This window comes from Bacillus sp. 05T21 (genome assembly GCF_056396785.1).
In genome coordinates, this window is the sequence record NZ_JBFTMD010000017.1 from 57,672 (window position 1) to 113,633 (window position 55,962).

Consider the following 55,962-nt stretch of genomic DNA (forward strand, 5'->3'; position numbering starts at 1 on the left):
GTCTCAATACCTTTTATCGTACGTGAAGCATGACGAAGATTTTGAAATCCTGCGGATCTAGTAAAACGGCTCTTTGCAAACTTCACAAGTCCAATCTTAGGTAATTTCATTTGATTGCACCTCATTTTCTTTTCTGGAAGTATAGCGTAGTTTAGAAAATTTTGCATCAGAACCGAGTAGACCTTATTAAGGTGCTATATACTTTTTAAAAAATAGAGGTGATTTTTTAATAGGAAATTTCTTATATAGAAGTTTCCTATTTCTTTATAAAATCTTTAATTTATCTTTCTTTTAATTTAAATAATCTGCTTTAAACTCAAGATGAATTAAGAAAGAAGGGCTGACAAAGAATTTATTAAAAAGATTAAGCAATGTGAACAAATCATTGCTTAAACATAGATTTTTTAGGCTTATTAAATTTACGGAGGTAATAAAATGAGACATAAAGTATTCGTGCTGTATGGTGGCAAATCTGCTGAACATGAGGTTTCCTTAGAATCAGCCTTAAATGTATTAAATGAATTAAATAAAAATCAGTATGATGTATTTGCTGTATATATTACGCCAGAAGGAAATTGGAGCAAACCAAGACTAACATGTAATGGGGAAATATTGAAATCTCAATTAATCGTAGATACAAAAGACAACTTGGGACAATCAATGTGCAGGTTTTTACAGGAACTAGACGAAAATAGCATTGTGTTCCCAGTGTTACACGGTACCTATGGGGAAGATGGGAAGTTGCAAGGAATGTTAGAAATGTTAAACATCGCATATGTTGGAAACGATGTATTAACATCTGCTGTTGGAATGGACAAAATCTGGTCTAAAAAAGTGTTTACTCAACATCTAATCCCACAAACACCGTATGTATATTTCAATACAAATCAATATAACTACAGTAAAAGGAACTGTATAAAAAAGGTTATTAAACAAATTGGATTCCCATGTTATGTAAAACCTGCAAACATGGGTTCTAGCATAGGGATTGGCTACTGTAAAAATGAAGAAGAATTAGTACAAGCCATTGAAGTAGCCTTATTATATGATAAAAAAATTCTTGTTGAAAAAGAAGTAGTAGGTAAAGAAGTAATTGTAGGCGTGATAGGAAATGAGGAGATACATTGCTCCTTAGCAGGAGAATGGAAAAGAGAACAAACTTTCTTTAATTTTGAGGATAAATATGAAGATGAGCATTTAACACCACAAATTCCAGCACTTATTCCGAATACAACATATTTAGAATTGTGTAAATATGCAAAAGAAGCCTATGCAGCTTTAGAGGGTTCAGGACTGATGAGAATAGATTTCTTTGTTACGGAGAGTAATACTATTTATTTAAATGAAGTTAATACACTTCCGGGATTTACAAAGCATAGCATGTTCCCTCTGTTATTTGATAAAACTGATGGCATGAAATATTCCGAGTTGTTAGACCACTTAATTCAGTTAGGTTTATTAAAACACAGTAATAAAAATAATATTCAATTTAGGAGAGCAGAATTATGATTACAAGAACCATATCAGAAGTTACTAAAATGATTAAAGAAAGTTATTTCACGGGTGAAAATGTTGTAATTAAAGGTGTTTCAATTGATTCACGGAATCTGGTAGAAGGTTCTTTATTTATCCCTATTATTGGTCCAAACAGTAACGGTCATCATTTTATTCAAGGAGCTATTAAAAACGGAGCAGCAGCAACATTATGGAAAAAGGGAGAGCCCAATTATCCTACTAACATACCTGTTATTTTTGTAGAGGATACAACAGTAGCGCTACAGCAATTAGCAGCTTCTTATCGTCAACAGCTAAAAGCTACTTTTATTGGTATAACGGGTAGTAATGGAAAAACATCTACAAAAGATATTCTGCATAGTATTTTATCTACTAGTTATAAAACCCAGAAAACTCAAGGGAATTACAATAATGAAATTGGTGTACCATTAACCCTGCTGGAGTTAAAAGAAGATGTAGAAATGGCGGTAATTGAGATGGGAATGGGGCGTATAGGCGATATTACATTTCTAAGTAAAATGGTCCAACCAAATATCGGCATTATCACGAATATTGGTCATGCACATCTAAGTAATCTTGGATCACTAAAGAACATTGCATCAGAAAAGATGGAAATGATGATTGGACTAGATCCAGAAGGCATACTTTTTTTCAATGGTGATCATTCTTTACTAGTTGAAGAGGCGGAAAATTATTCCCATAAAAAATGTACTTTTGGGTTAGGTGAGATCAATGACATCTATCTAACTTCATGTAGGACATTCTCATCTTCCATAGTGTTTACAGCTTCACATAGTAGTGCACAGTATCGTTTACCACTTATAGGGGAACATCAAGCAGTTAATAGTTTAGTAGCCATTAGTGTAGCAAAACATCTTAATATGCTAGATAAATGGATTCAACAGGGATTAGATAATGTAATTTTATCTTCACAACGTAATGAAGTAATTCAAATTGGTAACATAACAATTATTAATGATACGTATAAATCCAATCCAGAAAGTGTAAGAGCAGCTATAGATACCCTTGCTTCATTAGATGTTGGCTCAAGAAAGCTTTTTGTGATGGGTGATATGTTAGATATGGGAAGTCAGGATAGAATGCTACATGAACAAGTTGGTGAGTATGTAAAAAGAGCGAAGCTAGATACAATTTTTGGATATGGTGAATTAACTTTTCACACGATTGCTAGGGTGCAAAAGGAATTTCTACCAAACAAAGCCATACATTTTAAAGAAGAAACAGAATTAATTGAGGGTATTATTGAGTATACAAAAGAACCATGTACTATTTTATTTAAAGCTTCAAGAAATTTACGATTTGAAAAATTAATTGAACTGTTAGAGCAGCGGGTGACCCTATGAAGCCACAATTACAAATAGATATAAATAAAGTAAAGAAAAATGTATCAGAATTGGTAAAAAAAGCACACCAGTATAATATATCTATCGCAGGTATTACGAAAGGTGTTTGCGGTAATGAAGATTTTGCTAAAGCATTAATGGAAGCTGGAGTCGATTCATTAGCTGATTCTCGAATTGAAAATTTGAAAAAGCTTAGTCACCTGCCAATTGAAAAAATGCTATTAAGATCACCAAAATATAGTGAAATTGATGAGGTTATACAATATGCTCATTGCAGTTTAAACTCTGAGCTGAAAATAATAGAGAAGCTTTCAGAAGTAGCAGAAAAACATAACAAAAAACACGACGTTATCCTTATGATTGATGTCGGTGACCTTAGAGAAGGGATATGGTATGAAGATGAAAAAAAGATTCATGATACCATATCAAAAATTTTACAAATGAAAGGGATTAATCTAACTGGAATTGGGACGAATTTAACTTGTTTTGGTGGAATTATTCCGACAGAAGAAAATTATGGCTTCATAGCGGATCTAGCACAAAAAATTCGTGATAAATACAATATACCATTACCAATTGTATCAGGTGGAAATTCTAGTAGTTTACAAATGCTAAATGATGGAATGGTCCCAAAAGGTATTAATAATTTACGAATTAACCAATCTGTATTTTTAGGGAGAGAAATAGCGTACGGCCAAAAGTTAGATAATTGGGAAACAGATGTCATCCGATTTCGCGCAGAAATTATCGAACTTCAAACAAAGCCATCATTACCTCGAGGAGAACGCGCTTATATGAATGCATTTGGAAAGCCTATTTCTCCAAGTGATAAAGGTTTACGTAAAAGAGCAATTGTTGCTATTGGAAAGCAAGATATAGATATCAATGGCTTAAAAGCTATTGATGAAAATATTACTGTTGAGGGTGGAAGTAGTGATCATTGCATTATAGATGTTACAAATAGCTTACAAAACTTTATTGTTGGCGATTGGGTGGATTTTAAAATAATTTCATATAGTGGTGTTTTATCAGGAATGGCTTCTAACTATATAGAAAAGGTCTGCATAAATGAAACAGTATGTTGCAATTGATATAACACGAGTTATTGCAGCAATTTTAGTAATTACTGTTCACACAGACCCACTTTATCATTACTCACAGGACGGTAATTATTTTTTAGTTTCGGTATTAGCCCGTTTAGCCGTTCCATTTTTCTTTGTAACATCTGGATTTTTTTTCGCTCAAAAGATCCGCCTAAACCATTCTATCAAAGCTGACTTACCACAAGTAATATCAGTGGTAAGTAGACTCATAACACTTTATTTTGCATGGATACTGATATACTTCCCATTACAAATGTATAGTTGGGTTAAAAGTGGAGAGTCGTGGAGGTATTGGTTAGTATATGTTCAAAAAACCTTGTTTGAAGGTAGTTACTATACACTTTGGTATCTATCTGGCCTAATTTTTGCAATGGCTTTCTCATTTGTATTGTTTAAATTATGTAAACCTCAGGTAGTGTTGGGAATCACTCTCATACTTTTTGTTTGTGGTACCATTTTCCAATCTTATTTCGATATATTCGGTTCAAAGGATTTGTTTTCTTGGTACTACACTCTATTTTTAACAACAAGAAATGGCTTGTTTTTTGGTAGTTTTTTTGTAAGCCTAGGAATGTACATTGCTTACTCGAAAAAGAAACGTTCACAAAAATATAATTTAGGTTGTTTATTTCTATCATTCGTGTTATTAACATTTGAAGCATTTAATGTGCAACATTTAGCCTTTACTAAAGGAAATGGCATGTGGTTTATGCTAGTACCAACTGTTTATTTTCTATTTATGACATTATTGAATGTGAATTTAGATAATCATTCGAGTTACCACATTTTACGACCATTGAGTTTTCTTATGTATGTGTCACACGGATTATTTCTAATCCTTTTCTCAAAATTGTATCGTATAGATTCTTTGTTGTATTTTATAGTTATATTATTGGGAACATGCATTTTTTCAGTAGTATTATTGTTTGTTAGTAAAAAAATGCCGTGTTTAAAAAAATTATATTAAATAAAAATTTCTTGTTATACAACGAAAGTATATATGAAAACAGCATGCATTAGAAAGAGCATAATTTCCTTATTCACCTAACTTAAAAATTCTTCTAATTATGAAAGGAATCTACTAAAAAGGTAGGTTCCTTTTTTATTATATAAGTGATTAGAATTTTATTACAAAGCTAGTTTAAATGAAAAAATATTCATTATCCCATCATGTGGACAATAAAAATTGTAATCCAGGTAATCAAGCTAATACATGGATTTTCTAAATCAATTTGTACATGTGAATTTTAATAAAATCAGTTGTGCTATTCGTTATTTGAAAGACTTTAATTCGATCATATTCTAATACAATTATCACTCTCTGTGTACCTATACCTTTTCTTTTATCAATCTTTATAAAATCTTTATTTTATCTTTCTTTCCTTTTAAATATTTTGTTTTAAAGTAATTTTATGAAGAAATGGAGGCTAGAAAATGAGTTTTTTAAAGAAATTTAAGTACCTTTTTATTGTGTTTATCCCTATGTATATAGTTATTCTTTATTTTCAATCGAATAAAAGAAAGCAAGGTATTCGAGAAAAAAGTGTGCTTTTAATGGATGTACCAAATGGAGAAAACTTTCCCTTACAAAAGTAAATGCGCCGAAAGTGATAAATGCGGATGTTATATGGAAAGAAACCTCGAATAATTACAATTAAAAACCGCTACTTAATATAATAAAAACGGCGTTTTTTCATTGCCACCTTAGAAAATTTAAATTTATATATTGCATATATAACCGATGGAGAGAGATAAATAATGAAACTATTAAAAAATAATAAAAAGAGAATATTTAAGATCGTACTATCATTAGGAATTCTTCTAACAACAGCATTTTTAGTGTACTTTACAATAGGTAAATTCAATTCTAATTCTGCAAAAGCGGGAGTTAAAGAAAATAGTAAACGAGTTATAGAGCAGCCAAAAGAGAAAGGAAAAGTAGAGCATACAAAAAAGAAAAAACCTGATGGAAAGCCAGAAGGAAAAGTAGTGTACTTAACATTCGATGATGGGCCGAGTACATTGACAGGTCAATTTTTAGATGTATTAAAAGAGCAAGAAGTCAAAGCAACATTTTTTATGATAGGAAAAAACCTACAAAATGCGGGATTCCAGGAAAATGTCAAACGAGCGATAAAAGAAGGTCATTATATCGGTGGACATAGTATGACACATGATAGTAAGAAGTTATACACTGATGGACAATTTGTACCAGAGATGAAAGAAGCATTAGCGCTTATCCGTAATATTACAGGAACAAATCCTACATTGGTGCGTCCTCCATATGGCTCAGCACCGGGATTGAAAGACCAACAAATTCGGGATCAAATTGTAAAAGCTGGTATTAAAGTTTGGGATTGGACAATTGATTCTCATGATTGGGAGCTAAAAGATAATCCTAACCAAATTGTAGAAAATATTAAAAAGGGAACAACAGATGACGTGGAGGTCATTCTTGTGCATGAGAAGCCGCAAACATTACAAGCACTTCCAGAAATCATCAAATTTTATAAAGAAAAAGGATATGAGTTTGGTGTTTATCAGGATGCTGACCATTTTCACTTGAATTTCCAAAAAGACGCACGCTTGTAGGCTGACAATAATACAGAAGCTCTGTGTTAACAGGACTCTCTTTTTATTCGATGAAGGAGATTACGATAAAGTCATAACAAATAGTAATGTAAAACCGGCTGGGGATATCAGTAATTAATGAAAAAGAGAATCATCAAATGATTAACGATTAAGAGTTAATATCCCCAAAAAATATGAATATTAGTGACAATCTTTGATACGGACAAAAGAGGCGATATAGATGAGAGGAATATTAATAAAAATTGGAGTATTTATTTTGGTTTTAACAGTAGGGATATACATTTTTAAATATGCATATGACCAACATACCAATCTAGCTAAAGTAAGAACCACTATAAAACAAATATCAATGGAATATGGTATCCCATCATGGATTCCCCTATCTATTGCATTTCATGAAAGTAAGTTTGATCCAAATGCAGTCGGAGATCAGGATACATCATTTGGATTATTCCAACTCCATCGAGGTGGATTAGCACCTGAGGATTTAACGGCCGAAGAGTTAAAAAATGCAGAAACCAATACACGAATTGCGATATCTAATATGACAAATGCATATAAACGTGGTTTACAGCAAAAATTAAAAGGATTAGAGCTATTAAAACATGTTGCTAATACCTCTGGTTGGCCTGGGAATAAGGGTGTTCAATGGACAGAGAAACAGACAGACTATAACAAGGGTTTAGAAAACAGCTTTAAAATGTTTTCTAAACGAATACACGATTTTATAGAATGAAATTTGTCAGTAGAAGTAACTTTCACATGATTTAGGATTTTAAACTATTAACAATTTGTATTAAACAAAAGCTGCAGGAAGGGTGTAATTGTGTGAAGACGAATATTTTAATTGTTGATGATGAAGCTGATATTGTACAGTTAATCGATTTATACCTCCGAAATGAAGGGTATACGATTCATACGGCTTCTAATGGTATAGAAGCATTAGATATCATGAAACATGAACAAATTAATTTAATGATACTAGATATTATGATGCCACATATCGATGGCATAGAAGTATGTAAACAAATAAGAAAATTTAGTGATGTTCCTATTCTTATGTTAAGTGCAAAAGCTGAAGATATGGATAAAATAATAGGATTAATGACAGGGGCTGATGATTACATGATCAAGCCTTTTAATCCTTTAGAATTAGTTGCTCGAGTAAAAGCTTTATTAAGAAGATCCTTTTTGAAAAATACTTCCAATCAAAATGTTAAAAAAAATATTATACAAATCCGATCACTTGTAATTAATAAGGAAAATCATATTGTTACAATGGGAAATACTATCATAAAATTAACGCCTATTGAATTTGAAATTTTATATGTATTAGCATCTACTCCTGGAAGAGTCTATAGTTCTGAAGAGATTTTTGAGCGGGTTTGGAAAAATGTAGCGTGTGATTCAAATAAAACCGTTATGGTTCATATTAGTAATATCAGAGAGAAATTAGAAAATGTTTTAGAAGGGGAGAGGATAATTCAAAATGTATGGGGAGTGGGATACAAAATTGAAAAATAGTTCTTTACAGATTCTTAAATCCATTCCTATATGGAAAATATGTATATATATTTTTCTTGCAATATGTCTATCCTATGGAACACTTTATATTATTAAGGTGTTTTATTGGGGATTAGATGCTACGTCAAGTACGTTTCGTACGGTGCGTATAGAAGTTTCACAAGCTTATGGACCTAGGCACTTAGAAAAGCTGTATGCTAATCTTTACTATCTCTTTAATTTTGTTTTTATTCTTTTTTATATTTCGCTATGTTATGTGTATGAAAAAAGAAAATATTTCAAAGAATATTTCAATCAAATTTTAAATGAAATCAAGCATATTGGGAACATCAATTTTGAACATGAAATTGTCATTATACCTGATACTCCATTAGGGGAATTGGCTAAAGAAATTAATAACATAGCAAAGCAATTAAAAATATCTATTGAAGAAGAACGTTTAATAGAACAGACAAAAAAAGATTTGATTACAAATGTTTCACATGATTTACGGACACCGTTGACCTCAATTGTAGGATATTTAACCTATATTCATCAAGATAAATATAGGGATGAAATAGAATTACGTTATTTTATAGAGATTGTATATGATAAGGTTTTAAGACTAACTAATCTGATAAATGATCTATTTGAATATACACGTTTTCAAAACAAAGGGACTCACTTAGAAAAAACTAAAATCGATATCATTGAAATGCTTGAACAATTAGTAGTGCAATTTCGGTTTGAAATAAAGCAGGCCAACATGAATGTTCGGAAATCTATATCATCAAAAAAATTAAGTGTGCTTGCAGATGGTGACAAATTAGTAAGGGTGTTTGAAAATCTAATTACAAATGCAATTAGATATGGAAGTGATGGGAAATATATAGATATTGTAGCACGTGAAGAGGATAATTTAGTTGTGATAGATATTACAAATTACGGTAGCTCTATACCAACTACAGAATTACCTTATATATTTGAACGTTTTTATCGAGTTGAAAAATCTCGCGCTCTTCAGACAGGTGGTTCAGGACTTGGTTTAGCAATCACCAAAAGTATTGTGGAATTGCATGATGGAACAATTGAAGTATACAGTGATGTAGAAAAAACAACTTTCACAGTAAAGTTACATGTATTTTCAAAGGAAGCTTCTTTATAAGAAGCTTCTTCTTTCTTTATTAAATCTTTATTTTTTCTTTTCTTCCAATTTAATATTTTATTTTAAACTAATTTTACACAAGAAAAAAGGAGATTAGAAAATGAAGATTTTAAAGAAACAGATTTATATTCCTATACTATGTATCTCAGCAATTATATTCCTCTATTTTTTTCAAACACATAATAATGAGCTGAATATTCAAGCGAAGGCTGCGATTCTAATGGATGCCGAATCAGGAAAAATCATATATAAAAAAAATGAAGATATACCTTTTGCACCAGCGAGTATGTCGAAAATGATGACAGAGTATATCGTATTAGAGCAAATCGAAAATGGCAGCTTAAAATGGGATGATTCTGTTACGATTAGCTCAAATGCTGCGAATTGCGAAGGTGTAAAAATTAATGTAAAAGATGGAGATCGTTTAACTGTTAGAGAATTATTTCATGCGATGGTAATATCATCAGCGAATAATGCTGCAATTGCATTAGCTGAACATATTGCTAAGAGTGAAAAGAATTTCACACTGCTTATGAATGAAAAAGCAAAGCAATTACAATTATCAACTCAGACGCGCTTTGTTAATGCAACCGGCCTTGCCAATGAAAAAAATGAAGAATCCCAAATGACTGCATTAGATGCAGCAAAATTAGCACAGCATTTGATAAAAAATTATCCGAGTATATTAGAAATAACCAAACTTACATCTTTTAACTTACGTGGAATCACTGTAAATACAACGAATAAAATGCTTTATCCATCTAATAGAAGATTATATTTTCAAGGAGTTGATGGATTAAAAACTGGATTTACAGATGCAGCAGGATACTGTTTTACAGGAACAGCAAAACTAGATGGTAAAAGGATGATTTCTGTTGTAATGGGTACTAGTGATCGCTCTAAGCGTTTTATAGAAACCAAAAAACTATTCTCATATGGATTTGACAAACTTTATATACCTTTTTTTGAATCTATAAAATCTATTTTAAGATTATGATAATTCATTAAATCTTCCGGTAATTTAGCGGGTAGTTTCAGCAATCATATGAAACACATAAAAAAGGTAACTATAAGGAGTAGATAAAATGAATATAAAGGTGATAGGTAGCTTAGTAGGGGGGACTGCTTTAATCCTCTTGGGAACATATATTTTTTTTCGTGATACATTGGCTACTGTCCACAGTAAAGAGAATATTCGAAGTAATGATGAGGTTATAACGATAATCTCTCCAGATGCTGCAGATGTAGTAGTGAATAAGCATAGAAAACTTCCAAGTGGTTATAAACCCAATGATTTAATTGTGCCAAATGTTAAGTTTGCATTTGATGGTATTCAAGAGAAGAATTATATGCGGAAAGAAGCCGCGATAGCTTTAGAAAAATTGTTTTCCTTAGCAAAACAAGATGGAATAAGATTACACGCTATATCAGGATTTCGCTCTGAAAAATATCAACAGAATGTCTATAAGCGTAATGTAGAGACACAGGGGCAAGTTCAAGCTGATACAGTTTCTGCAAAACCGGGGCATAGCGAACACCAAACTGGACTAGCTATGGATGTTTCTGCTGATAGTGTCAATAATACATTAGAAACCGAATTTTCTAATACTATTGAAGGGGAATGGTTAAAAAATAATGCCCATCGTGCAGGTTTTATCATTCGTTATTTAAAGGACAAAGAACAGATTACAGGTTATTTATATGAACCATGGCATATTCGATATGCAGGTGATATTGCTAAAGATATTTACGAGCGAAATATCACTTTAGAAGAATATCTCAACATAAAATGAAAATAAACATTTAATTAATAGGGGAGGAACGACACCGCTATCAAGCTAAAGTTAGAAAGGTCAGTTTCAGGTGGTGTTTTGTTTTGTTAGCTTGATAGCGATGGGGGCTATCCCTATAACATCAATATAAAAATTTCAAATGAAGTTATACTTATATATAAGTTAAAAAATTTATAAAAACTTTAGATAAAATTTCTTTTTTCTTTCTTTTCTCTTTCTTTTTTCTTTCTATATTTGTTCTATAATTTATGCATAAATATGAAAAATATCTTTAAAAGATACACAGCTTTTTTTGTAGTATCGGGGGTTTAAATGACCTTCATTAACAGCAAAATCTACAATTTACAAGGAGAACATTTTATGAGTAAGAGAATAAAAGAATTAGATTCCATACGAGGGTTAGCGGCACTTACAGTGGTATTTGGACATTTTTGTTTAATGCTACCATCGTTGCCTAATTCTATTAAATTTTCCCCGCTTAGGTTTTTATGGGCGGGTGGAGAAGCTGTAATCGTTTTTTATGTACTAAGTGGTTTTGTGTTATCTATGGCACTTTATCATTCAAAAACAAATTATTGGGGATATTTAATTAAGAGATTTGTAAGAATCTATATCCCTTATTATTTTTGGATAATCATTACCTTTGCTTTATTTATTTTGTTTTCGTCGTATGAAGTGGCAGGACTACGGGATTGGTTCTATGATAGGTGGCAAGGGTCTATAACAAAATTAGATATTATAAACCACTTTGTGCTTCTTAATAACTTTTTTACGGAAAATTATAATCCAGTTATCTGGTCATTGGCTCAAGAAATGCGTATATCTATTGTGTTTCCTTTGTTATTTCTTCTTTTTTATAAACTGAGTTGGAAGAAAACGATACTATTTGCTTTAAGCTTTTCTTTAATTAGTGTTTTTCTTAATATGTTGCATATTGGGAAAGCAGAGGGATTTTATAATGGTTATGCCGATACACTGCATTTCACATCTATGTTTATGGTTGGAATGTTACTTTTTAAGTATCAGGAAAAACTTATTTATTTATATCAAAATATGAAAAAATTTAAAAAAGGATTTCTTATTGCATTAGGGATAATTCTATATTTATACTCCATTTTAATTTATGGTTTTTCCCGTAATGATACTACTTTCTTATTAAAAGATTGGGGTGTCGTAATTGGTATTAGTATATTTATTATCATGGCGATGAGTAACCTAAAAGTAAAAGCATTTTTAAATAAGAGTGTATTTGTATACTTAGGAGAAATTTCATATAGTATCTATTTATGTCATTTTCCAATCATGATGGTACTATTTAAACTTTTGTATGCAAAGATACCCACCCTTTTTCTTCTTATCATATGTATTACAACGACAATACTTTGTTCTATATTATCGTATCATTTAATTGAAAAGAAATGTATCAATTGGGCAAAACAAAGAACAGCAAATTTCAAAAAAAAAGTGTGATACTTCTAGGGGTACGGAAACGATTCAAAGAATAACTCGCCTTGAAAAACCCTCCAATTCAGGCGATTGTTTTTCTTTAAATTCCTATATTAAACTTTACACCTAAAAGAAATAATTTTGAGTCCAAAAAAGTACGAATTTTTTATATGAGGAGGAGTAATGTATGAAGAATACGATTAAAACACGATTTATTATATTATTCTTTATTAGTATTTTAGGTTTAGGAACCATGCTTGTAATATTTTATGTTAAGCATAAAATCAATATTCAAAGAAATAAAGTGATTGCTACCGAAAAACGTTTATTGCAATATGAGCCCACCTTGAAAAGAGAATTAGAAAAATATAATTTAGGAGGTAAAACAGCAGTTTTATTAGGAATTATGTACCAGGAGAGTAGAGGTCAGGGTAACGACCCTATGCAGTCTTCTGAATCACTTGGATTAAAGTCAAATGAAATTCAAGAGACAAGCTCGAGCATTAAACAAGGGGTAAAACACTTTACTCAAATGTACAAATATGGAACGGAAAAAGATGTTAGCATGGATACAATTATTCAAAGCTATAATATGGGACCAGGGTATATTGATTTTATTGCCAGTCAAGAAGTTAAACAACACTCGGAAGATTCGGCCAAAAATTTTTCTAAGATGAAAGTTGATCAAAATCCAGCGATGTACACTTGTGGTGCAAATCAAAATAATTTTAGGTATCCATATTGTTATGGTGATTTCACATATGCAACAAAGGTGAATGAAAAAGCAAAACTTATTGAAGAACTACTCCGAAAAAATCCAAAATATAATTCAGAAAATTTTTAATATAAGAACTTTAAGATTCATGTGAGAGATCTATTAAATCAGGTTATAGTGATACCCGTATTCTAAAAATAGTCTGACTACATGTCTGGTTCAGATAAGTTTGGAGTGACTAATGTAAAGTAGGCAGGATTTAAAAAGCACTCCACCAAATCACGAGAATTTAGGTTTTACCGTAGGTACCATTTCAGGTTCAACAAAATAATATTAGGTTGATAATGTCTCCATTTAAATAAACTTTCCTTATCCACACTAATCATACACCTTTTTAAAGTTGTCTAATCAGTATGGATAATTTTGAGAATGTTCAATGTCTCCTTATTATTGTAAAATTATATTAATAAATGTTAATGTACACATGAAAAACAGGATAGTTCCTATAAAAAGTAAATATCACAATGTCTAGGGGGGAAATGGTGGGGAAAATAGTTTTTTTAAAAAAATTAGATAAGAAACTAATATTCATTTTATTCATATTATGTGTCACCAGTATTGTTGCAATATACAGTAGTCAGCAAACCGGACAATATGGTAACCAAAATTTTGCTATGAAACAAATGGTAAATTACGCCATCGGTTTTGTTTTATTATTAATTGTTGCCAGTATCGATTTAGATCAATTACAAAAATTAGCTTGGCCGATTTATATTGTGGGGTTCATCTCAATTATCATCTTAAAGGTATTACCAGTATCAAGTTTTACACCTGAAATATCAGGAGCAAAAAGATGGTTTAGATTTCCAATTATTGGTGCTACTCAGCCAGCTGAATTTTTTAAGCTTGCCTTACTTCTTCTGGTCGCAAGTTTAGTCGTAAAACATAATGCACAGCATATGGCACGGACATTTCAAACTGATTTACTTTTGATTGGTAAAATATTTTTGATAACTATTCCACCTGCGTTACTTGTATATAGTCAACCCGATACGGGAATGGTGTTCCTATATATAGCAGCCATTGCATGTATTATATTTATGTCAGGAATTCAAAAAAAGTTAATCGTACTATGTGCAGGAATTCCGATGACTGTATTGTCTGCTTTAATATTTATATACGTAAAATATCCAGATATTTTCTTCAATAAGTTAGTTACTTTATTAAAACCTCACCAACAATCGCGAATTTTAGGCTGGTTAGATCCATTTCAGCATACAGATCAGGGATATCAAACTCAACAATCAATTTTAGCTGTTGGTAGTGGAGGGGTAGAAGGAAAAGGCTTCGGTTCTGGAAATGTTTATATTCCAGAAAAACATACTGATTTCATTTTTGCCACAATTGCCGAAGAAGGCGGTTTTATAGTTGCCACTTTTATAATATGCATATTCTTCTTACTGCTTTCCCGAATACTTATAATTGGTAATTCTGCAGATAATTTATTCGGCACCTTACTATGCGCAGGAATTGTAGGCGTTCTAATGTTACAATTTTTTCAAAATGTCGGCATGATTGTGGGATTAATGCCTGTCAAAGGTATTGCACTTCCATTTTTATCATATGGCGGAAGCTCTTTATTTTCGAACATGCTAATGATGGGGCTTATTCTATCCACAAGAAAAACATACAAAGAATATATGTTTTCAGTGAATCAGCACTAAATATCAAATAAGAAGTACTTATACCTTAAACTATTCGTAGAATAACACGAGATGAATAAAAAGGTTACAGAGCTATAATTAAGTATTGTTAATAGACAGAGGGAGGAGAAAAATAAACATTCTTCTCCCTTTGTCTGTAATTAGGGTTTGCATTATCAATATATATACGTTGTAAGGAATTGCTGGAGTGAGTTTTAAGGTTACAAAGGGGTAGCATGCACATTTTAACGTTTTTATACGTTAAGAGATTCTCAAAACGTGAATTTTATTTGTTTTAAATACCCTCGTTTTTGAGAATGAATAAGTAGCTTAGAGTAGTAAAATCATCGTTTTTTTATGTCGAAATTTGCTTAGCGTATATTTTAGTTAAAATGTTGATGGTACGCCTACAAGTCCTTTTTTTGAATCATATTCATTTTGTCAAAAAGTCCTAGTCCTATTAAGACTTTTTACGTTCAAATAATGAGTTGTATTTTTTCTAAATGGACAAAAGAACTTAATGTGGTAAAATAAAATTCGGATGAGAGTCCAATACATATTATTAAAATTAAAGTGGTTATCAAGTCGGAGGAAGGCACCTTAGGGTGTCTTTTCTTTTGTATATTAATTTTCTATACTTTGTCTTATTCCCCCTTTTCGGGGGATGGGCAAAAACACGCTTATAACGAATAAGTCACTAAATATTCACTATAAGGGGTACAGCCGCATGCCCATCAACTTAAGAATGGAAACAAAATGTACTTTCATTTTGTGGGGGTAAAGCATTCCTAAAATATAAGCAAACTTTTAATCATACGCATACCAAATAAACCCTAACGGGTTTCATTTTTTTAATTATGCAACTTTCTTTTGTTTTTTACCCATTATACTCATAAACAACACCCATAATATCAAAGACAGTCTTCTTCTCATATCGATGAGATTTCCGTCCGTTCTTCTGTAGGAGGTGAAACAAGCTGATTTAGGATCTTTGTTATTTCTTGGGTGTTTTGTTGTATGGCTTGATACAACATGGATAAGTGGTCTTGAATCATTCCAATTGCTTTATATTCACTTAATTCTTGTTTCTTCTTTTGTAAAATTAATTATCGCATCTTAAACATAGTAGAAGAACATAGAAAAATAGCAATGAGTTTTCCATAAACATGGCATTCTAATCGCTCTTGTTTAATATGTTGCCAATGATGAATTTGAAATATGGATTTCCAAGTTTTAAATATGATTTCAATTTGCCAGCGGAGAGAGTAAAAACTATGGATTTGTTCCATCGGAACGATCTCCCAAGTTGTATTGGTAACATATAGGTTCATGCCAGCTAATCGTTTGCTTTTTTCCGAATAAGTAATGCCCTTTTACTTTCTGTGTACACCTGTTTTTTCATACGCTCACGAAGTTGTTTTTCTGTTAATCGATACATAATTACTCGAGTAAATAATTTTTTATCCTTTCCAATATAAGCATCTTTTATTTCATAAACCTGTCCTGGTTTTAAGGTATCCATAATGTGCTCTACCTCAACTTTGATGTACTGAGATTGTTTTTTTATTGTTCCATTTTTAGAGTAATAGTATCAGTATGTCCAAGTCTGAAAGACTTTTTTTAGATATTTTGAAGCTTTTGCAACAGAACCAGATTTACAACTCTTGATAAACTACTGATTATCTCCATGTACACTCCAGATTTAGGGCTTATAGTGAAAATATTAAGTTGGGAATATCCAGGTGACATAAAAGGAGAAAGGAGTGTTCATAATGGGACACTATGATACAAAACAAACAGGAAAGAACATAAGTAGAGACGGTAAAAAAACTGGTTATTTTTTTATTGGAATAATTGGTGCAATGATCGGGTCAATTACTATTGGCTTGACCACTCCATATATAGATGAGATCAAAGGAGGTACAGGTCAATCCGCTAAAAATAACGAGGTGAATCAGGTTACTCCTATCTCGCACAAACCAGAAGGTGTGAATAGTCTTCAAAATATGATTGAAGATGCAAAAGAAGTTGTAGTAGGCGTCATTAACTATAAACAAAATGTAGATTCATTTAATACGCAAGACCAATCAGAAGAAGCTGGTTCGGGATCAGGGGTCATATATAAAAAAAACGGCAATAAGGCTTTTATTGTTACAAATAATCATGTGATAGACGGTGCGAATAAAGTAGAAGTGAAATTGAATAACGGTAAAAAGGTTCCCGCTAAAGTAGTAGGGACAGATTCATTATTAGATTTAGCGGTATTAGAAATTGACGGAACTGATGTAAAAAGAGTCGCAACACTTGGAGACTCAGATAAAAATCGTACAGGGGAAACGGTAATAGCCATTGGGAATCCATTGGGGCTAGAAGGAAGTGTAACAAAGGGGATTATTAGTAGCAAAGAACGAGAAATACCTGTTAGTACACTTGGAAATCAACAAGTGGATTGGCAAGCACAGGTAATTCAAACAGATGCAGCTATTAATCCTGGGAATAGCGGAGGAGCTTTGTTTAATGAACAGGGTGAAGTCATTGGAATTAATTCGAGTAAAATTGCACAACAAGCAGTTGAAGGAATTGGATTTGCAATCCCGATTAATATAGCCAAAACAACCCTAGGGTTTCTTGAGAAAGATGGAACAGTTAAACGTCCAATGATGGGTGTACAGTTATTAGATGTAGAGAAAATGACAGATTCTGCACGTAATCAATTAAAATTACCAAAAGAGATATCAAATGGTGCAGTATTGGGAAATATCTCAAACCAATCACCAGCAGAAAAAGGAGGATTACAGCAGCATGATGTTGTGATTGCATTGGATGAACAAAAAATAGAAAACGTTGTTCAATTCCGCAAGTATTTATATGAAAAGAAAAAATCGGGGGATACAATTAAAGTGACAGTTTATCGCAATGGTGAAAAAATAAAAAAAATGGTGAAATTAACAGAGCAAAAGTAGTCTGATTTTGAACAGATCACTCCTGTAAATTGATTTAACTTTTTTTGATCATATACACACGAATTCAATTCTAGTTCAAACTATTTTAGGCTCATCTGGAACTGGTAAAGTCAAAACTCTTAGCTTGGTTTGTAGGTGGATACATCTAATACTGGGCAAGTATTGTATAAGGGTATTTTAAAAAGCAACAATAAACAACCTCCCCAATTGTTAGGGGAGGTTGTTTATTGTTCAGATATTGGAATACTAACAACAAATTGTACACCTTGTTCTACATTATTAATACAGTACTCTATACCTAGTGCTTCAAAAATTTGTTTTACAATATATAATCCTAAGCCACTCCCACCAGTATTTCGATTTCTTGACTTTTCAATTCGATAAAATGGTTCGAAGACATGTTGTATATCATTTTCTTTAATTTGTACACCTGTATTGATAATTTGAATTAAGATACATTTTTGTTTTGAGTCCTGAGTTAGCTGTATATATACATTCTCGCTATTCGGAGAATACATAATTGCATTATGAATAATATTTTTACAGGCTTTTTCTAAAAGAGCCCGATCTGTATAGACAGAAAGGTTAGAATCAATCTGTTTTATGATTTGAATGTCTTTTTGAGAAGCAAAAAAACTGAGATCTTTTGTGATTATATCCATTAACTCGGAGAGATTTATTTCTTTTAATTGTAGTTTAAATGTATGTTGTTCTAATTTAGACATACTTAAAATCTCACGAACTAGATCTTCCATCTTTTCGATAATTTGGTGGTTTTTCTTTAAGTATTGGTCACGATCTTGATAAGGACCAATATTATATATCATCCCCTCTAAGTATCCTTTCATAATAGTGAGAGGGGTTTTTAATTCATGTGATACAGTTGCAAAAAATTCTCTGCGTTTTCTTTCTATTTCTCTTTCTTTTTCAATATCACTTTTTAATTGCTGATTTGCTTTTTGTAAATCAAACATAGTTTGTTGTAAATTAATGGACATATCATTCAAGCTATTAGATAGTTCCCCTAATTCATCCATAGAACGAATCTCAATTTTTTCGGAAAAGTCTAAGTCCGCCATTTTTTGTGCCCCTCGATTAATATAAATGAGTGGCTTTGTAATGAACCTTGAAAATAAATAAGCACTTCCTATCCCAATAACAACTACAATAATACTGATATAGGGAAGGAAACGTACCAAAACTTTGGAAGCCTCATCAATAGGTTGAAATGTTGCGTATACTATGACGGTTTGGTTACCATCCTGAAATGGAATATCATATGATTTGTTCAGGCTATTGGAACTCCCTATTCGTGCTGCTTGAGTAACACTTCCTTGAATAAATGTATAAGGAGTAGAATAAACGTTTACTCTTTCGTAATCTGGAAATCTGAGTATTGCATTATTTTTTTGCATATACTCCTCAAAAAGCGGTTGTGCATTTTGAAAAGTAAGATTCTTAGATTTATCAATTATTTCTTCCATTCCGTTTTCAAGCTGCTCTGTTTTATATTGTTCATAAAATGTAGGAAGAAAAAAGTATAAAGTTAAATAAATCATGACTGCAAAGGCTAACAAAATGAGGGATGTAGTCATAAAAAGTTTATAAGTAATTCGCTTCATTTTCATGATTTTTACGATCCTATTCATCGATTTTATAACCAATGCCTTTTATTGTTTTAATGTATGGGATATCTAATTTTTTTCGTATGTTTTTCATATGTGTATCAATTATTCGTGATTCTCCAATATAATCGTATCCCCAAACTTTTTCTACGATGCTTTCTCTTGGGAGTACTCTTTTCTCATTTTGAAGTAGTAGTTGCAGAATTTCGAATTCTTTCGTTGTTAAGGAGATTTCAACTTCATTTACATATACTTTATAGGCGTCGACATCGACACGCAATTCTTTAAAGACGAAATGATTATCTAAGCTTTTATCATTGCTTCTTCTTAGTACTGCTTCGACTCGTCTAATCAAAACATGAAAAGAGAATGGTTTTGTAATATAATCATCGATTCCAAGATCAAATCCTTTCATTTGATCTTGTTCTTCTTCTAACGCAGTCAGCATAATAACTGGCACATTTGATTGACTTCGAATCATTTTCGCAACTTCAAATCCGTTAAGGTTTGGCATCATCACATCCAAAAGAATCAAATCAAAGGATTGCTTATTAAATTGTATCATTCCTTCTAATCCATCTGATGCAACTTCAACTGTATACTGTTGTGTCAATAAAAATTGTTTAATTAATTCCTGAATTTCTTGGTCGTCTTCTATTACAAGAATATGATGGTTGATCATTATATCACCTCTAGTAGCCATTATAACTTTACTATCTGGAGTTTGTATGGAGAATTACTAGAAAAGAATATAAAGACTTCACAGGAAAACTATATATATTTCAAATCAGCTCCAGATTTAAGAGATATTATGTATACATAACACTTAAGAAAGAAGGAGGTAAGCAAAATGTCACTTGAAACAGACATAATTCTTTCTTTATTAGATATAAAATTGTGGATGATCCATCATTCGGAACATAGTCTTATAAAAATAAAGAAACAAAAAGTTAAATTATCACCGTATCTATATAAGTACGCAAGTGTAAATAAAAGAAACCTATATAAACCGAGTTAACAAAAATCCAGAAATTAGTTCCTTATCTCTATCAGATGTTAGTTAAACGTTAAAATACTTTTCAAGAGGAATGAAGCCAGAGTAAGAACAGATATCGTTTTTGTAAGATGGATAACTAAATTCAAATGGGTAAAGAAACTTTTGAAAGGTTAAAGAGGCATGTTAAGAATAAATAGAATCGCATGAAACAATTTTTTATAAAAAAGGACGATAATACTTGAATGAAGCTGAGGAGATAAAGATTCAACACCAATGATTAAAATAAAAAAGAACCTTCAGTAGGTTCTTTTTTTTAGTTGGTAAATATGTAATCAACAATAGATAGTAATTTAGATGCTTTTTATTAATTGGCTCAGTTTTCTTAGGGAAGAAATCATTTTCTCATGACTTATTACTAGATATAACCAGACATTTCATTTATTAATTTGGGTGGGTGATTTAGTTTTTTGGGTTTTCCACGCTAAAATGTAAATTTTGTTTAGGGACAAAATGTTAAAGATGTAAATTCTGAATTAACAGAAAAATTAGGTGGTAAAAATCCCATTGAATATTTTAACATGTAGTTCATTTTTCTTTGGCCATATTTTCATGTTGTTACCGAACGTTTATATGTGTCTAATGGAAAGAAATATCTTAAGTTTGTTACTATCTATTGTTTGATTAAGATGGTAACACGAAAATAAAGCGTTTACAATAAAAAATAAAGAAAAAATATAAAAATACGACTTTTTTCGACAAAATGATTGAGAGAGAAAAAATCTAAATTAAGTAAATCTTATATGTAGAGAGGTTCTTTATCTCATAAATAACAGTTATAACATATGTAAATGTTCTATAAGTAATTAAAACGTCGAATATAAAATTATATTGTGACAATTATAAACAAAACATACTTAATAATTCATACTTAGACTAACAAATCAATTCATAATAAGTTAAATACGCTATATTTAATAGATTGCAATATGGAATATTTAACTATAATATTCCATATTGTATATAATTATAAATCATTTAACATATTAGTTGCGGGGAATTTTGACATAAGATATTTTAAATATTAAGCACAGGAACATTTTAAAGAAAAAGAGCTATTTTAAAATGTACCCTAAAAACGTTTTTCCTAAAAAGTAGTAAGAATTTTTGAATTGTTTCTGTGCCTAATTAGATGAAAATAATATAATAAATTGTTTAAAAAAGATGAAAATAAGTTACTTTTACGGAGAAATATCCACCCCACACCATTAGAATTATGAATTAGGAACAGAAAAAATAAAATAGGATGAAGAGGGGCAACCCAAACGTCAAGATAATCCACTTTGGGATGTAATAAAAAATGATTTGCAAATCGATGCAGGAGTAAATAGAACTACATTTAAGGATGTCCCACAAGAACACTGGGCATTTCATGCAATTCATGATTTAGCGAGTAAAGGAATTATTGCAGGTTATGGAAATGGGATATTTGGTATGGGTGATAATGTAACACGTGAACAGTATGCACAGTTTTTATATAATGTAATTTCAAATGCGCAATCCCATCAATAAAAAGAAAATGAAGTTGAGAGGTTTATTATATCATCATTATAAGGGCGTATTACTGCTCGTAAAAATTTAATTGGTGATACCCCACATCAACTTAAAAACTTTATAACGCCCCTAAAACAAAAAATTGTACATTTTCATCTGGACATGTCAATTTTCTCGTTTGGGGGTATTTGCTTTTCTTAGCTTGATAGCGATGTGGTGAGACCCCTACTAAAAAAAAGGATCTGATATTCATATCAGATCCTTTTTCACTATGTATAATTATTTCACTGCTACTTTTAATTCTTTTCCGGCTTTAAAAGCAGGGGCTTTAGATGCAGCGATTTGCATTGCTTCACCTGTTTGTGGATTACGTCCTGTACGTGCAGATCTTTCACGCACTTCAAATGTACCAAAACCAAGAATCTGTACTTTCTCTTCATTTGCAAGCGTATTTGTTATAGCATCTAATACAGCTTGTGTTGCTGCAGCTGCATCTTTTTGTGTAAGTGCTGCTTTTTCTGCTACCATTTTTATTAATTCGGTTTTATTCATTTTTTGCACCTCTTTGCATGTAATAAGAAATTATTATAACGTACCTACGTTTCTCATGTAAATAAAGATATATAGAAAAATCCCTAGCAAGAGCTAGGGGAAATTCTGTGTGATAGTAGTACCAAGGAAAAGGATTTCATCACATAACTGGTATTTCGACATCTCAATTAAACAATATAAAGTGATGTTTTAATTATAATTTTGTTAATGCTTTCTCATTTTCGTTATGGGGGTATTTAAGAATCTTATCTTGATAGCAATGGGGTGCTACCCTATCGCTATCAAGATAACAAGACAAAATCCCCCTAAAATGAAAAAGACGTTATTCTTTCTGAGAAATCATAGGAAAGGATGGCAGTTTTTATGTCTATTTCTGTATCCAATGAATTACCACTATTTGCTCAAGAGATTCAAAGTTTTTTATCTCCAAATACCTTACGGGATCTTGCTAGAGATGTTGGTTTTGTACAACGAACCAGTAAGTACCAAGCAAAAGATTTAGTCACTTTATGTGTATGGGTGAGCCAAAATACAGCTATGACTTCTTTAACTCAGTTATCTAGTTGTTTAGAAGCATCAACCGAAGCACTCATCAAGTCCTGAGGGACTGAATCAACGGTTTAATAAGGCGGCCGTCCTACTTTTACAACACCTACTAGCCGAACTACTAAGCAAAAAATTGGCCGCATCTATGCCGATTTCTTCTCCATGCACTTCTGTTTTTAAGCATATTCGTATTTTAGATTCAACTGCATTTCAATTCCCGGATGTATTTTCATCAGTTTATCCAGGTGCAGGAGGATGCAGCCATACAGCTGGGATAACAAATCAACTTGAGAATGATTTGTTAAGTGGAGAGTTCCTACATATTCATACAGACTCAGGTAAACAACATGATCGCACTTACGGCTCTCTGTGTGTCCCAACTGTAATAGCAAATGAATTATGTTGTTTTCATTTAAAAGACCTTCAATACATACAATATAAAGAGGCAAACCAGTATGGAAAATAAAATTAACCCAGAATTATTGGAATCATGAAATGAGGCTTTTAAAAGGAATGCTTATTTCTTCAATCACTATCAATTTTGTTTTTGAAATATCCCTATTTATTAAAAATCATATAACAGGAGGATTTATATGAAAAAAAATACAATTTTGATATTATTGATATTTATTTTTTCTATTTCCCTTACAAACCATCCCCTTGCAGCCGAAACTTTAAATAAACTTGAGTTTATAAAAGAACAACAGACTAAAAATGAAAATCTTATTCATATTGATATAAGAGGAAATAATGTGGAAGAATATCAAGAGGCACAACATATGGTTGATAGAATAAAAAAAATAAAAAGCGGCATACTTGATAAATTAGTGGCAGACGGAACATATGTAAAACTTGTTAATTATCCTATCACTGAGTCTGACGAGTACAGGGAGCTAAAGGGATTAATTCCACGAGGATGGGAAGGACAAACCAATGCCGAAGGAAAACAATTGACCTGGGATGATGTACCAGGTGTGGGATCTGATATTGGTGGAAAACCTGTAATGGCTAGAATAGGTTTTAGTGAAAGAGGAAAGGGGCATGGTTCCATTAATTTAGAGCTTCATGAAATAGCGCATGCAATTGATCGAGTGGCTTTTTTAAATATAAGTCATACTGATTTGTTTGATATTCCTTTTAGTCAAGAGAGACAGAAGTTTTTCCCGGGTAAATATTACGAAAATAAGGAAGAATATTTTGCGGAATGTTTTACATATTATTATTTTAGCGAATCATCCAAGCAAGAGCTAAAAGATAAGGCTCCATTGACTTATAGATGCATAGATTTATTAATTAAAAAAGTTCAAGGGGATTCCAATTCAACAGAACCTATTAATGAACTATTAGACGGAAATCAATTTGCTTGGTCCTTAAAAGGATATAGTGATCGAGAATTCGCAAAAGTAGATTATAACAAGAAGGCAGAAGAGATGAAGATAAAATTGGAAGCTGGCATACCACATTCCTACTTTAACAGTACGTATGCAAGTATTAAAGTCCAGGACTCATCGGGTATTGTTGTGTACAATAAAAAAATCGTGGGTAATAGACAACAAAATGTTGGAACTCAAACAGTTCCCGTAAAAGTGGGGGATTACATTGAATTTACTCATATAGAAGGAGACGCACAAAAGGAAAAGACACGAGCTACTTTAACCAATCTTGAAAATAACAAAAATGAAACAATTGGAAAGACAGCAAGGTATCAGGTTACAAAAGAAGGTCTGAAAAAAGTAGAAAAAATGCCAGAAACAACGGTTTTAGACGGAAATCAATTTGGTTGGACTTTAAAAGGTTATAGTGATAGAGAAATCGCAAAAGTAGATTATAATAGGGAAACAGAGAAAATGCAGGTGAAGTTAGAAGCAGGTGTACCACATTCTTACTTTAATAATACGTATGCAAGTATTAAAGTACAGAATTCATCTGGTAGTGTTGTGTACAATAAGGAAATCATGGGAAATAGAAAACAAACTGCTGAAAGCCAAACCGTGCCCGTAAAAGTGGGAGATTACATTGAGTTTACCCATATAGAAGGGGAAGCAGTAAAGGAAAAGACACGCGCTACACTAACTAACCTTGAGAATAGTAAACAGGAATATATAGGTAAGAAAAGAACCTATCAAGTTACTTCTACGGGATTGAGCAAAATAGATTAATATGAAGAACCTTCGAATTATTAGTAAGATGCTAAATAGTCGTTCATAATGAACGACTATTTAGCTTTTATTTAAAGAGAAGTGGAATGAAAATACTCTCTTGTTTATATATACTCTTATTTTCATCAACTACTATATTTTTTAATGTAACTTGTAAACTCTCTCATCTTTTATCTATTAAGAAAGTTTGTAACAGAACCTAAAAATATATATGAAAATCTGTGTTAATTTATTAATTTTAATATGATTTTTCGCTTCAATTATAGTATTAGCAATATGATTTTACTATGTTTATAGAGTATATATAAAGATTTAAGATGATAAACTATCTTATAAAAGGCTATTATCCAATCATTTATCTGAAAATTGAGAAAATATGTGTAAATAGATATTATTGTAAATACATATATAATTCATTTTAATTTTCTGACATTAATCATCGGCATTCTTATAATAATCTTTGGTGTATATTGTGATAAATAAAATGTACGGTGTCAGTATTTAAAAGGTTATATATCATAACTTTAAGGGGGAAGAAAACTATGAAAATGAAGAGTAAGATGATCATGACAACAGCGCTTGCAGCTACTTTAGCTACAGGTGCATTACCTACTACATCGGTATTTGCTGCAGAAAAAGAAGCACCTATTCAACAAAAAGAGTCACAAATTAGTATTCAACCGCTTGCACAGAATAATTTGGAAACAGCTGTTAATGCTGCTTTACATGGTCCCGAAGTCAAAAAAATCAAAGTATTCGAGCACGAATTTAATGTAAAACCAATTGAAGTTGTAAATTTAGCTGGCGGTAAAAAGTATGTTAAGGGACAAATTTCTCATCATTTAAGTTTTCGTCCAGATGATCAATTTTATTATGAGTTTACAGTACAAGATGGAAAGGTGATAGATAAGCCTGTGTTTAATATTGATAGGGGTGGTTTTACACCATTTGTGGCTCCGCTTTTATCAATTCTTGCTGCGTATAATGGAATCCCAGTTAATCCAAACGATTTAAACTCCCTTGGTCAACAAATCGGAAAAGTTATAGATGGAAGCTGGGAACAAGCAGCACAATCTATTGCCACTGTAGTTAGTTTAACTTTTAATGAGTAGGAATTGAAGGGGAAATAAGATTTTGTTTACTTTTGCAGAAGCCCATTTTTCGTAAGTATCCTTGTTATAAAAACTTTTAAATAAATATAAACCAAGTATTAACACACCTGTTATATTTTCTTAATTTGTTAACCATCTTGTCTATCATTATATGTCACAAAATAGGAGTCTTGTTTAAGACTTCTGTTTTGTTTGTATAAAAAATGAGTGGCTTCGATTCTTTTTAAGATCCGTGAAGTATGATGAAGAACGGTGTCTTTACATGTCTATGGTTCGGCTCTATGAAATTTGTATATGCATGAATCTGATGGTTGTTGGATGAACCGCCATGGCCCTTCAAAATTTGAAGTAACAGACCGCTATCAAAAAATATTTTTAAGCAGAAAATCTCATTATTCTGGGAAAAGAAGCAATGTATATTGTAAAAAAACGCACCTTATTTTATGAGACTAAACTATTAAAAATTAGGAGAGATATAATGAAGAAAATAAAAATGAAAAACATCTTAAAAAGTGGAATCCTTACTTGTTTTACACTTGCAAGTTTATGTACGACTTCTACAGTATTTGCTGATAGTCATCCAGGTTATTCCTATGAATCCAATATAGGCTATCAAAATCCAACATGGATGTCAAAACTAGAAGATACAAAAAGAATAAGCGAAGTATCTATCCCGGGGACTCATGGTTCAATGGCTTTACATGGGGCAAGTTTTATTGATGAAAATTTGACAAGAAATCAAACAATGACCCTATCTCAACAATTCAATGCAGGAATTCGTTATGTAGACATGCGTGTTAAACGTGTAAAAGATTCTTTTGCGATGCACCATGGAATTGTAAATCAAAAAGCAATGTTTGAAGATGTATTAAAAGAGACAATTCAATTTCTAAGAGATAATCCTAAAGAAACTATTTTAATGCGTTTAAAGGAAGATACTGATCCTGAAAGTGGCTCGCTATCATTCGAGGAAATATTTAAAAATTATAAAGACCGTAATGCTTCCTATTTTTGGGATCCGAATTCCGTACCATCCTCAGAAAAAAATAATCCTAAGTTAGGAGATGTTCGAGGGAAAATTGTAATATTACAAAATTTCTCGGCATCTCAAGAATATGGTATTAATTATGAATCTTTGAATACCCAAGATAAGTTTGAAGTTGGCACTGGACCAGACGGAATGTATGAAAAATGGAATGCGGTGAAAACCCATCTTCTAAATGCAAATAATAACTTTAACAATGGTAAGATCTATCTCAACCATTTTAGTGGCACGGGGGGTGCAGCAGCATTATTGAATAATTGTTATCCTTGGTTTGTTGCAAGTGGAAAAGAGAGCAGAAATACTAATAGTAATCCAAAACTGATTCAAAAAAATGTAACAAATGAATGGAGGGATTTCCCTCGTGATATAAATGGACAAGTATTTTATGGGGGAATGAATACACTTGGAACTGATTTCATACAACAAGGTGGTATTAAGCATTCTGGTATTATTGCTGCTGATTTTCCTGGACCAGGTTTAATAGATAGTATTATCAGATTAAATGGGATAGACTCAAGTGAAAAAGAAATATTAATTTCCCAAATTTCTTCTGAATCTAAGCCATTATCTGGACAAAAAAATCGATCAAGTCAAAACTTTAGCATTAATAATTTACCCACAGGAACAAAGGGATTAAAATGGGTTATCGAGCCTACAGAAAAAGATAATGCTTCTACTATTTCCTTCAATGTTATGATTGATGTTTCTCTGGGGACGGATTCTGTTCGTTGGGGAAACATTTCGAATGGATCTAGGACTGAAGCATATACAAATTCTAAATACTATATTGCAAACCCAAGTGGCGCAACAAACAAATTTACAGTGAAAATATACGCTATTACAAATTAAGGCATTAGTGTAAAGTTTCTTCATAAGGATAAGGTTCTATTCTTATCTCTTTTTTAAACGAACAGACTATGCTAATTGAACTGTTCGTTTTCTTATGATAACAAAAAAGAGCGTCAATACTTAAAATCCTCACGGACTGTTTGAAGTGGTGAGTAGTTCAAATCAATGCATAGTAGAGGATTGCGAGCTATGATTCGTATTCAATTTATCATTTTAGCCAAGAAGACTCCTTCCTCAAGGAACGCGAAGTGAGTAGGTGGGAGATGAATTGGCTTCGGACAAGGGATGGCAGGAAGCCATCTTAATTGTTCGACATACATAAACTGTTACTTCACTACCTATCGAATGTATGTTTGTTGTATAATAGAAACATACCGAAATGGAGGTGAAATGAATGATGATTAATAAAGCATATAAATTTCGTATCTATCCAAATAAAGCACAAGCAACCCTAATCAATAAAACGATTGGCTGTTCTCGTTTTGTATTCAATCATTTCCTATCTCTATGGGATAATGCATACAAAGAAACAGGGAAAGGTTTGACATATGGTACATGCTCTGCCAAACTCCCTGCCATGAAGAAAGAGTTTGTTTGGCTAAAAGAAGTGGATAGTATCGCGATTCAGTCGTCTGTTCGCAACCTTGCGGATGCTTATACACGCCTTTTCAAAAAACAAAACAATGCCCCGCGTTTCAAATCTAAGAAGAACAACGTACAATCTTATACCACAAAACAAACAAATGAAAACATTGCCGTTGTAGGAAACAAAATAAAATTGCCAAAACTAGGTCTTGTTCGATTTGCCAAAAGTCGTGAAGTAACAGGACGTATTTTAAATGCTACAGTTAGACGGAACCCTTCTGGCAGATACTTTGTGTCATTGTTAGTTGAAACAGAAGTGCAAAAACTTCCGAAAACAAACTCTTACATTGGAATGGATGTGGGACTAAAAGATTTCGCCATTTTGTCAGATGGAACAACCTATAAAAATCCGAAGTTTTTTCAATCGTTAGAAGAGAAGTTGGTAAAAGCACAGCGTGTTCTTTCTAGAAGAATGAAAGGATCTTCTCGCTGGAATAAACAACGAGTAAAGGTAGCTAAAATTCATGAATACATGGCAAATGCTAGAAAAGATTACTTGGACAAAATCTCAACTGAAATCATCAAAAACCACGATGTTATCGGTATAGAAGATTTGCAAGTATCTAATATGTTAAAGAATCATAAGTTAGCAAAAGCGATTAGTGAGGTATCATGGTCACAGTTTCGAACCATGTTGGAATATAAAGCGAAATGGTACGGCAAACAAATCATTGTCGTATCGAAAACATTTGCTTCAAGCCAATTATGTTCTTGTTGTGGATATCAAAACAAAGACGTTAAAAATCTAAACCTACGCAAATGGGATTGCCCTTCTTGTCATACACATCATGATAGAGATATTAACGCAAGTATCAATTTAAAGAATGAAGCGATAAGGCTTCTAACCGCAAGGACTGTGGAGATAGCCTAATAAATTAGAGTTCGATAGAACTCTTTACTTAGGAATCCCCCCTTCTAAAGAAAGTGAAAGTGGGGGTAGTTCAAGCTACCAACCTTATGGTCAACATGTACTTTTAAATCGGTTAAAAAAGAGGAAATAATATGTAATTATAAAAACCTATTGAAAACGCTAACACTGTTGGCTATAATCAGGGTATAAAACTTCAAATGGATTGTGACTGTTCGGCAGGCAAAACCTAAATTATGGTGAAACCAGATTTTGAAATACTGGATTCTAATTAATTTAGGTTTTTTTATACTCTAAAGTATATAGCTGCTGCTGAGCAATCAATATCTAAAAACCTAATAAGGTGATGATATATGCTCATAAAAAAAGTTTTCAATAATAATGTTGCTTTGGTAAAACGTACTGGAACAGAAATGATTGTCATGGGTAAAGGAATTGCTTTTCAAAAAAAAGTAGGTGAATATATTGATGAATCCATAGTGGATAAAGTATTTGTGCTAGAGAAGGAAAGTCAAGTATCGAATAAATTATTACAATTAATTAATGAGATTCCTACGGAACACTTCGAGCTTACTACCCAAATTGTGGAATATATAAAGAAACAAATTTCTAACTCAATTAGTGATAATATTTATCTTACCTTAACTGATCATATTAACTTCGCAATTAATCGATTTCAACAAGGTCAAATTATTAAGAATCCTTTATTTTGGGAAATAAAAAAGTTTTATCCAGAAGAGTATAATGTTAGTTTAACAGCTCTTACAATAATTAAAGAGCATACTGGATTTGAACTACCAGAAGAAGAAGCAGGTTCTATTGCCTTACATGTAATTAATGCACAACAAGATAATATAGTAATGGAAGAAACCATTATGGTAACAAAAATAGTAGGAGAAATTTTAAAAATTGTAAACTACCATTTTGGAATCAAATTAGATGAAAAATCACTGAACTATAATCGTTTTGTGACACATTTAAGGTATTTTGCTTATCGTCTCTCTCGTAATGAACAAATAGTAGAAGAAGATAGCTTATTATTTCAACAAGTTAAGGAAAGTTATCCGGAAGCTTATGGTTGTGCAAAGAAGATAATGGCGCTTTTAAAATCTAACTACAATCAAAAGCTTACAAAAAATGAGATTACTTATTTTGTTATTCATATAAACCGTGTTACTCAAAGAAAACTAAATCAAAATGATTAATTTACAGGATTGTGACTGTTTGGCAGGCAAAACCTGAGTTGAAGCTTATGTATATGCATAGTTTCAACTCAGGTTTTTTATATTTCTGATGCTACATTTTATAGCATTGATCCTTATCTAATCAAAAGCTAAGAAATTCTCTTAGAAGAAACCTTTTGTTTCTCCAATTTCCTCTTTTGGTGTCCAAGGGGTTAAGAGTTTGAGTACAAATCTCTAAGGAAATTCAGGCTATCTTGATATATATAATAATTTTCAATAATAAAGGAGTGTGTAGAATGAAATATGAAAAATTATCAAAAAAGATTATACAAGGAATTGGAGGAAAGGAGAATGTCAAAAGCGTTGTCCATTGTGCTACGCGTCTTCGCTTCCAACTAAATAATAAAACGCTTTTAGACAAAGAAAAGTTAGAACATTTAGAAGGGATACTTAGTGTTGTTGAGAGTACAGGACAAATTCAAATTGTAATTGGTTCAAATGTTGCAGATGTGTACAATGATTTAGTTCAAGTAGGAAACTTTAATAGTGGATCTGCTCAATCAAATAATCAACCTAAAGAAAAGGTAAAGCTCACAGCAATGATTTTCGAATTAATCTCTGGTACGTTTACACCACTCTTAGCACCACTTGCTGGAGCTGGGATGTTAAAGGCGATATTAGCAGTATTAGTTATGTTTGATGTTCTTTCTGAAAAAAGTGGTACGTATGGAATCCTAGCAGCAGCAGGAAATGCTATTTTATACTTTTTACCTGTTATGATTGGTATTACTCTTGCTATTAAACTTGGTGCTAATGGATATATGGGGGGAATTATTGGAGCTTCATTATTAGAACCGAATTTTACTAGTCTAATGAGCAATGGAGATACAACTTCATTCTTGGGAATTCCGGTCTTATTAATGGATTATTCTTCAAGTATCGTTCCATCCTTTATTGCTGTACTTATTTATGCACAATTGGAGAAGTTCCTAAAAAAAGTTATCCATAAGGATTTACAATTATTTCTTTCTCCAATGATTTCATTGATTATTATAGTTCCATTAACAGTACTAGCGTTTGGACCTTTCGGAATTTATGTAGGAAAAATGATTACCTCTAGTATTAACTTTTTAAGTGAACACAGTGGATTACTGACTGGTGCAGTGATTGGAGGTACAATGATTATTTTAGTAGTCTTTGGACTTCATTGGGCACTCATTCCAATGAGTATCGAAAACTTAACGAATGGTGGAGATCCAATAGATCCAATGTGGGCAGCAAGTACATTTGCACAAATGGGAATCGCTTTAGGAATTTTCCTGAAAACGAAAGACAAAAAACTAAAATCTCTAGCAGGATCTACTACAATTACTGGTTTACTTTCTGGTGTAACAGAACCAATTATTTATGGCTTAATTTTAACTCATAAGCGTACCCTAGCTTATGTCATTATTGTTGGTGCTATCGGAGGCGCATTTATTGGGTCATTTAAAGCCGAAGCAAAAGCGTTTATGCTGCATAGTATTTTTACACTAGGCGGTTCTACCACTCCATGGTTACCTTACTTTTTTATGATCTTACTTACAGTTGGTGGAACTACACTGCTTACTTATTTCTTTGGATATGAAGATAAACCTTCAAAACAGAAGGGAAAGGTAGAAGTGGAGCCTAAGCAGCTGAGTAATCCTAATAACACAAAAAAAGTATTAAACAAACAGATAATTAACAGTCCATTATCTGGACAAGTCATCCCATTATCAAAAGTAAGCGATCAAGTATTTTCATCCGAAGCAATGGGTAAAGGTATAGCCATTAATCCTAATAAGGGTGAGGTGATTTCCCCAGTAAACGGGACTGTGACTACTATGTTTCCAACTGGACATGCAGTAGGAATTACCTCAGATGATGGAATCGAGATTTTAATTCATGTAGGAATTGATACAGTTCAATTAAATGGAAAGTATTACACTAAGCTTGTAGAAACAGGAGATTCAGTATCGATGGGGCAATCTTTAATTCAATTTGAAATCGATAAAATTAAAGAAGCTGGATATGAAACAACGACACCTATTATTGTGACAAATAGCAATCAATTTCTAGATATTATTCACACGACGAATCAATCCGTCTCAACTAATGCAAATTTATTAACAATAGTAAAATAGGGGGTATTAAATATGAAACCATTCTCTAAACCGTTTCCTGAAAATTTTTTATGGGGTGGAGCAACAGCAGCGAATCAAATTGAAGGGGCTTATAAAGAAGGTGGAAAGGGCCTTTCTACAGCAGATGTACTACCAAATGGTGTATTTAGCCCACCAAATTTCTTGCTAAATGGAGATTGCTCTTATCATACTGCAATTGACTATTATCATAACTATAAACAAGATATTGCTCTCTTTGCAGAAATGGGATTTAAATGCTTCCGTATGAGTATAGCATGGACTCGGATTTTTCCAAATGGTGATGAGTCTCAACCAAGTATAGAAGGGTTAGCTTTCTATGATCAAGTATTTGCCGAATTGAAAAAATACCACATTGAGCCTATCGTAACAATATCTCATTATGAAATGCCTCTCAATTTAGTGAGAAAATATGGAGGATGGCGAAATCGTAAACTTATTGATTTTTATTTAAAATTTGCTACTACTTTATTTGATCGCTATAAACACGTGAAATATTGGTTGACGTTTAATGAAATTAATTTTGTAATTCATGCTCCTTTTACTGGTGGGGGACTCGAGTTTAAAGAAGGGGATCATAAACAAAATATACAGTATCAAGCGGCTCATCATCAATTTATCGCAAGCGCTTTAGCTGTAAAAGCAGGTCATGAAACGATAAAGAATAGTAAGATAGGTTGCATGCTTGCCTATGCGCCAACTTATCCGCATACTTGTAATCCTGAAGATGTATGGAAAGCTATGATGTTAGATCGTGAAACAGTATTCTTTACTGATGTTCAAGTTCGAGGATATTATCCGTCATATACTGAAAAATATTTCGCTGAAAATCAAATAAAAATCACAATGGAACCTGGTGATGAGGAAATTCTCTCATCCCATAAAGTAGATTACCTAGGTTTTAGCTACTATAATAGCGGTACGGCATCTGCTTCTCCTGATAAACATGAAACTTCTGCCGGTAACTTACAGGTTGGTGGTGTTAAAAACCCATACCTAAAGGTCTCAGATTGGGGATGGGAAATTGATCCAAAAGGTTTACGCATAGCCTTGAACTTGTTATATGATCGATACCAAATACCTCTATTCATTGTTGAAAATGGTTTTGGAGCAGTAGATGTACTAAATACAGAAGATACAGTACATGATGATTATCGAATTAATTATTTGAAAACTCATATTAAAGAAATGAAAGAGGCCATCACTGATGGCGTTGATTTGATAGGTTATACTACATGGGGGCCAATTGATTTAGTAAGTGCATCAACAGCAGAAATGAAAAAGCGTTATGGATTCATCTATGTAGATAAGGATAATGATGGAAATGGAACCCTAAAACGTTATAGAAAAAAAAGCTTTGCATGGTATAAAAATGTTATTGCCTCTAATGGTGATAATTTGGATTCATTTTGAAATTAATTTTCAACCCATTATCCGAAAAAACTCTCTTTCCTCAAGCGTGTACAGGGCGATAAGTGGGAGAAATCTTTCGGTTTGATGCAGCCAAAAAATTTCTGATAAACTAGAAACGGTTCTGTTGTAGCGTTTCTTAACACATAAAACGGTGAGGAAATTACAATTGAATTTTATGAAGCCGCTAATAATTTTTGTAATACGCTATACGACGAATAGACGAGGTCTGATTGAAGACTTCGTCTTTGTTTATGTAGTTGGAATCGATAATTAAAGAGTATAAAGAGAAGAAATAAAGTAAAGTTATGAACCACCTAATTAACACATATTACTTCATAATACACTTAATAATTATATAATTTTTATATAGCTATTTAGTTTATCATTTTGCAGTAGGGCGGATTTTGAAAAAGAAAGAAGAAACAAATTATCTGCATGTGTGCTAAGGGACAAAACTACAAAATCCATTAAAATAGAACCATGGCGTTCATTGAAAGAAGAAATGAATGTTTTAGGTTTTACGGACAGTGATACTTTTTAAGTTCAAGTGGTATTATATAATCCGAATAAGGGCAATAAGCAAAAATACAAGCAAGATAATAGGGATCGCGCCACATTGCTATTAAGCTAAGCGTATATAAGTTTAAGCTCTTTTCAGCACCTTTTACAGATTTCGCGATGTGGGAAAGACGATATCGAACTTTAGTCCGCCTTTAGGAATGGGATGAAAGTATCGCTTTTTCATAGAAAAACAGTTGTGTTTTGTTTATACTTGAACGATAGACAAGTAAATAGAAGGTATATTTAAAGAAAGTACCTATACTACTAAAGGTACTTTCTTCATTTTAACGGTAAGAGGACATATTGTATCAATTAGATAATAACTTATGAATGTGAACTATTCACCACTTAGCAAAGCTTGAAGTGGGAGCTTCTCAGTTCCACGATGAAAGCAACCTCTCGTCTCCCTGAGAATTACTTCGGTGTGTTCCATCCTAGATGTCCAACGCTTGAGGAAGGAGAATTTTTTCGGGGAATTCGTTAAAACATACTCCAGCCTTTTTGCGCGGAAAGTAGTTCTAGTATTTTAAAACCAGCTATACTATTTCCGTTAGCATCTAGAGCGGGTCCAAAAATACCAATTCCCATTTCTCCTTTTACGCATCCGAATATCCCACCGGAAACCCCACTCTTGGCGGGAATTCCGACGCGAATTGCAAATTCACCAGATTCGTTGTACATGCCGCATGTGACCATAAATGTTTTACAAATTTTTGTTATATGTTTCGGAACGATTTGTTTTTTTCTATATGGATCATATCCATCCATTGCAAAAATCAAACCAATCCGTGCTAAATCAATGCAGTTTACCTCAATTGCACATTGTCGTGTGTATAAGTCCATTAACGCCTCTACATCGCCATTGATAATGTCATTTTGTTTCATATAGTAGCAAAGAGAACGATTTAAGTAAGCTGTTTCTAATTCAGAGCCGGCTACTTTGGAAGAGTAATTAATTGTAGGATTGTCCGTAATATCACGCACAAAGGAAAGAATCCGTTCCATCTTCTCGTCATTACTATCCCCTGTTAGTATACTTGTAATCGCTAGTGCCCCTGCGTTAATCATTGGATTGAGTGGTTTAGAAGGGTAAGCTGTTTCTAGTTTAATAATAGAATTAAATGGGTCACCAGTTGGCTCCATTCCTACTTTAGAAAATACATACTCTTCGCCACGCTCTAAAAGTGCAAGTGCAAGCGTAATTACTTTTGAAATACTTTGAAGGGTAAAAAGCGTTTGGGAGTTCCCGGCATGGATATAATCTGTTTCTTTATGATAAATTGCAATCCCTAAATCATCTGGATTTGCATTTCTTAATTCTGGGATATAAGTAGCCAGTTTACCTTTTTTTGTATATGATTGTACTTGCTCTAGTAATTGTTCTAGGTTATTTGTTCGAATAGAGTGCATAACTAATACGTCCTTTTCCTTTTTATCTTTTTCCGCCAGAAGACTCTCTCCTTAATTTGTGTGAAGATGTGCTAGCACCAGCAGATAGGTGGGAGATGAATGTCTGTTAGCGTAAGCCAAAATACTTGCTATCATATACTTGTACAGCTTGCTCTTTGATAACTGACGATATGAGGTTGGTTGCAGAAAAATCGTTGCAATCGTAAAATCTTCAACGTTCTATCGTCCCACGCTTGCTGAAGTTGCGAAAACCAAGCTAAAGTAGGGATCGTGGTGAGTCAACGTACAAGACATTTCAGTTCTTACCGTAGGAACTACGGGCAGAGCCTGCTAAAATAACCGGTGGATACATCGGTGTTCGCAGGAATCCCCCACTTCAAACATCTCATTAGAGTGTTAAGTGGGGGTAGTTCAAAGTTGTGTTCATATAATCTGTATTTAATAAACGACCTGAATAAAGGTGTATTTTCGGTATTCTAAAATTGACTCCTCTGTATTTAAGAAAAGATTTTTGTTATCCAATCTTTTCTTTGGTGCTTTCGCTGTTCCAGCATTCAGTGTTATTTAAATTAGGAATATTAGTTGCATAGAAAATCGGATCTTTTCCGGCTTTCTTTTGCCTTAAATAATCTTTGAGAGCGGAGAAAGCATATTTTCCAAGGAGGATGATTGCAATTAGGTTGAAAATGGCCATAATCCCCATGAATAAATCTGCAATATCCCAAACAATTTGAACCGTTGCTATAGAACCTAGCATTACCATACCAATTACCGAAATACGATATATCAGTAATAATGTCTTACTACCACTTAAGAATTCAATGTTTGTTTCCCCATAGTAATAGTTTCCAACGAGAGAACTAAAAGCAAATAGAAAAATAGCTATTGCTACAAAGGTAGGTGCCCATGGCCCAATATGAGTTTTCAATGCTTCTTGTGTTAATTGAATCCCATTTAGATCTGTAGCATTGTGCATATCGGATAGAAGTATCATAAATGCAGTACAACTACAAATTATTAGTGTATCCGTAAAAACACCAAGTGTTTGAATAAATCCTTGTTTAACAGGATGTGTAACATTGGCAGTCGCAGCTGCGTTTGGCGCACTTCCCATGCCAGCTTCATTTGAAAATAAACCACGCTTTACTCCTAGAAGAATCGCAGCACCAAGCCCTCCGCCTACAACTTCCTTAATACCAAAAGCATGCAGCAAAATTTCTTTGAATAAAATAGGAACTTGCGTAATATTTGTAATAACCACAAATAGTGCAACACCAACATAAAGAATCGCCATAAATGGTACAATCATTTCTGCGACACGAGCAATCCGTTTTACGCCTCCAAAAATGATTAGTGCTATCAAACCTACTAGTATACAGCCGACTATTGTAGGCTCTAGGTTGAATGCGTTTTCAAATGCTAGCGTAACTGTATTCGCTTGAACAGCATTAAACACAAGACCAAAGCAAACTGTAATTAAAATTGAGAAAATAACTCCCATCCAGCGTTTATTTAATCCTTTTTCCATATAGTAAGCTGGACCGCCTCGAAATTTATTTCCATCTTTTACTTTGTATATTTGAGCAAGTGTACTTTCAACAAATGCAGAAGCTCCTCCAATTATTGCGATAAGCCACATCCAAAATATTGCACCGGGCCCGCCGGTGGAAATCGCAATGGCAACACCAGCTAGATTTCCTGTACCAACTCGAGAAGCTGTACTCATGCAAAATGCTTGAAAAGAAGAAACTCCATTTTTTTCTTTTTGTGCTTTACGAGTTGAGGAACTTGCACCATCACTAAGTAAGCGAATCATTTCACCAACATAGCGAAATTGTACAAACCTTGTCTGAATTGTAAAATAGCATCCAACCCCAATTAAAAGAGCAATTAGGATGTAACCCCATAAAAATTCATTTGTAATTCCAATGAATTTGTGGATGGGAGTGATTACATCTTTAATAAAATCCATATGCCTACTCCTCCTTATTCTAATGAATATATATTTATCTAAAAAGACATGGATTCAGTATGACAAAGAAAATAAGCGGAAACATGATGTTCAAAAATTATTTTATCTTTTTCCGACAGAACACTTACTCCTCAATTTGTGTGAAGGTGTGATAGCACCAGTAGGTAGGTGGGAGATAAATGTCGGATGGCGTAAGTCAAAACGTTTGCGACCATATACTTGTACAGATTGCTCTTTGAAAACTGAAGATATGAGGTTGGCTGCAGAAAAATCGTTGCAAACGTCAAATCTTCAACGTTCCATCGTCCCACGCTTGCCGAAGTTGCGAAAACCAAGCTAAAGTAGGAAGCGTGATGAGTCAACGTACAAGACACTTCAGTTCTTACCGTAGGAACTACGGGCAGAGACTGCTAAGATAACTGGTGGATACATCGATGTTCGCAGGAATCCCCCACTTCAAACATTTCGTAAGAGTGTTAAGTGGGGGGAGTTCAAAAAAGCTACCATAATGTTATTACCAGGAAAAATTCAATCCCGATACTATTTTCGTTTATATATTTTCTTTTTGTACACGAATCAGATGCCCCTTTAGAGTTACATTGTTCCAATGATTACAATTGCCTTAATGATTTTAGGTAGTAGAACATTGTTTAGTTCTTCCTGAAATCATCAAACCAATCAAACTACCAAGTAAGGATATTAAAACCCATCCCATTCCTTCATTATATAGAGGAACGTATTGCATGAAAGTAAGCAACGAGTCACTTGCAAGTTCTGCTGTTTCTAATCCTTGTACTATACTAATCAGTAATGCTCCTAAAACTGATCCAACATAGACAGCCTGCTTATCTTTTATAAATCGATCAAAAAAAGCGAGGATAATTAGCACAATTGCTACAGGATAGATAACAATTAGGATAGGTAGGGAAAGTTTAATTAGCATAGACAAACCAAGGTTTGATACTCCAAAGCTAAATAAGCAAATAATTAAAATGATTTTGTTATAAGAAATCTTTGGAAATAGTGTTGTGAAAAATCTCCCACATGCTGAAACGAGTCCTACAGATGTAGTTAAACATGCGAATAACATTGTAATTCCTAATAAGGAAAGACCATATTGCCCAAATAAATGTTGTACTACATTTGTTAATAACACACTTCCGTTTTCAAATGTGCCAAATGTTTGAGAAGTAGCTCCAATATAAGCAAGTGATATATATATGATAGATAATCCAAGCGCGGCTATAAGCCCTGCTACTATAGTAGATTTAGCAATGGATTTTTTATTTGTAACACCTTTTTCTTTTATAGCGTTAATTACGATAATTCCAAATACGAGAGCAGCAAGGGCATCCATTGTTAAAAACCCTTCAATAAATCCTTTGAAAAAAGGAGCTTCCTGATATGAATCAGAGGGTGTTGAAATAGATCCAACTGGTGAAGAAATTGCTTTAACAATAATAATACTAATCATGATTAGTAACAGTGGGGTTAAATATTTTCCAATTCTATCTACCAATTTAGAGGGATTTAAAGATAGACAATACGTTACAACGAAATATAAAAATGTATATAGGAGTAATATATACCATTGATTTTGCATGGTGTTACTTAAAAAGGGGGCAACTGCCATTTCATATGAAACAGTGCCTGTACGAGGAATGGCGAAAAAAGGGCCAATTGCTAAATAAATGATAAGAGGGATAATAACACCACAGGCGGGGTGAATCCTACTAGCAAGGGTACTAACATTTCCACCAAAAAGGGAAATAGCAGCGATGGCTAGTAATGGAAGTCCAATACTACTCACAACAAATCCCGAAATCGATATCCAAATATTCGATCCAGATGAATATCCTAATAATGGAGGGAATATCATATTACCTGCACCGAAAAATATTGCAAACAGCATAAGTCCAATAGGGATTGTTTCTTTAAAAGTTAACGATTGTTTCATAGAGCACTCTCCTTTTTTTGACGAAAAATGTCGAAATTTAAGTTTTTTTCATTATAACATATGAAATTAGAAAATACAGAAAAATAAAAATGAAAAAAATCCCTTATTTTACTTGAAATACTATTCGGAATAAATAAAATGATATAAATACTCAAATTTATTTTGTTATATGTTCTTTGTAGTTCGCAAAGTCAGAAAAAACATACTAATAGAAGAAGTAAAGAAAAAAGAAAAGGGACATGAACAGGAGCAGGCACCGATGGAACGTCCTGTTTATTGGTGCCCGCGAGAAAACAGACCTGTTTTGAATAAGTCAATTTCATTTTTAATATATAATTACTATAGATGAATGTTAGGGTTCAAATAACGGACATAATTTCCCCATATTCACTGCATAAAATTTTGTTAAGCTCTGAAATTCAAGAGGTAAATTATTCTTTATCATTGTAGTTCTTTTTTTATACGCTACTCTAAAATGCGTGTAATTATTAGAAATATGAATATGGGAAGAGGAGGGAGAACTGTTATTAAAGATAATTTCCACTTTTATTTATATACAATAATACAGAAATGGTGGTTTTTAGCATAAAATTACAGAATATTGAAATTGTTTTCGTTTGTAAATTTGCTAAAACTATTTTAAAAAAGGAGGGGGATTTAACACAGCGCAATACGTGCATTGTGTGTTAAAAATTAATATGAATAAACGACTTTATAACGTCTTAGCAGCGGTCATGGTACTTCAAATAGTAAACATAAACATTCCTACTACTTCGTTTGCAGATTCAGTAGAAAATGTAGTAACGGGAACTAAAATAACGTCTTCTGATATAGAAGCGATAAAGAGTATTGAAGATGATATGAGAGATGAGGATGGAAAAGGGGATAAAATAGATGAAAATGGTGAAATACAAGGAAACTTTATTGTAAATATCCAAAAACAAACTACTTTATATGATTCTCCTAATATACAATCTACTGTTACCAGTGAAATACCTAAACAAATAGCAACAGGAACAAAGAAGAAAGGTGACTGGTATTTTGTTCAAACAAGCTCGGGAGAAGGTTGGATATATAATAGTAATCAAACCTTTATAGAAAGAAATATCTATACTTTACCAAGTGATTCAAGAAAAATAGTAATTAATGAGAAAACAGAAGTTTATTCATCTCCATTTGATGAATTTAAAGAAAATGGTAGTTTAGAACCCCAAACACTAGATGCTATAACACAGGCAGGTGATTGGTTTCAAATACAAACTGATGGTGAAATCAAATGGATAAAGTCGCCTTCTGTAAAATTTAAAGGGTCAAAGCCTTCACTTATCAAACAAAGAGCTACTACTAGTAATATATATGGTGTACCATTTACAGAATGGATTGTTCCAAAAGGTAACGATAATATTCGTCCTGGATATGCGATGAATGCAAAATATATTACAATTCATGAAACAGATAATGAGAGCCCAGGGGCAGGTGCAAAAAATCACGCACAATATTTATATAATCAAGCAACAGGGAATACAGATCGTGCTGCTTCGTGGCACTTTACAGTGGATGATAAAGAGATTTATCAACATCTACCTTTAGATGAGAACGGTTGGCATGCAGGTGATGGAACGAATGGAACTGGAAATAGACAATCCATTGCAATTGAAATTGCTGTAAATAGTGATGGGAACTATGATAAAGCTGTGGATAACGCTCGTAAATTAACAGCATATTTGATGAGGGAGTTAGATATTACTATAGATCATGTGGTTAAACATCAAAATTGGAGCGGGAAAATTTGTCCATCAAAAATGATTAAAAGAGATACTTGGAATGATTTCTTAGTTGGTACAAAAAACTATTATAACGCTAACAATAAAGATGATATTACCGGTGGTTGGTATGAAAAGGATATTCGTGAATTAGCATCGCAAGGGATTATGGTAGGGGATGGACAAGGTTCATATTGGCCGGATCGTCTTGTTACTCGAGCAGAATTTGCAACATTTATTACTAGATCCTTAAAGTTGCCTGAGGGTACTTCAAACTTTACGGATCTTAATACGGCACACCCCTCATTAATAGATGGAATTAATCGTGCAGCAGCAGCTGGAATCATTAGTGGTAGGGGAAAAAATATTTTTGCTCCAAATGACACAATTAAGCGTGATGAAGTGGTCATTATGATTGATCGAGCGTTACAGTATAAAAATATTATTGGAAAGCTAGTAGACTTGCCTTTTACTGATCAGAACTTAGCGTATGATAAACAGGCTGTACAACGTGTTTATGGACTAGGGATTGTAAAAGGAAATGAAAAAAACGAATTTATGCCCAAAGGTACAGCCACTCGCGGAGAAGCTGCTGCCTTTCTGAATAGAATGCTACATGTATTAAATAATGATAACAATAATTCAATAGGTGTTGTTACCATAACTGGTTCTGGTGTAAATCTGCGCAAGGGACCTGGGACGACTTATGAAGTAATTCGTAAACTAAATAAAAATGAATCATATTCTGTATATAAGGAACAAAATGGATGGTTAAGTATTGGTGATAATCAATGGTTATTTTATGACCCTAGTTATATCTTTTTTAATAAAAATAAATAAATACTAGAAAAATCGTGTAAAACAGAAAGCATTCTTGTTAGCAAGAATGCTTTCTACTTTTTTGCATTTAAATTTCAAATATTTCGATGAATCCATATGGAAAATCTATATATCATTTTATCTGTATAAATCTTATTTGGAATGAAATACATTAAAAATGTTTGTTTTTCTGTAATTCCTGTTTTAAATCTTGCGAAATCTGTTGAACACTTTCTATATCAGGTTGTGCATAGTAGATACTATACAGGAGCCTCACTCAACAGAGACATATTTTAATTGCACTAATAAGCAAATTATATTTTGCGTGTTTATCTAATGTGAAAATAATGAGTTTAAAATTCATCCCTTTTCAAGATACAGGTTATATCGAAAGTGAGAGGAAATCAAGTTGAAATTTTTGTTATCTATTGGGCGTTTTTTGTTTTTTAAAATTTTTCCGGACAATAATCTTCAATAATAAAGCATCAGGACACGTGTAATAATAAAAAAATAAATTAATTTAATAGTTTATAGTTTATAAAAATTATTGCATAAATTGTAAAATTCGTTGTATAAAAATAAAGTATTATACAGATGTTTATATCTGTGGTTTGGGAATGTTATGATATCAAAAAGTGAAGAAATAGGTTTTTTTATTACTTGACAAGTTCAAAAATAGTGGATATGCTTTAACACGAAACAAACAAAAAATTTTAAATATTTATAACCTGTTAGGTGAGGCTCCTATACAAACACAGGCTATTGCCCAAAAATATCGAAAGATGCCAATGGGTAGAACAGGAATTGTCGGATTAAGGCTCTTCTTAAGATAGCTAAGTGATGAATCATTCATCCTTTACGTTGTATAGTGCCAAAACTCAACTAGGGGGAATGAGCTTTATTTAGCTATGTCTTTTTTAAATCGACCTCCTTTAGTTGAATCACTAGGGGAGGTTTTTTATATGCAAAATTTTATTTGTAATAAATCTCTAATAAAAGGGGGGAAAACTAATGATTGATGATATTGATCCCATATTTATTAAGAAATTTGTTTTCCCAGAAGTGGGAAAATGATAACAAGTACCATTGTCCTTAAGGAGGAATTACGATGAAAAAATGTTTGCAACAATTATTAAAGACACAAGACATACACTTAGTGCAAGAGCTTATAAAAACTCAATCCTATGATATTGCAATGGAAATGAAAGATTTTCATCATAAAGATCAGATATCTTTAATGAAATATTTTCCTACTGAAAAAGGTGCGAAAATTCTTAGTTACCTTACTCCAGAGGAGCAATATAATATTTGTACCAATTTGCCTTTGGATAAAGGTGAAGAGCTATTAGCAAGGCAATCTATTGATGACCTTGTTGATGTAATTCTTTCAATTCATGCACTTCAGGCTAAAAAGCTGATACAACTTATGTCTGAAGAATCTCAACAAAGAATTAGAAGTCTGCTGGTTTTTCAATCTGGAACAGCGGGCAGTCTGATGACAATTGACTATATTGCCGCCAGGGAAAATTGGAAAGTGAAAGATACGCTGTCGCATATTAGAAAAATTGGGGCAGGGGTAGAATCAATTTCGTATATTTATGTTCTTGATACGCGTGGTCAGCTTAATGGAATTGTTTCTATTCGTGAATTATTGCTAGCTTCTGATGATAAGAATTTATCATCAATAATGGCATCAGATGTCATTTCAGTTTCAGTGGATCTAGACCAACAGGAAGCTGTACAAAAGCTAATGGATTATGATTTATCTGCTATACCTGTAACAACGATAGATAATCGGATGATAGGTATCATAACCTTTGATGATGCAATGGATGTTTTCGAAGAAGAAGCAACTGAAGATATTCAAAAATTAGGAGGGAGCACCCCATTAGATAAGCCATATTTTGAAACCTCTATTTGGCAAATATACCGTAAACGTATAGGTTGGTTATTACTTCTGTTTGTAGCGGAAGCATATACTGGTTCTGTACTTCGACATTATGAAGAAACTTTGACTCATGTAGTAGCACTGGCTTTCTTTATTCCATTGTTAATTGGAACTGGTGGAAATACAGGTACACAGGTCGTAACTACATTGGTTCGTGCTGTAGCTCTAAATGAGGTGAAATTTAAAGATATATTTCGTGTTATGAAAAAAGAAGCATTAGTAGGTATTTTACTTGGGCTTACATTAGCCGTGGCGGCATTAATTCGTGCGTACACTTTAGGCGTAGGTACAGAAGTCGCACAAGTTGTAGCTATAACTGGATTATTCATTGTTATTTGGTCGTCTATTGTTTCATCTGTATTACCCTTGATTCTAAATAAGTTAAAGTTGGATCCAGCTGTTATTTCAGGTCCGTTCATTACGACATTAGTCGATGGGACGGGGTTAATTCTGTACTTTACCATTGCAAAAATGTTATTAGGCTTATAAAAAATTTATACTAAGTTTCTATACCTAGGTTCGTTCCCTTGAGGCTCCCACGGCTAAAGCCACAAGCTGACTAACGTCAGTGGGATTCTTGCTACCAAAGGCGAAGTCTATTTCTAGTATCGCTGACGTGCAAGATTGCGGTGTGCCATCACCACTCCGTATCCAGTGCATATAGCAGATACGGCACTCGTTCTATTACCAAACGAGTCAGATTAGTAGTTCTCAAATGTGTTTTAGCGTCTTGTGCTTGACGACTCAATACATTTTACGGAGTAGAAGAATTTGTTACTCCAACCTCATATGTATTATGTTTTCAGAGAACAAGATTGTTTTAGAAACTTTCACTTGTCTATTATGAAAATTATACCATTTCAAATTCTTGATGTACAGAACGTACCTTCGGTGTTTTGTTTGTACATCGCATTTGACCTCATTCTCATCCCACCTCTAAAGTGGGTGCTATCGCACCGTATTGGGCTTTCCCGTTCGGAAAATCTGTAAAGTTATTTTGTTTTTAATGTTTACGTTCTTTTTGATATACAAACAACCCAATCTAGGTTCTGCATTATTAATTTCAGGAATAGGGGCAAGTATGTTTATATGTTCTGGAATAAACATTTCTATTTTAATGAAATGGATAACTGTTACTTCAATTGTTAGGATACCGACTTTATACTTTCTTTTTAGGTTTGGTTTATCTGATGTTCAAATGGCACGTATTACAACGGTGTTCAATCCATTTCTTGATGCAAAAGGGGATGGTTACCAACTTGTAAATTCATTTATTGCTATAGGATCTGGTGGAGTTAGTGGACGTGAGTATGGAAATAGTATTCAACAGGAAGGTTTTTTACCTGAGCCTCATACTGATTTTATTATGTCAATTGTATCTGAGGAGCTTGGAATTATAGAGGTACTAATCATATTAACTGGTTTATTAACTATAGTACTTCGCTCTTTTAAGATTGCTTAAGGGTGTAAAAGTCAATTTGGAAGTCTAATATCAATAGGAATCGGGAGTATGATAGGTCTTCAATCTATTGTTAATTTAGGAGGTGTCACGGGAATGTTCCCTCTTACAGGCACCCCCCCTTCCATTTATTAGTTTTGGTGGAAGTTCTTTAATGGCTAATTTAATAGCAATGGGACTGTTGATAAATATCTCGATTTTCAATAAAAAGACAGATAATATATTTGCTTATGGAGGAGAAATGTTAAATTTAATAAACAATCTAGATTATAATGGATTTCGGTATATAAATGAGCATGTGAAAGGAAATGTATACATCGACTATTTAATGATCTTTTTTGCTGAATATGCTCAGTATATGTTCATACTATTATTTATGATTCTTTGGTTAAACAAAAAATATAAAAATAGAACCTGTGTAATTCAAGCTATTATAGCATGCTGTTTTGCTTTTGGATTGAATAGGATTATTGGATTGTTTTTTTATAGAGAACGACCATTTGTTTCTCAGTTGAATATAAAACAACTTGTTGAGCATACCGCTAATGCCTCTTTTCCTAGTGATCATGCTACAAGTGCCTTCGCAATAGCTATAACTTTATGCTTATATGAAAAACGTTTAGGTAAAGCATTTTTATTGTTAGCTTTTTTAATTGCTTTTTCAAGGGTCTGGGTAGGAGTACATTATCCGCTGGATGTATTAATAGGAGCTGTTTTAGGATTTTTATGGGCCTTCATAATCCATTATATAGTTAAAACTAACTTCAAAAATAATAAATAAAGCGTCTACACTATTATACTTGCGACAAACCACATTATATTCAAAATTTTTGCTGCTAATAAGAGGAAACTTATAAATAAAAATTACTTTTTACGGTGAGAATAATACTATTTAAGTGCAATTGCACTTCTAAATTTGATTAAAAATTCAAGGTGATTATAAAAATGTAGCTTTAAAATTATATTTTGAAAAAACAGGGGGATTTTATTTAATGGGTAGGAGGTTAAGTTGTTGCGATCTAATAAAAAAAAATCTTTTTATAATCAGGAAGTACTAGGAAAAAATTATAAAATGCTAAGTGAAATTGCAAAAAGTGATGTTGAGTCGACGTTTGCTTTTTTTAAAACATCGTCTCATGGACTTTCTCAGGAAGAAGCTACTAAGCGGCTTGAAGTATATGGGGAAAATAAAGTGATTTATCAAAAAAGAATAAAATGGTATATAACATTATTTAATTCTTTTAGAAGTCCGTTTATTTCTCTTCTAATAATATTAGGGATGTTATCTTTTCTTACTAATGATATAAAGGGTGCTATTATTGTAGGGATTATGGTGGCTGTAAGTGTGTTAATTCGGTTCATACAAGAAATTCGTTCTCAGAAGTCTATAGAAAAATTAAAAAATCTTGTATATGAAAAGGTAACTGTTCTCAGGGGGGGAGATGTTTTATATAAGGAAAATAAGAGGGCGGTATTAGAAGAAAGTGGAAAGGTACAAGTTGCTCTTGAGAATCTTGTACCAGGGGATATTATAGAATTATCTGCCGGGAATATTGTACCTGCAGATGTACGAATCATCTCATCGGAAAATTTACTTGTAAATCAATCATCACTAACAGGGGAAGCATTACCCATTGTTAAAACAAATCAGTATTTCCATATGTACAAAAAACGTAAAATTAGAAAAATCCAAAATTTGATCGAATTGGAAAATCTCTGTTTTATGGGAACTCATATTATAAGTGGTACCGCAAAAGCAATAGTTGTGGGTACTGGAACAGATACTTACTTTGGTTCAATAGCAAAGAATCAATTTAAACTGAACAAGATATCTGATTCTAGATTCGATAAAGGGGTAAGCAAAGTTAGCTGGCTATTAATTAAATTTATGATTATCATGACACCTATTGTTATGATGATACATGGAGTTATAAATGGGAATTGGTATGAGGCATTTTTATTCGCTTTAGCTGTAGCGATTGGACTTACTCCAGAGATGCTTCCAATGATTGTAACCGCTAATTTGGCTAAAGGTTCTATTAATATGAGTAAAAAGAAGGTACTTGTAAAACAACTATCTTCTATCCATAATCTCGGAGCTATGGATATTCTCTGTACCGACAAGACAGGCACATTGACAGAAGATAAAATGGACCTGGTACGATATACAGATACAAATGGAGAAAAGTCGGATAAGGTTTTGAAATTAGCGTATATAAATAGTTACTTTCATACAGCATATAAAAATGAAATTGATCTATCGGTTATGCGTTATGTAAGAGATAGTAGTGAATATGATATATCTCAATACTCAAAAATAGATGAATGCCCATTTGATTTTAATCGAAGACGAGTTTCAGTTGTTGTAGAAACAAATGCTAACGAACGAATAATGCTATGTAAAGGTGCTGTTAGAGAAGTTATATCAATTTGTAGTTATATAAAAGAAAATAATAAGATAATTCCTATTACAGATGAAATCCAACATAAAAATAAACACTTAATTGAACTCTGGCAGGAACGTGGGATGCGAGCTGTTGCAGTTGCATATAAGCAGTTAAAGGGTGATAAAGTGGGGAGTTACTCTATTGATGATGAATCAGATATGATACTTGTTGGATATGTTGGTTTTTCAAATCCACCCAAACAATCGGCTATGGCTGCACTTCATACTCTACAAAAGAAAGGGGTACAAGTGAAAATTTTAACTGGTGATAATGAGTCCGTGACAAGAAATGTATGTAGGAAAATGGGCTTGTATATAGGAGAACCAGTACTGGGTTATGAAATAGATAGTCTTCCTGATAAAGCATTAGTAAAACTTGCAAGTAAAACAAGTGTGTTCGCAAAATTAAATCCTAGTCAAAAATTTCGTATTATTAAGGCACTTCAAATGAATGGCCATACAGTTGGATTTATGGGGGATGGAATTAACGATGTGTTTGCTTTAAAACAGTCTGACGTTGGTGTATCTATCCATACAGCAGATGATATCGTTAAAGAGTGTTCAGATATTATACTTTTAGAAAAGAATTTACATGTATTAGAAGATGCTATTGTGGAAGGACGGACAACGTTTGGAAATATACTGAAGTATATTAAGATGACAGCAAGTTCAAATTTTGGAAATGTATTAAGTTTATTAATTGCTAGCGCATTTCTTCCTTTTCTTCCAATGTTACCAATTCAAATATTATGTCAAAACTTACTATATAATCTATCCCAACTTTCAATTCCATGGGATAAAGTAGACAATGAATTTTTAGTGAAACCAAGAAGTTGGGATACAAAAGATTTATTTCGTTTTATCATTTTTATTGGGCCGGTAAGTAGTGTTTTTGATATAATCATTTTTATTGTAATGTGGAATATATTTGGTGCAAATATTCTTGAAATGCAATCCTTATTTCAAACGGGTTGGTTCGTAGTAGGGTTACTAACACAATTATTAATTGTGCATATGATTCGTACTCAACATATTCCTTTTCTACAAAGTACGGCTGCTAGACCTGTTTTGATACTTACAGGTTTAGTTATGATTATAGGGATTTCCCTTCCATTTACCAGGTTAAGTACCCAAATTGGCTTAACTCCACTTCCGTTGTATTATTTCCCGTGGTTATTTGGAATTTTAACAATATATGCTCTAGTTACTGAAATTATAAAGAGAATATACATCAGGAAGTTTAATCGATGGCTTTAAAACTAAAACATTTTGTTGAAGTTCATTGTACGTTGAAAAGGCGAAGTCTCTTTGGAGACTTCGCCTTTTCGGTATATCATGAATTACAGGAATTACTAGTAGCCTCATAATATTTCCTCATATATTCATGCCTCTGTTTATCTCTTGTGAAACTTTGCACCAGAACCATATATATCCTAGAAACACATGTTTCCCTACAGAAAAGGTGAATTCATCTTCCACTTAACTTATTGGTGCTATGCACCTTCACACAAATTGAGGGGGAAGTTTTCTTGGCTAAAAATAATCTAGATAGTTTAATTTCTAATTGTTCCTGTATCTTTTATTTTAACGTGTGTATTCACACGTATTTTAGCTTTTGAAAAAGCGCGCAACCAATCTTCTTTTACCTTTTTCCATTCTTTATATTGAAAAGCTCTAGCATGTAATGACAAACCAATTGGATCAATTTTATTTCTCTGCATATCCTGTAACATGCCCTGTAATTTTTTATTAAACTCTTCCTGGATTTCATGTTCCAATCTACCTATATTCTTATTACCATGTAAAGGAGTTTTAGTTAAGTGTCCGTTGGTTTTTTCAATTAAGGATACATTCATACTTACATCTATATTAAAAATAAATTTACCTTTTTGGAAATCAACACTAATTTTTCTCTTTGCATTTTGTACGAAAACAGACGTATTTGGCTTTTTATCAGATTTTTTTGGAGAAAGAACAAGGTGTAGTATCATCCGACCTGTATTTTTTGACTTATTAATAAGGTTGAAAAACTTCACATCGGTTTTAGGAATCTTCGTTAAGTACTTTCCTTGATGATTTAAAAATGCAATTCCTACCGTATCAATTTCATTATTTGTTTTCTTGATAATGGGAACAGTTTGCGTCATTCCCTGTTCATTTTTTTCTCTCATTAATTGTTGAATCGTGGAAGAGACGGATTGATTATTTTGAATAGACGATTCGATTACACCATTTATATAAGATGGTAGAGATGGTTTACTAGGCTTATGAACTTTAAAAATTTCATCTGCAGGTCCATCTACAAGTACTACTTTAGCATTAATGGTAGCGTAAGGATCACGGTAAGAAGAATCAAGCTCCTGCAACCAATTTGATTCTTGCGCTAATTTTTTTCCGATTAAAATGATCTCAGCTTTGGAGGCTGTCATATAGCCCGTTAACTTCGTATCTATCTTACTGAATCCATTATATACAGTTGATGCCTGCGTCCAATGCTCTATAGTACTTTGTTGCTGTTTATGATGAAAGAGTGGTATGCTTGTGCCCACTTTTATGTTTCCATTAGAAGTTCTATCTAAGCCGATTAAAAGGATTAAAGAAACTTTTTCAAGAGGAATTCTCTGACTACAACCAATTAAACATACACAACAGATTACAATCCATATCCATTTTCGAATCAAAGCTGTTTCCTCCTAGCAAACCAAGTAAAAACAATGCTGTAAGCGAAAAAAAAGATTGGTAATAGAATAAAGAAAGTGATATTTAAGATATCCATAAGAGAATATATAAATAAATATTGATCCACATCGGGATTTAGAAAAACGAATAAGCCGACTATTAATACCATAAAACCAACTAGCACCCAATTGCGAACGGTTTTTTGAAATAAAATGGTCACAGATTCGAAACTGAAAAATAAATACGGATATATTGTAGTGGAAAATACAATCAAATAGTAAGCGATATATAAAATTTCTAATCGTTCTATGAAAGAAAAACGAACTCCTTTTAACAGATGAAATACTGGCCAAATTACGTCTTTTATCCCCTCCGGACTAAAGTACATATAAGAAAGAATAGTCACATATAGATAGAAAAACATGGTTCCAGTATTCGCTATTAGTATTCCTTTTATGGCTTTTTGTTTTTTTTGTAAGAACGGATAAATAAAATATGCAATTTCTAAGCCCGCATAAGGAGTAATGGTTTCTTTTGTTGCCTTTACAATAGGGTATAAGCCATCTTTAAAAATAGGTAGTAAGTGTAAAGGATTGTAGTTACTCTTTAGTGAAAAAAGAAGAAATAGTGGCATCCAAGTAGTGAAGAAGAAAACAAGCATAGAATAACTAGTAAGAGCCCTTAACCCACTCAGGGCTAAAATAATAAAAGGCAATAGTAATAATATGGAGATTTGATAAGCAGGAGAGGAAGGGAATATCCACACTTTTACAATATCAGTTGCCTTTAATAAAGTATTAAAACCAGCAAAAAATAGATAAAAGGCATATAAAAGAAGAAAAATTGTTCCTAGCCATTTACCAAAGTATGCATTTAAGATCTGAGAGAAATTTTTGTTAGGATTTCTTTGTAACATTAATATAATAATTACGCCAATTATAGAAGTAATTATCCATCCCAGAATGATAGAAATCCAGCCGTCTGTACCAGCGGTAGTGGCAAGAGGGCTTGGCATAATTAACATACCTGATGCAAGTTGCAGTGAATGAATGAAAACAATAAATTCAAATAAAGTTATGTTTTGGAATTTAAGATTCCCCATGCGAACCACCTTCTTTTTTCTTTTTTTGTTTCGGCTGTCCGGTACTCGAGCGGGTGGTGAGCATAGAAATAGGAAATCTTACAAATGAATCTTTTAACTCTTGGAGACGAAATGGTGCTATTGGCAATCCGTATGGTGAACCATAGGAAGTTATTGAAACAAAATGAGCAAATAAGAGCATTAATCCACTAACAATACCTACAATTCCAAAAAAGTAGGCAAATAACATCATTGGAAAACGAATAAGCCGAATACAACTTGATAAATCATAATTAGAAACAACAAATGATGCAATGGCAGTAATAGATACGATAATAACCATAACATTACTCACAAGTCCTGCTTGAACAGCTGCTTGTCCAATTACAATACCTCCAACAATTCCAATTGTTTGTCCAATTGGTTGTGGTAGACGAATACCAGCTTCACGAAGCATTTCTAATGTAATTTCCATAATAAATGCTTCTAGTAAAGGAGAGAAAGGGACTTTAATTCTTGACGTTGCAATAGAAGTATATAGATCTAAAGGAATGATTTCAAAGTGGAATGAAACCATTGCAATATATATTGCGGGTAAAAATATAGCTATAATAAATCCTAAAAATCGTAATAAGCGAAAAGATGATGCAATCAGCCAATGTACATTATAATCATCGGGAGTCTGAAAAAATCCAATTAAATTCATTGGAACGATCATTGCACCAGGAGATCTATCAATTAACACTGCTACTTTACCATCAAGGATATGATTAGAAATAGCATCTGGGCGTTCACTTAAATAAGCCTGTGGAAAGGGAGTCCAATTTTGATCTTTTGTAAAGTTGGACAATTCTCCTATGCTCAATACTGTATCAGTTTTAATTTTACAGATTCTTGTCTCCACTTCCTGTACCACATCTTCGTTAGCTACATCGCCTAAGTAAAGTAAATATACAAAAGTAGTGGCCCGTTCTCCGATTGTCAATTTTTTGATTTTTAACTCAGTAGAAGGAATATATCTACGAATGAGACCTATGTTTTTAGTGGCATTCTCAATAAACCCATCATGAGAACCTTTAATGGTAACTTCTGAAATAGGTTCCTGAATCGATCTTTCTGCCCATCCCTTTGTATTTATGAGAAGGGCTTTCTTTTCTCCTTCCATAAACAGTACACATTGTCCCTCGAGCAGCCCTTTTTTAATTTCATTCCATGTATATACTGTTTTTGTATAAGTAGCAATAATATTAGAATTAAATACTTGTCTGTCTTCATTTACTTCTTGTAATAATGGTGTAACGACATTTCCTTTTAGTACAAAACTATCTGTCAGACCTTCAAAATAATATAGTAAAACATTCGTTTTTGTTTTTAATTGTAATGGATGTTCAACTAAATCGGCACAAATATCAAAGATCTGTTCTAATGTATTCTTAAGTTCTTGTAAATTATTTGTCTGGATAGTTTCAACAATGGTATTTTCCATGGTTTCTAAGGTCTTTTCATTTAAAGACATGATTTACACCTCTTTACGTATAACAGTCGTGTTTTTATTATTTTTATATAATCAAATTTTATTCATTGGGATAGCAACAAATCGCTATCAACTTGAAATTTTGTGGCACCCCCAGAACGAAATTTTATAGCCTTCTTGAAACAAAGAATTTCATTTTATCATTATTTTTGTGGTGACCTGTTTGCTTGGTTTGATGGCCCCGTATATAAAAGTTTAAAGAACATTAATTTTACATATTACAAAATCGTACAAGTATATTAGCATATAGAACAATTCGAAATTGTTGTAGCACAAGGGAAAGAGAAGTATGTTGGCTCAGCAGCACCTTCCGCTGAAGATTTACAAGCAAAAGGTGCAGAAATGAAGGCTGAACAAAAGAAAGAAATAATACACCTTTTAAAACATTTTTAAGAAAAATCGGGAATATATTCAGTCCTTTAATTCCAGCTTTTGTTGGAGCTGGTTTAATCGCGGGTATTGCATCAATTTTGTCAAACAATATTACTGCCGGAAACTTAGACAGTACTACATGGCAGCAGTATGTGACTATTTTTAATGTTATTAAAAATGAGATATTTAGTTATTTGGTTATTTATGTAGGGATTAATGCTGCAAAAGAATTTGGAGCAACACCATCTCTTAGTGGATTCATTGGTGGTGTAACCCTTTTAACAGGAGTAACAGCTGATCTACCAATAAACAATATATTCAACGGTGAACCATTATCACCAGGTCAAGGAGGGGGAAACAAATTTAATTCATATTCTAATCTAGGTCTAAATTAAGGTAGTAACCAAATAAGAAATGGAGAAGATTTTATTATGAAAATAAAAAAACAAAAACCTAGAGGAGCATGGAAAAAATTCTTATATCTTTCCTCATAGTTTTTGGATTAGTTCTTGTGGGATTTAGTTATTGGAATCTTTCACCAATTCCAAAAGCTTTTTTGATTAAAAAAGCATTCGAAGGGGGAATGTTCATTCCGTCACTGGGTTAAGAAAAAGCCCTACAAGAAACAAAAATCGTTAAGGATATAAGTTATAAATCTAAGTTTCCAGATGGCACATTAGACATCGTTTATCCGAAAGATTATACAGAAAAAACTCCTGTTATTTTTTGGGTACATGGAGGTGGATTTGTAGGTGGTGATAAATCAGGTATCACTGGGTATGCAGTAGAGTTAGCTGCCTATGGTTATACAGTGGTGAATATAAACTATGCTCTTGTTCCTAAAAGAGAATATCCTACACCAGTACTCCAACTAGGTGGGGCTTATGAATATATATAAGAAAATGCAAAGGAATATGGCCTAAAACTAGATCGCGTTTATTTTGTAGGAGATTCTGCTGGAGCACAAATATCTGGTCAACTCGTTAATATTCAAATCTCTCCCGAATATGCTAATTTTGTGGTCCATATAATATGCCAGCTTTAGCTAAGATGGAAACAACTAAAGAAGTACAAGATTTTATGCGTATCTCTGGTTGGGTTTACTTAGGAGAGAAAGACTTTGAAAAATTACCTGAAGTAGAGATAGCTTCTATTTTTTAAAGATAAATTTTAATACATCTTCTATTATTTTAGCAGGGGATAGTGATAGAAAAGTGTGTACCTTTTCCTAGTTCACTTTCTATCTCTATATCTCCGTTTAATTCTTTAATAATACTGTACGCAATCATAGTACCAAGCCCAGTACCTTTTTCTGTTGTTGAATAAAATGGCAAGGCAATACGTTTTATTTGTTGGGGAGACATTCCTAT

General features: G+C 32.7%; 37 protein-coding genes, 9 pseudogenes and 1 riboswitch (1 of these 47 cut by a window edge). Of the genes and pseudogenes, 33 read left to right on the plus strand and 13 right to left on the minus strand.

Going from position 1 to position 55,962, the window contains the following annotated elements; translation table 11 throughout:
• A pseudogene (locus tag AC1DKZ_RS23390) lies at positions 1–74 on the minus strand (IS6 family transposase); its annotated part reaches 94 nt to the left of the window's first position; the annotation flags it as partial.
• A 361-nt stretch (positions 75–435) separates the two neighbouring features.
• On the opposite strand from AC1DKZ_RS23390, the gene AC1DKZ_RS23395 reads away from it, so the two are divergent.
• The 13 genes from AC1DKZ_RS23395 (at position 436) to AC1DKZ_RS23455 (ending at position 13,325) form a co-directional block, all read left to right on the plus strand.
• Positions 436–1,509: a D-alanine--D-alanine ligase family protein gene (locus AC1DKZ_RS23395; protein WP_476997153.1), complete on the plus strand. Its 1,074-nt coding sequence runs from the start codon at positions 436–438 to the stop codon at positions 1,507–1,509.
• Positions 1,506–2,879, plus strand: coding sequence for a UDP-N-acetylmuramoyl-tripeptide--D-alanyl-D-alanine ligase (locus AC1DKZ_RS23400; protein ID WP_476997154.1), 1,374 nt, complete (start codon positions 1,506–1,508; stop codon positions 2,877–2,879). Before AC1DKZ_RS23395 ends, AC1DKZ_RS23400 begins: the two co-directional genes overlap by 4 nt.
• Positions 2,876–3,970: an alanine racemase gene (locus AC1DKZ_RS23405; RefSeq protein ID WP_476997155.1), complete on the plus strand. Its 1,095-nt coding sequence runs from the start codon at positions 2,876–2,878 to the stop codon at positions 3,968–3,970. Before AC1DKZ_RS23400 ends, AC1DKZ_RS23405 begins: the two co-directional genes overlap by 4 nt.
• Positions 3,948–4,949: an acyltransferase family protein gene (locus tag AC1DKZ_RS23410; protein WP_476997156.1), complete on the plus strand. Its 1,002-nt coding sequence runs from the start codon at positions 3,948–3,950 to the stop codon at positions 4,947–4,949. The genes AC1DKZ_RS23405 and AC1DKZ_RS23410 overlap by 23 nt, the downstream gene beginning before the upstream one ends.
• Before the next feature lie 467 nt (positions 4,950–5,416).
• Positions 5,417–5,578 (plus strand): hypothetical protein, encoded by a 162-nt coding sequence (locus AC1DKZ_RS23415; RefSeq protein ID WP_476997157.1) that lies wholly within the window; start codon positions 5,417–5,419, stop codon positions 5,576–5,578.
• 162 nt (positions 5,579–5,740) lie between these two features.
• Positions 5,741–6,574 carry a polysaccharide deacetylase family protein gene (locus tag AC1DKZ_RS23420; protein WP_476997158.1) on the plus strand — a complete coding sequence of 278 codons (834 nt, stop codon included), beginning with the start codon at positions 5,741–5,743 and terminating at the stop codon, positions 6,572–6,574.
• Between the two features lie 220 nt (positions 6,575–6,794).
• Complete coding sequence (locus AC1DKZ_RS23425; protein ID WP_476997159.1) at positions 6,795–7,310, plus strand: transglycosylase SLT domain-containing protein; 516 nt, start codon at positions 6,795–6,797, stop codon at positions 7,308–7,310.
• 92 nt (positions 7,311–7,402) lie between these two features.
• On the plus strand, positions 7,403–8,098 hold the full coding sequence (locus AC1DKZ_RS23430) for a response regulator transcription factor (RefSeq protein WP_002090419.1): 696 nt from the start codon (positions 7,403–7,405) through the stop codon (positions 8,096–8,098).
• A complete protein-coding gene (locus tag AC1DKZ_RS23435) occupies positions 8,088–9,242 on the plus strand; it encodes a sensor histidine kinase (protein ID WP_033708651.1) in 1,155 nt (384 codons plus the stop codon). Before AC1DKZ_RS23430 ends, AC1DKZ_RS23435 begins: the two co-directional genes overlap by 11 nt.
• A gap of 100 nt (positions 9,243–9,342) precedes the next feature.
• Entirely contained in the window at positions 9,343–10,239 is an 897-nt protein-coding gene (locus AC1DKZ_RS23440; protein WP_476997160.1) for a D-alanyl-D-alanine carboxypeptidase family protein, read from the plus strand.
• Positions 10,240–10,327: 88 nt separating this feature from the next.
• Positions 10,328–11,035: a M15 family metallopeptidase gene (locus AC1DKZ_RS23445; protein ID WP_476997161.1), complete on the plus strand. Its 708-nt coding sequence runs from the start codon at positions 10,328–10,330 to the stop codon at positions 11,033–11,035.
• 360 nt (positions 11,036–11,395) lie between these two features.
• The gene (locus AC1DKZ_RS23450) at positions 11,396–12,505 is read left to right on the plus strand and encodes an acyltransferase family protein (RefSeq protein ID WP_476997162.1); all 1,110 of its coding nucleotides are present in this window, start codon (positions 11,396–11,398) and stop codon (positions 12,503–12,505) included.
• Between the two features lie 163 nt (positions 12,506–12,668).
• Positions 12,669–13,325, plus strand: a complete 657-nt coding sequence (locus AC1DKZ_RS23455) for a lysozyme family protein (RefSeq protein WP_476997163.1) — start codon at positions 12,669–12,671, stop codon at positions 13,323–13,325.
• Positions 13,326–13,495: 170 nt separating this feature from the next.
• Here the strand turns inward: AC1DKZ_RS23455 and AC1DKZ_RS23460 are convergent.
• A pseudogene (locus tag AC1DKZ_RS23460) lies at positions 13,496–13,582 on the minus strand (IS6 family transposase); the annotation flags it as partial.
• Between the two features lie 153 nt (positions 13,583–13,735).
• Here AC1DKZ_RS23460 and AC1DKZ_RS23465 point away from each other — a divergent pair.
• Positions 13,736–14,920 (plus strand): FtsW/RodA/SpoVE family cell cycle protein, encoded by a 1,185-nt coding sequence (locus AC1DKZ_RS23465; RefSeq protein WP_033658634.1) that lies wholly within the window; start codon positions 13,736–13,738, stop codon positions 14,918–14,920.
• 834 nt (positions 14,921–15,754) lie between these two features.
• Here the strand turns inward: AC1DKZ_RS23465 and AC1DKZ_RS23470 are convergent.
• Positions 15,755–16,484: pseudogene (locus tag AC1DKZ_RS23470) on the minus strand (transposase); the annotation flags it as partial.
• Between the two features lie 178 nt (positions 16,485–16,662).
• On the opposite strand from AC1DKZ_RS23470, the gene AC1DKZ_RS23475 reads away from it, so the two are divergent.
• Complete coding sequence (locus AC1DKZ_RS23475; protein ID WP_476997164.1) at positions 16,663–17,862, plus strand: S1C family serine protease; 1,200 nt, start codon at positions 16,663–16,665, stop codon at positions 17,860–17,862.
• Positions 17,863–18,086: 224 nt separating this feature from the next.
• On the opposite strand, the gene AC1DKZ_RS23480 is transcribed toward AC1DKZ_RS23475, so the two are convergent.
• Both AC1DKZ_RS23480 and AC1DKZ_RS23485 read right to left on the minus strand, forming a co-directional pair.
• A complete protein-coding gene (locus AC1DKZ_RS23480; protein ID WP_476997165.1) occupies positions 18,087–19,511 on the minus strand; it encodes a sensor histidine kinase in 1,425 nt (474 codons plus the stop codon).
• On the minus strand, positions 19,504–20,169 hold the full coding sequence (locus AC1DKZ_RS23485; RefSeq protein ID WP_002090432.1) for a response regulator transcription factor: 666 nt from the start codon (positions 20,167–20,169) through the stop codon (positions 19,504–19,506). The genes AC1DKZ_RS23480 and AC1DKZ_RS23485 overlap by 8 nt, the downstream gene beginning before the upstream one ends.
• Before the next feature lie 168 nt (positions 20,170–20,337).
• On the opposite strand from AC1DKZ_RS23485, the gene AC1DKZ_RS23490 reads away from it, so the two are divergent.
• Together AC1DKZ_RS23490 and AC1DKZ_RS23495 are read left to right on the plus strand one after the other, a co-directional pair.
• Complete coding sequence (locus AC1DKZ_RS23490) at positions 20,338–20,505, plus strand: hypothetical protein (protein ID WP_002137419.1); 168 nt, start codon at positions 20,338–20,340, stop codon at positions 20,503–20,505.
• A gap of 1,248 nt (positions 20,506–21,753) precedes the next feature.
• Positions 21,754–22,029: pseudogene (locus tag AC1DKZ_RS23495) on the plus strand (S-layer homology domain-containing protein); the annotation flags it as partial.
• Positions 22,030–22,314: 285 nt separating this feature from the next.
• Here the strand turns inward: AC1DKZ_RS23495 and AC1DKZ_RS23500 are convergent.
• On the minus strand, positions 22,315–22,587 hold the full coding sequence (locus AC1DKZ_RS23500) for an HU family DNA-binding protein (RefSeq protein ID WP_476997166.1): 273 nt from the start codon (positions 22,585–22,587) through the stop codon (positions 22,315–22,317).
• 363 nt (positions 22,588–22,950) lie between these two features.
• Between AC1DKZ_RS23500 and AC1DKZ_RS23505 the strand changes: the two are divergent.
• From AC1DKZ_RS23505 to AC1DKZ_RS23540, 8 genes and pseudogenes are all read left to right on the plus strand, one after another.
• Positions 22,951–23,581 (plus strand): annotated as a pseudogene (locus tag AC1DKZ_RS23505) (IS4 family transposase); the annotation flags it as partial.
• Positions 23,582–23,726: 145 nt separating this feature from the next.
• Positions 23,727–25,292 (plus strand): anthrax toxin lethal factor-related metalloendopeptidase, encoded by a 1,566-nt coding sequence (locus AC1DKZ_RS23510; protein WP_476997167.1) that lies wholly within the window; start codon positions 23,727–23,729, stop codon positions 25,290–25,292.
• Positions 25,293–25,834: 542 nt separating this feature from the next.
• Entirely contained in the window at positions 25,835–26,404 is a 570-nt protein-coding gene (locus AC1DKZ_RS23515) for a methyltransferase (RefSeq protein ID WP_476997168.1), read from the plus strand.
• A gap of 478 nt (positions 26,405–26,882) precedes the next feature.
• Entirely contained in the window at positions 26,883–28,298 is a 1,416-nt protein-coding gene (locus tag AC1DKZ_RS23520; protein WP_476997169.1) for a phosphatidylinositol-specific phospholipase C, read from the plus strand.
• Between the two features lie 394 nt (positions 28,299–28,692).
• Complete coding sequence (tnpB, locus tag AC1DKZ_RS23525) at positions 28,693–29,814, plus strand: IS200/IS605 family element RNA-guided endonuclease TnpB (protein WP_476997170.1); 1,122 nt, start codon at positions 28,693–28,695, stop codon at positions 29,812–29,814.
• Positions 29,815–30,164: 350 nt separating this feature from the next.
• Complete coding sequence (licT, locus tag AC1DKZ_RS23530) at positions 30,165–31,016, plus strand: BglG family transcription antiterminator LicT (RefSeq protein WP_016092548.1); 852 nt, start codon at positions 30,165–30,167, stop codon at positions 31,014–31,016.
• 275 nt (positions 31,017–31,291) lie between these two features.
• Positions 31,292–33,160 (plus strand): beta-glucoside-specific PTS transporter subunit IIABC, encoded by a 1,869-nt coding sequence (locus AC1DKZ_RS23535; RefSeq protein WP_476997171.1) that lies wholly within the window; start codon positions 31,292–31,294, stop codon positions 33,158–33,160.
• Positions 33,161–33,172: 12 nt separating this feature from the next.
• Positions 33,173–34,591: a 6-phospho-beta-glucosidase gene (locus AC1DKZ_RS23540; RefSeq protein WP_476997172.1), complete on the plus strand. Its 1,419-nt coding sequence runs from the start codon at positions 33,173–33,175 to the stop codon at positions 34,589–34,591.
• 1,041 nt (positions 34,592–35,632) lie between these two features.
• Here the strand turns inward: AC1DKZ_RS23540 and glsA are convergent.
• The 3 genes from glsA to brnQ all read right to left on the minus strand — a co-directional run bounded on the left by glsA (position 35,633) and on the right by brnQ (position 40,491).
• Positions 35,633–36,562, minus strand: coding sequence for a glutaminase A (gene glsA / locus AC1DKZ_RS23545; protein ID WP_476997173.1), 930 nt, complete (start codon positions 36,560–36,562; stop codon positions 35,633–35,635).
• A gap of 514 nt (positions 36,563–37,076) precedes the next feature.
• Complete coding sequence (locus AC1DKZ_RS23550) at positions 37,077–38,534, minus strand: alanine/glycine:cation symporter family protein (RefSeq protein WP_476997174.1); 1,458 nt, start codon at positions 38,532–38,534, stop codon at positions 37,077–37,079.
• 631 nt (positions 38,535–39,165) lie between these two features.
• Positions 39,166–40,491, minus strand: a complete 1,326-nt coding sequence (gene brnQ, locus AC1DKZ_RS23555) for a branched-chain amino acid transport system II carrier protein (RefSeq protein ID WP_476997175.1) — start codon at positions 40,489–40,491, stop codon at positions 39,166–39,168.
• Positions 40,492–40,660: 169 nt separating this feature from the next.
• Here brnQ and AC1DKZ_RS23560 point away from each other — a divergent pair.
• From AC1DKZ_RS23560 to mgtA, 6 genes and pseudogenes are all read left to right on the plus strand, one after another.
• Positions 40,661–40,795 (plus strand): annotated as a pseudogene (locus AC1DKZ_RS23560) (transposase); the annotation flags it as partial.
• Between the two features lie 394 nt (positions 40,796–41,189).
• Positions 41,190–43,094, plus strand: coding sequence for an S-layer homology domain-containing protein (locus AC1DKZ_RS23565; RefSeq protein ID WP_476997176.1), 1,905 nt, complete (start codon positions 41,190–41,192; stop codon positions 43,092–43,094).
• 699 nt (positions 43,095–43,793) lie between these two features.
• Positions 43,794–43,970: riboswitch (M-box (ykoK) riboswitch) on the plus strand.
• Positions 43,971–44,181: 211 nt separating this feature from the next.
• On the plus strand, positions 44,182–45,510 hold the full coding sequence (gene mgtE, locus AC1DKZ_RS23570) for a magnesium transporter (protein ID WP_219303947.1): 1,329 nt from the start codon (positions 44,182–44,184) through the stop codon (positions 45,508–45,510).
• A 493-nt stretch (positions 45,511–46,003) separates the two neighbouring features.
• A pseudogene (locus AC1DKZ_RS23575) lies at positions 46,004–46,688 on the plus strand (FtsW/RodA/SpoVE family cell cycle protein); the annotation flags it as partial.
• A 33-nt stretch (positions 46,689–46,721) separates the two neighbouring features.
• Complete coding sequence (locus tag AC1DKZ_RS23580; protein ID WP_098765524.1) at positions 46,722–47,261, plus strand: undecaprenyl-diphosphatase; 540 nt, start codon at positions 46,722–46,724, stop codon at positions 47,259–47,261.
• Positions 47,262–47,489: 228 nt separating this feature from the next.
• Positions 47,490–50,183 (plus strand): magnesium-translocating P-type ATPase, encoded by a 2,694-nt coding sequence (gene mgtA / locus AC1DKZ_RS23585; RefSeq protein ID WP_476997177.1) that lies wholly within the window; start codon positions 47,490–47,492, stop codon positions 50,181–50,183.
• Positions 50,184–50,479: 296 nt separating this feature from the next.
• Here mgtA and AC1DKZ_RS23590 read toward each other — a convergent pair whose 3' ends face one another.
• From AC1DKZ_RS23590 to AC1DKZ_RS23600, 3 genes are read right to left on the minus strand one after another with little or no spacing between them, the layout of a single operon-like run.
• The gene (locus AC1DKZ_RS23590) at positions 50,480–51,607 is read right to left on the minus strand and encodes a Ger(x)C family spore germination protein (RefSeq protein ID WP_476997178.1); all 1,128 of its coding nucleotides are present in this window, start codon (positions 51,605–51,607) and stop codon (positions 50,480–50,482) included.
• Positions 51,604–52,707 carry a GerAB/ArcD/ProY family transporter gene (locus AC1DKZ_RS23595; protein ID WP_476997179.1) on the minus strand — a complete coding sequence of 368 codons (1,104 nt, stop codon included), beginning with the start codon at positions 52,705–52,707 and terminating at the stop codon, positions 51,604–51,606. Before AC1DKZ_RS23595 ends, AC1DKZ_RS23590 begins: the two co-directional genes overlap by 4 nt.
• On the minus strand, positions 52,694–54,202 hold the full coding sequence (locus tag AC1DKZ_RS23600) for a spore germination protein (protein WP_476997180.1): 1,509 nt from the start codon (positions 54,200–54,202) through the stop codon (positions 52,694–52,696). The genes AC1DKZ_RS23595 and AC1DKZ_RS23600 overlap by 14 nt, the downstream gene beginning before the upstream one ends.
• Before the next feature lie 374 nt (positions 54,203–54,576).
• On the opposite strand from AC1DKZ_RS23600, the pseudogene AC1DKZ_RS23605 reads away from it, so the two are divergent.
• A pseudogene (locus tag AC1DKZ_RS23605) lies at positions 54,577–54,945 on the plus strand (PTS transporter subunit EIIC); the annotation flags it as partial.
• Between the two features lie 78 nt (positions 54,946–55,023).
• Positions 55,024–55,750, plus strand: a pseudogene (locus AC1DKZ_RS23610) (alpha/beta hydrolase); the annotation flags it as partial.
• A gap of 32 nt (positions 55,751–55,782) precedes the next feature.
• On the opposite strand, the gene AC1DKZ_RS23615 reads toward AC1DKZ_RS23610, so the two are convergent.
• On the minus strand, positions 55,783–55,962 hold a 180-nt coding region (locus tag AC1DKZ_RS23615; protein WP_476997181.1), incomplete at its 5' end, for an ATP-binding protein.

Bases quoted from the DNA above. Each gene is read 5' to 3' on its own strand.
- tnpB (WP_476997170.1), top strand. From the start codon at position 28,693: ATGATGATTAATAAAGCATATAAATTTCGTATCTATCCAAATAAAGCA.
- AC1DKZ_RS23600 (WP_476997180.1), bottom strand. From the start codon at position 54,202: ATGTCTTTAAATGAAAAGACCTTAGAAACCATGGAAAATACCATTGTT.
- AC1DKZ_RS23490 (WP_002137419.1), top strand. From the start codon at position 20,338: ATGTCACTTGAAACAGACATAATTCTTTCTTTATTAGATATAAAATTG.
- AC1DKZ_RS23405 (WP_476997155.1), top strand. From the start codon at position 2,876: ATGAAGCCACAATTACAAATAGATATAAATAAAGTAAAGAAAAATGTA.
- AC1DKZ_RS23420 (WP_476997158.1), top strand. From the start codon at position 5,741: ATGAAACTATTAAAAAATAATAAAAAGAGAATATTTAAGATCGTACTA.
- AC1DKZ_RS23580 (WP_098765524.1), top strand. From the start codon at position 46,722: ATGTTAAATTTAATAAACAATCTAGATTATAATGGATTTCGGTATATA.
- AC1DKZ_RS23425 (WP_476997159.1), top strand. From the start codon at position 6,795: ATGAGAGGAATATTAATAAAAATTGGAGTATTTATTTTGGTTTTAACA.
- AC1DKZ_RS23445 (WP_476997161.1), top strand. From the start codon at position 10,328: ATGAATATAAAGGTGATAGGTAGCTTAGTAGGGGGGACTGCTTTAATC.
- AC1DKZ_RS23510 (WP_476997167.1), top strand. From the start codon at position 23,727: ATGAAAAAAAATACAATTTTGATATTATTGATATTTATTTTTTCTATT.
- licT (WP_016092548.1), top strand. From the start codon at position 30,165: ATGCTCATAAAAAAAGTTTTCAATAATAATGTTGCTTTGGTAAAACGT.
- brnQ (WP_476997175.1), bottom strand. From the start codon at position 40,491: ATGAAACAATCGTTAACTTTTAAAGAAACAATCCCTATTGGACTTATG.
- AC1DKZ_RS23450 (WP_476997162.1), top strand. From the start codon at position 11,396: ATGAGTAAGAGAATAAAAGAATTAGATTCCATACGAGGGTTAGCGGCA.
- AC1DKZ_RS23455 (WP_476997163.1), top strand. From the start codon at position 12,669: ATGAAGAATACGATTAAAACACGATTTATTATATTATTCTTTATTAGT.
- AC1DKZ_RS23535 (WP_476997171.1), top strand. From the start codon at position 31,292: ATGAAATATGAAAAATTATCAAAAAAGATTATACAAGGAATTGGAGGA.
- AC1DKZ_RS23400 (WP_476997154.1), top strand. From the start codon at position 1,506: ATGATTACAAGAACCATATCAGAAGTTACTAAAATGATTAAAGAAAGT.
- glsA (WP_476997173.1), bottom strand. From the start codon at position 36,562: ATGCACTCTATTCGAACAAATAACCTAGAACAATTACTAGAGCAAGTA.
- AC1DKZ_RS23515 (WP_476997168.1), top strand. From the start codon at position 25,835: ATGAAAATGAAGAGTAAGATGATCATGACAACAGCGCTTGCAGCTACT.
- AC1DKZ_RS23395 (WP_476997153.1), top strand. From the start codon at position 436: ATGAGACATAAAGTATTCGTGCTGTATGGTGGCAAATCTGCTGAACAT.
- AC1DKZ_RS23480 (WP_476997165.1), bottom strand. From the start codon at position 19,511: ATGAATAGGATCGTAAAAATCATGAAAATGAAGCGAATTACTTATAAA.
- AC1DKZ_RS23410 (WP_476997156.1), top strand. From the start codon at position 3,948: ATGAAACAGTATGTTGCAATTGATATAACACGAGTTATTGCAGCAATT.
- AC1DKZ_RS23565 (WP_476997176.1), top strand. From the start codon at position 41,190: ATGAATAAACGACTTTATAACGTCTTAGCAGCGGTCATGGTACTTCAA.
- AC1DKZ_RS23485 (WP_002090432.1), bottom strand. From the start codon at position 20,169: ATGATCAACCATCATATTCTTGTAATAGAAGACGACCAAGAAATTCAG.
- AC1DKZ_RS23550 (WP_476997174.1), bottom strand. From the start codon at position 38,534: ATGGATTTTATTAAAGATGTAATCACTCCCATCCACAAATTCATTGGA.
- AC1DKZ_RS23540 (WP_476997172.1), top strand. From the start codon at position 33,173: ATGAAACCATTCTCTAAACCGTTTCCTGAAAATTTTTTATGGGGTGGA.
- AC1DKZ_RS23415 (WP_476997157.1), top strand. From the start codon at position 5,417: ATGAGTTTTTTAAAGAAATTTAAGTACCTTTTTATTGTGTTTATCCCT.
- mgtE (WP_219303947.1), top strand. From the start codon at position 44,182: ATGAAAAAATGTTTGCAACAATTATTAAAGACACAAGACATACACTTA.
- AC1DKZ_RS23520 (WP_476997169.1), top strand. From the start codon at position 26,883: ATGAAGAAAATAAAAATGAAAAACATCTTAAAAAGTGGAATCCTTACT.
- AC1DKZ_RS23595 (WP_476997179.1), bottom strand. From the start codon at position 52,707: ATGGGGAATCTTAAATTCCAAAACATAACTTTATTTGAATTTATTGTT.
- AC1DKZ_RS23465 (WP_033658634.1), top strand. From the start codon at position 13,736: ATGGTGGGGAAAATAGTTTTTTTAAAAAAATTAGATAAGAAACTAATA.
- AC1DKZ_RS23500 (WP_476997166.1), bottom strand. From the start codon at position 22,587: ATGAATAAAACCGAATTAATAAAAATGGTAGCAGAAAAAGCAGCACTT.
- AC1DKZ_RS23440 (WP_476997160.1), top strand. From the start codon at position 9,343: ATGAAGATTTTAAAGAAACAGATTTATATTCCTATACTATGTATCTCA.